Source organism: Levilactobacillus parabrevis, assembly GCF_044051715.1.
Classification (GTDB): domain Bacteria; phylum Bacillota; class Bacilli; order Lactobacillales; family Lactobacillaceae; genus Levilactobacillus; species Levilactobacillus parabrevis.
The window spans coordinates 2593565-2651235 of sequence record NZ_CP168688.1 but is presented as its reverse complement, the minus strand read 5'-3'; the positions used below and the strand labels follow the sequence as shown (position 1 = coordinate 2651235).

47 protein-coding genes and 1 pseudogene (2 of these 48 running past the window's edge) are annotated in these 57671 nt (G+C 48.3%); 27 read left to right on the top strand and 21 right to left on the bottom strand.

Features of this window, described 5'->3' with window-relative positions; genetic code table 11:
* On the top strand, positions 1 to 698 hold the 3' portion of the coding sequence (locus tag ACEPSU_RS12240; RefSeq protein ID WP_395321970.1) for a hypothetical protein. Its footprint begins 118 nt before the window's first position; 698 of the gene's 816 nt are visible here — the last part of the coding sequence; its start codon lies beyond the left edge, outside the window; it ends in the stop codon at positions 696 to 698.
* A gap of 98 nt (positions 699 to 796) precedes the next feature.
* On the opposite strand, the gene ACEPSU_RS12235 is transcribed toward ACEPSU_RS12240, so the two are convergent.
* The 3 genes from ACEPSU_RS12235 to ACEPSU_RS12225 all read right to left on the bottom strand — a co-directional run bounded on the left by ACEPSU_RS12235 (position 797) and on the right by ACEPSU_RS12225 (position 7006).
* Positions 797 to 2698: a heavy metal translocating P-type ATPase gene (locus ACEPSU_RS12235; protein ID WP_395321968.1), complete on the bottom strand. Its 1902-nt coding sequence runs from the start codon at positions 2696 to 2698 to the stop codon at positions 797 to 799.
* A gap of 543 nt (positions 2699 to 3241) precedes the next feature.
* On the bottom strand, positions 3242 to 5551 hold the full coding sequence (locus tag ACEPSU_RS12230; RefSeq protein WP_395321966.1) for a glycoside hydrolase family 31 protein: 2310 nt from the start codon (positions 5549 to 5551) through the stop codon (positions 3242 to 3244).
* Between the two features lie 30 nt (positions 5552 to 5581).
* Positions 5582 to 7006, bottom strand: a complete 1425-nt coding sequence (locus ACEPSU_RS12225) for an SLC45 family MFS transporter (protein ID WP_020089592.1) — start codon at positions 7004 to 7006, stop codon at positions 5582 to 5584.
* A gap of 185 nt (positions 7007 to 7191) precedes the next feature.
* On the opposite strand from ACEPSU_RS12225, the gene ACEPSU_RS12220 reads away from it, so the two are divergent.
* Positions 7192 to 8166 (top strand): LacI family DNA-binding transcriptional regulator, encoded by a 975-nt coding sequence (locus ACEPSU_RS12220; protein ID WP_395323447.1) that lies wholly within the window; start codon positions 7192 to 7194, stop codon positions 8164 to 8166.
* 291 nt (positions 8167 to 8457) lie between these two features.
* Here ACEPSU_RS12220 and ACEPSU_RS12215 read toward each other — a convergent pair whose 3' ends face one another.
* The 3 genes from ACEPSU_RS12215 to ACEPSU_RS12205 are packed head-to-tail and all read right to left on the bottom strand — an operon-like array spanning position 8458 to position 9538.
* The gene (locus tag ACEPSU_RS12215; RefSeq protein ID WP_020089590.1) at positions 8458 to 9021 is read right to left on the bottom strand and encodes a Dps family protein; all 564 of its coding nucleotides are present in this window, start codon (positions 9019 to 9021) and stop codon (positions 8458 to 8460) included.
* 32 nt (positions 9022 to 9053) lie between these two features.
* Positions 9054 to 9281, bottom strand: coding sequence for a heavy-metal-associated domain-containing protein (locus ACEPSU_RS12210; RefSeq protein WP_020089589.1), 228 nt, complete (start codon positions 9279 to 9281; stop codon positions 9054 to 9056).
* A 29-nt stretch (positions 9282 to 9310) separates the two neighbouring features.
* Entirely contained in the window at positions 9311 to 9538 is a 228-nt protein-coding gene (locus ACEPSU_RS12205) for a heavy-metal-associated domain-containing protein (RefSeq protein ID WP_125701793.1), read from the bottom strand.
* Between the two features lie 238 nt (positions 9539 to 9776).
* Between ACEPSU_RS12205 and ACEPSU_RS12200 the strand changes: the two genes are divergently transcribed.
* Positions 9777 to 10940: an MDR family MFS transporter gene (locus tag ACEPSU_RS12200; RefSeq protein ID WP_260339511.1), complete on the top strand. Its 1164-nt coding sequence runs from the start codon at positions 9777 to 9779 to the stop codon at positions 10938 to 10940.
* A 238-nt stretch (positions 10941 to 11178) separates the two neighbouring features.
* Entirely contained in the window at positions 11179 to 12378 is a 1200-nt protein-coding gene (locus ACEPSU_RS12195) for an ATP/GTP-binding protein (RefSeq protein ID WP_395321961.1), read from the top strand.
* 48 nt (positions 12379 to 12426) lie between these two features.
* Here the strand turns inward: ACEPSU_RS12195 and ACEPSU_RS12190 are convergent, their stop codons facing one another.
* Together ACEPSU_RS12190 and nrdI are read right to left on the bottom strand one after the other, a co-directional pair.
* Entirely contained in the window at positions 12427 to 13179 is a 753-nt protein-coding gene (locus ACEPSU_RS12190) for an NADPH-dependent oxidoreductase (RefSeq protein WP_395321959.1), read from the bottom strand.
* Positions 13172 to 13645, bottom strand: coding sequence for a class Ib ribonucleoside-diphosphate reductase assembly flavoprotein NrdI (nrdI, locus tag ACEPSU_RS12185; protein WP_020089584.1), 474 nt, complete (start codon positions 13643 to 13645; stop codon positions 13172 to 13174). The genes ACEPSU_RS12190 and nrdI overlap by 8 nt, the downstream gene beginning before the upstream one ends.
* A 370-nt stretch (positions 13646 to 14015) precedes the next feature.
* On the opposite strand from nrdI, the gene ACEPSU_RS12180 reads away from it, so the two are divergent.
* Both ACEPSU_RS12180 and ACEPSU_RS12175 read left to right on the top strand, forming a co-directional pair.
* On the top strand, positions 14016 to 15527 hold the full coding sequence (locus ACEPSU_RS12180) for an ABC-F family ATP-binding cassette domain-containing protein (RefSeq protein ID WP_395321957.1): 1512 nt from the start codon (positions 14016 to 14018) through the stop codon (positions 15525 to 15527).
* Between the two features lie 135 nt (positions 15528 to 15662).
* A complete protein-coding gene (locus ACEPSU_RS12175) occupies positions 15663 to 17096 on the top strand; it encodes a DHA2 family efflux MFS transporter permease subunit (RefSeq protein ID WP_395321956.1) in 1434 nt (477 codons plus the stop codon).
* A 122-nt stretch (positions 17097 to 17218) separates the two neighbouring features.
* On the opposite strand, the gene ACEPSU_RS12170 is transcribed toward ACEPSU_RS12175, so the two are convergent.
* From ACEPSU_RS12170 to ACEPSU_RS12160, 3 genes and pseudogenes are all read right to left on the bottom strand, one after another.
* A complete protein-coding gene (locus tag ACEPSU_RS12170) occupies positions 17219 to 18553 on the bottom strand; it encodes an MATE family efflux transporter (RefSeq protein ID WP_395321954.1) in 1335 nt (444 codons plus the stop codon).
* Between the two features lie 152 nt (positions 18554 to 18705).
* A pseudogene (locus ACEPSU_RS12165) lies at positions 18706 to 19583 on the bottom strand (IS30 family transposase).
* Positions 19584 to 19743: 160 nt separating this feature from the next.
* Complete coding sequence (locus ACEPSU_RS12160; protein WP_395321952.1) at positions 19744 to 20667, bottom strand: AEC family transporter; 924 nt, start codon at positions 20665 to 20667, stop codon at positions 19744 to 19746.
* A gap of 101 nt (positions 20668 to 20768) precedes the next feature.
* Here ACEPSU_RS12160 and ACEPSU_RS12155 point away from each other — a divergent pair, with 101 nt between their 5' ends.
* A complete protein-coding gene (locus ACEPSU_RS12155; protein ID WP_395321950.1) occupies positions 20769 to 20978 on the top strand; it encodes a hypothetical protein in 210 nt (69 codons plus the stop codon).
* A gap of 76 nt (positions 20979 to 21054) precedes the next feature.
* On the opposite strand, the gene ACEPSU_RS12150 is transcribed toward ACEPSU_RS12155, so the two are convergent.
* Entirely contained in the window at positions 21055 to 22425 is a 1371-nt protein-coding gene (locus tag ACEPSU_RS12150; RefSeq protein ID WP_395321948.1) for a hemolysin family protein, read from the bottom strand.
* A gap of 215 nt (positions 22426 to 22640) precedes the next feature.
* On the opposite strand from ACEPSU_RS12150, the gene ACEPSU_RS12145 reads away from it, so the two are divergent.
* Both ACEPSU_RS12145 and ACEPSU_RS12140 read left to right on the top strand, forming a co-directional pair.
* Positions 22641 to 23006 carry a hypothetical protein gene (locus ACEPSU_RS12145; protein WP_395321946.1) on the top strand — a complete coding sequence of 122 codons (366 nt, stop codon included), beginning with the start codon at positions 22641 to 22643 and terminating at the stop codon, positions 23004 to 23006.
* Positions 23007 to 23396: 390 nt separating this feature from the next.
* On the top strand, positions 23397 to 23822 hold the full coding sequence (locus ACEPSU_RS12140) for an Hsp20/alpha crystallin family protein (RefSeq protein WP_395321944.1): 426 nt from the start codon (positions 23397 to 23399) through the stop codon (positions 23820 to 23822).
* Positions 23823 to 23945: 123 nt separating this feature from the next.
* On the opposite strand, the gene ACEPSU_RS12135 is transcribed toward ACEPSU_RS12140, so the two are convergent.
* Both ACEPSU_RS12135 and ACEPSU_RS12130 read right to left on the bottom strand, forming a co-directional pair.
* Entirely contained in the window at positions 23946 to 24794 is an 849-nt protein-coding gene (locus ACEPSU_RS12135) for an aldo/keto reductase (RefSeq protein WP_395321943.1), read from the bottom strand.
* 136 nt (positions 24795 to 24930) lie between these two features.
* Entirely contained in the window at positions 24931 to 25092 is a 162-nt protein-coding gene (locus ACEPSU_RS12130; protein WP_260339523.1) for a hypothetical protein, read from the bottom strand.
* Positions 25093 to 25263: 171 nt separating this feature from the next.
* Here ACEPSU_RS12130 and ACEPSU_RS12125 point away from each other — a divergent pair, with 171 nt between their 5' ends.
* Together ACEPSU_RS12125 and ACEPSU_RS12120 are read left to right on the top strand one after the other, a co-directional pair.
* Positions 25264 to 27603, top strand: coding sequence for a cation-translocating P-type ATPase (locus ACEPSU_RS12125; RefSeq protein ID WP_395321940.1), 2340 nt, complete (start codon positions 25264 to 25266; stop codon positions 27601 to 27603).
* A 223-nt stretch (positions 27604 to 27826) separates the two neighbouring features.
* Positions 27827 to 28354 carry a DUF1836 domain-containing protein gene (locus ACEPSU_RS12120; RefSeq protein WP_020089570.1) on the top strand — a complete coding sequence of 176 codons (528 nt, stop codon included), beginning with the start codon at positions 27827 to 27829 and terminating at the stop codon, positions 28352 to 28354.
* A gap of 69 nt (positions 28355 to 28423) precedes the next feature.
* Here the strand turns inward: ACEPSU_RS12120 and ACEPSU_RS12115 are convergent, their stop codons facing one another.
* The 3 genes from ACEPSU_RS12115 to ACEPSU_RS12105 all read right to left on the bottom strand — a co-directional run bounded on the left by ACEPSU_RS12115 (position 28424) and on the right by ACEPSU_RS12105 (position 31714).
* Complete coding sequence (locus tag ACEPSU_RS12115; RefSeq protein WP_260338566.1) at positions 28424 to 29305, bottom strand: IS3 family transposase; 882 nt, start codon at positions 29303 to 29305, stop codon at positions 28424 to 28426.
* Complete coding sequence (locus tag ACEPSU_RS12110) at positions 29305 to 29835, bottom strand: helix-turn-helix domain-containing protein (protein ID WP_260338565.1); 531 nt, start codon at positions 29833 to 29835, stop codon at positions 29305 to 29307. Before ACEPSU_RS12110 ends, ACEPSU_RS12115 begins: the two co-directional genes overlap by 1 nt.
* An 85-nt stretch (positions 29836 to 29920) precedes the next feature.
* On the bottom strand, positions 29921 to 31714 hold the full coding sequence (locus ACEPSU_RS12105) for a glycerophosphoryl diester phosphodiesterase membrane domain-containing protein (RefSeq protein WP_395323443.1): 1794 nt from the start codon (positions 31712 to 31714) through the stop codon (positions 29921 to 29923).
* A 433-nt stretch (positions 31715 to 32147) separates the two neighbouring features.
* Here ACEPSU_RS12105 and adhE point away from each other — a divergent pair, with 433 nt between their 5' ends.
* The 5 genes from adhE (at position 32148) to ACEPSU_RS12080 (ending at position 38185) form a co-directional block, all read left to right on the top strand.
* On the top strand, positions 32148 to 34766 hold the full coding sequence (adhE, locus tag ACEPSU_RS12100) for a bifunctional acetaldehyde-CoA/alcohol dehydrogenase (RefSeq protein WP_395321935.1): 2619 nt from the start codon (positions 32148 to 32150) through the stop codon (positions 34764 to 34766).
* A gap of 192 nt (positions 34767 to 34958) precedes the next feature.
* Entirely contained in the window at positions 34959 to 35429 is a 471-nt protein-coding gene (locus ACEPSU_RS12095; RefSeq protein WP_395321933.1) for a flavodoxin family protein, read from the top strand.
* 389 nt (positions 35430 to 35818) lie between these two features.
* The gene (locus ACEPSU_RS12090) at positions 35819 to 36433 is read left to right on the top strand and encodes a LysM domain-containing protein (RefSeq protein ID WP_020089566.1); all 615 of its coding nucleotides are present in this window, start codon (positions 35819 to 35821) and stop codon (positions 36431 to 36433) included.
* Between the two features lie 556 nt (positions 36434 to 36989).
* Positions 36990 to 37601, top strand: coding sequence for a LysM peptidoglycan-binding domain-containing protein (locus tag ACEPSU_RS12085; RefSeq protein ID WP_395361567.1), 612 nt, complete (start codon positions 36990 to 36992; stop codon positions 37599 to 37601).
* 233 nt (positions 37602 to 37834) lie between these two features.
* The gene (locus tag ACEPSU_RS12080; RefSeq protein WP_020089564.1) at positions 37835 to 38185 is read left to right on the top strand and encodes a hypothetical protein; all 351 of its coding nucleotides are present in this window, start codon (positions 37835 to 37837) and stop codon (positions 38183 to 38185) included.
* Positions 38186 to 38313: 128 nt separating this feature from the next.
* On the opposite strand, the gene ACEPSU_RS12075 is transcribed toward ACEPSU_RS12080, so the two are convergent.
* Positions 38314 to 39708 (bottom strand): YhgE/Pip family protein, encoded by a 1395-nt coding sequence (locus ACEPSU_RS12075; protein WP_395321928.1) that lies wholly within the window; start codon positions 39706 to 39708, stop codon positions 38314 to 38316.
* 254 nt (positions 39709 to 39962) lie between these two features.
* Here ACEPSU_RS12075 and ACEPSU_RS12070 point away from each other — a divergent pair, with 254 nt between their 5' ends.
* Both ACEPSU_RS12070 and ACEPSU_RS12065 read left to right on the top strand, forming a co-directional pair.
* The gene (locus ACEPSU_RS12070; protein WP_395321926.1) at positions 39963 to 40541 is read left to right on the top strand and encodes a TetR/AcrR family transcriptional regulator; all 579 of its coding nucleotides are present in this window, start codon (positions 39963 to 39965) and stop codon (positions 40539 to 40541) included.
* 91 nt (positions 40542 to 40632) lie between these two features.
* Positions 40633 to 41820, top strand: a complete 1188-nt coding sequence (locus ACEPSU_RS12065; protein WP_395321924.1) for an acetate/propionate family kinase — start codon at positions 40633 to 40635, stop codon at positions 41818 to 41820.
* Positions 41821 to 42136: 316 nt separating this feature from the next.
* On the opposite strand, the gene ACEPSU_RS12060 is transcribed toward ACEPSU_RS12065, so the two are convergent.
* Both ACEPSU_RS12060 and ACEPSU_RS12055 read right to left on the bottom strand, forming a co-directional pair.
* Entirely contained in the window at positions 42137 to 43762 is a 1626-nt protein-coding gene (locus tag ACEPSU_RS12060; RefSeq protein ID WP_395323441.1) for an ABC transporter permease, read from the bottom strand.
* A 5-nt stretch (positions 43763 to 43767) separates the two neighbouring features.
* Entirely contained in the window at positions 43768 to 44667 is a 900-nt protein-coding gene (locus ACEPSU_RS12055; RefSeq protein ID WP_260338742.1) for an ABC transporter ATP-binding protein, read from the bottom strand.
* A 174-nt stretch (positions 44668 to 44841) separates the two neighbouring features.
* Between ACEPSU_RS12055 and ACEPSU_RS12050 the strand changes: the two genes are divergently transcribed.
* The 4 genes from ACEPSU_RS12050 to ACEPSU_RS12035 all read left to right on the top strand — a co-directional run bounded on the left by ACEPSU_RS12050 (position 44842) and on the right by ACEPSU_RS12035 (position 49107).
* Positions 44842 to 45489, top strand: a complete 648-nt coding sequence (locus ACEPSU_RS12050) for a TetR/AcrR family transcriptional regulator (RefSeq protein ID WP_020089522.1) — start codon at positions 44842 to 44844, stop codon at positions 45487 to 45489.
* A gap of 1 nt (position 45490) precedes the next feature.
* Complete coding sequence (locus tag ACEPSU_RS12045; protein ID WP_395321920.1) at positions 45491 to 46150, top strand: HD domain-containing protein; 660 nt, start codon at positions 45491 to 45493, stop codon at positions 46148 to 46150.
* Positions 46151 to 46547: 397 nt separating this feature from the next.
* Positions 46548 to 48176 carry a mannitol dehydrogenase family protein gene (locus tag ACEPSU_RS12040; RefSeq protein ID WP_395321918.1) on the top strand — a complete coding sequence of 543 codons (1629 nt, stop codon included), beginning with the start codon at positions 46548 to 46550 and terminating at the stop codon, positions 48174 to 48176.
* Between the two features lie 49 nt (positions 48177 to 48225).
* Positions 48226 to 49107 (top strand): aldose 1-epimerase family protein, encoded by an 882-nt coding sequence (locus tag ACEPSU_RS12035; protein WP_020089519.1) that lies wholly within the window; start codon positions 48226 to 48228, stop codon positions 49105 to 49107.
* Here ACEPSU_RS12035 and ACEPSU_RS12030 read toward each other — a convergent pair.
* Complete coding sequence (locus ACEPSU_RS12030) at positions 49104 to 49775, bottom strand: histidine phosphatase family protein (protein ID WP_395321915.1); 672 nt, start codon at positions 49773 to 49775, stop codon at positions 49104 to 49106. The genes ACEPSU_RS12035 and ACEPSU_RS12030 overlap by 4 nt on opposite strands.
* A 101-nt stretch (positions 49776 to 49876) precedes the next feature.
* On the opposite strand from ACEPSU_RS12030, the gene ACEPSU_RS12025 reads away from it, so the two are divergent.
* From ACEPSU_RS12025 to ACEPSU_RS12005, 5 genes are all read left to right on the top strand, one after another.
* Positions 49877 to 50869 carry a D-isomer specific 2-hydroxyacid dehydrogenase family protein gene (locus ACEPSU_RS12025; protein ID WP_020089517.1) on the top strand — a complete coding sequence of 331 codons (993 nt, stop codon included), beginning with the start codon at positions 49877 to 49879 and terminating at the stop codon, positions 50867 to 50869.
* A 175-nt stretch (positions 50870 to 51044) separates the two neighbouring features.
* Positions 51045 to 52583, top strand: coding sequence for a gluconokinase (gntK, locus tag ACEPSU_RS12020; protein WP_395321913.1), 1539 nt, complete (start codon positions 51045 to 51047; stop codon positions 52581 to 52583).
* A 116-nt stretch (positions 52584 to 52699) separates the two neighbouring features.
* Positions 52700 to 53602 carry a phosphogluconate dehydrogenase (NAD(+)-dependent, decarboxylating) gene (gnd, locus tag ACEPSU_RS12015; protein WP_020089515.1) on the top strand — a complete coding sequence of 301 codons (903 nt, stop codon included), beginning with the start codon at positions 52700 to 52702 and terminating at the stop codon, positions 53600 to 53602.
* Between the two features lie 533 nt (positions 53603 to 54135).
* Positions 54136 to 56631 carry a TIM-barrel domain-containing protein gene (locus tag ACEPSU_RS12010; RefSeq protein ID WP_395321910.1) on the top strand — a complete coding sequence of 832 codons (2496 nt, stop codon included), beginning with the start codon at positions 54136 to 54138 and terminating at the stop codon, positions 56629 to 56631.
* A gap of 66 nt (positions 56632 to 56697) precedes the next feature.
* Positions 56698 to 57671: the 5' portion of an MFS transporter gene (locus ACEPSU_RS12005; protein WP_020089513.1), read on the top strand. Its footprint extends 424 nt past the window's final position; 974 of the gene's 1398 nt are visible here — the first part of the coding sequence; it begins with the start codon at positions 56698 to 56700; its stop codon lies beyond the right edge, outside the window.

The following is a 57671-nucleotide window of genomic DNA, read 5'->3' as shown; positions in this document are numbered from 1 at the left end:
AATATGGGAGTTACGTCCGGGCCAAACGTGATGTATACGTTGGTATTTCGCAACGTCACGGGCATACATACAAGCCATTGCTAAAGAAGAAAGGGTCCTTGCTCTTCGTAACCAGCTCCACCCAAAAATTTGGGAGCTCAGTGGTCAAGTCGTCCTTCACTTCTGGGGCGGTGCACTATAATCGCCTGAAAAATTTGGCCTTTACGATGACAGATTCAGTACCACTGACGAAGGCAAACTTTAAGAAGGTCACCCTTAAGGCACCGATTCGCGGAACGATCCTGCGTCAAGGAAATGGGTTCAAGGATACCAAGAAGAATGGATTTGCCTCGCCCATGTTTTACCTGACGCTTGACAACTATATTCAGTATTATAATCAGGCCGCGATGAATAAATATGATAATGGTGGCGTTATGTCAGTCAACTATGGCAATAGCATGGAAGTTTACAAGCCGACCGCCTCTGCCAAGATGACCAAGACCACGGTCAAGGGCAACACGACAACGGTACAATATAACAAGTACATCAAAGGCCTACCCGGCAAGAAAATTAGTGCACACACCTACCAGATTAAGATTACCGACCTTAAGACCAAAGGGAGTAAATCCTTCGAAGATGACTATTATGGTGGCACGTGGAATAATTATACGGTCAATGGCAAGCCTTACTTCTCTGGCATCATTAATGACTTTGGTTAAGCGTAACTGCTTCCAGAAACATTAAAATTTGTATTTTAAAAATCCGATTACCCTAATTTTCTGGGTAATCGGATTTTTGTCGCTTCTATTCGACTGTGTTAGTTCGTGGCTAATTGCTGAACGGGTTGTTTCGTGGGCTTATTGACATGGGGATGGTAGCCGATTAAGCGCATCGCGTTGAAGATAACGACGAGGATTGAGGCTTCGTGGACGAACATCCCACTGGCCATGTAGATGTAACCATAGACCAGGCCAATCAGTAAGAACAAGACCGTAGCGATGGCAATCGTGATGTTTTCCTTGGTGTTGGCAGAGGTCTTCTTGGCCAAACCAACCGCGTGGTTCAGGGCGTTGAAACTAGATTGCATCAGGACGACATCCGCCGTTTCAATGGCGACATCGGTCCCACCACCCATGGCAATACCGACGCTAGCGGTGGCTAAGGAAGGACTGTCGTTGATACCGTCCCCAACGAAGGCCACGTTGCGACCCGCGTCTTGGAACTTCTTGACAAAGGTGACCTTGTCGGCTGGTAACAGGTCAGCGTGGACCTCGTCGATGCCTAAGGATTCAGCAACGGCTTGGGCGGTGGCTTGGTTGTCACCCGTCAACATAACCAGGTGCTTGATGCCTTGGCGTTTCAGCGCAGCGAGTGCGGCGGGAACTTCTGTCCGTACCGTGTCAGCGACGCCGAGGATGAAAGCTAATTGACCTTGGTAGCCGACCAATACCGTGGATTGGCCGTCGTCTTGCATCTCGTGTAAATCAGTTAATTGCGTATCGGTTAACGTAATGCCGTTGTCTTTCAACAGGGCAGCATTGCCGACGTAGAGGGGTTCATCGTGCCACTGACCGATCATGCCGCGACCCTTGATGGTTTCGGTAGTCATGGTGGCCGCATCCGCTGGCATGTGGGCAACGAGATGACTCGTAATGGCTGTTGCTAATGGGTGATCGGAGGTTTGTTCGACCTGAGCGATGGCACCTAATAAGTCGGAATCGCCTGTGTATTGTTTCATGCCAGCGACGTCCATTTTACCCGTTGTTAACGTCCCAGTTTTATCAAAGACAATCGTGTCGACTTTGGCGAGACTTTCAACCACATCGCCACCCTTGATAAGAATGCCGTTTTTGGCACCGTTACCGATCCCAGCCACGTTGGAGACTGGTGCACCGATAACCAGGGCCCCAGGGCAACCAAGGACGAGGACCGTGATGGCCAACCGGAGATCTTGTGAGAAGACGAAGACTAGAATGGCAATGACCAGAACGGCTGGCGTATAGTATTGGGCAAATTTGTCGATAAACTTTTCAGCGGGAGACTTGGTGTCTTGGGCCTCTTCGACCAATTCAATAATCTTGGAGAAGGTCGTTTCATCCCCAACCTGGGTGGCTTCAATCTGCAGGGTACCACTTTCGACCATGGCACCGGAGTAAACACCATCGCCATCAGCCTTGTTGACGGGCCGAGATTCACCAGTAATGGAGGATTCGTTGACGTAGCCAGTACCGCTGACGACCTTGCCATCGACGGGGACTTGGCCACCGGCTTTGACGAGGACAATGTTGCCTTCCTCCAGGTCATCGACATCGACTTCTTCAGTCTCACCATCGTCACCGACTAGCAGTGCCGTGGTTGGGGCCATTTCAGTCAGGGATTGAATTGCGCCCCGCGTCTTGGCCAACGTCTTTTGTTCCAGATAGGAACCGAAGAGAAATAGGAATGTTACAATGGCTGATTCTTCAAATTCACCGATGGCAAACGCCCCGATAACGGCGATACCGACCAGTAATTCAATACTGAAGACTTTGGCCTTCAAAGCACTGATGGCCCGCAGAACGATGGGAGCTGCGGCGATAACGGAAGCGATGATCCAGGCAGTGTCGGTGACATAGGGCACTTTGGTGAACCAGGCGTTGAGGAAGCCGACGATAATCAAGCCGGCGGACCAGAAGGTAATAGGATTAGTGTGAGAATAAATATAACGTTGGAATGCCATAAGATAACGATCCTTTCTTTGTCTAAGTTATTTAAGGTTTTTACGTTCCTTGTTTATGTACTCATTATGCCTGGGAATGGCGGACATTAACTTGATGCGAATCAAGTTGGCTGATTTATTTCAAATAAAGTGAGAATTATTGTCTGTGACTACTAGAAGCTCTGTCACTAATTGCTTTGGTTGTTGGTTGTGATACTGAGCGGTAAAGCTTGTAAGATATTAAAAATCCACCTGCAGTGTCGTTTTGACATTGTAGATGGATTTTTGTGATTGATAGAATTGAATGTCGCCGGTTTCAATAATTCTTTAATTAGCAACTATTATGAGCCGAAGGAGGCCAGGGATGCAGTCAGCTGTGACAGCGGTGTTGGACCGGGCGATTGCTTTTTCCCGGTCTTACACCGCGGGACGTGTTTGGAAACTCGCATGATCCTGGCGAGGTTTCAAACCGAGCCGGAAGCCCGCCCTTTGGCTGGAGGTGATCCCCATAGCAGACGGAATCTCTGGCAGCCGCAGGCGACTGGTAACAGCTGAATTCAGTCGTTATTTTAACCGGTAACCGTCGCTGGCGCGGTCGTAGGTCAACGTTACGCTGCTGTCTGGCAGATCGACCGTAATCGTCTGGTAGGCGGGATCGTAACCGTGGTGTAACAGGTCAACGGCCACCTGGCCATCCTTGACGGTGATTTCATAGCGGTTGAATTCGCCGTTTTGATAATTGAAGTCGAGACCGTCATCTTGGTAGTGGGTGTAGGTGCCGGCATTGCCGAAGAGCTTGAAGGTCATGGTCGTATCGGGTTCCTCGCTGATATGGCTGACCGGTGCGCCCCATGGTAAGAGGGTGTCTTTCTTGATAAATAGAGGCAGCTTAGCCAGTGGTGCATCGGCGACAATGTCCTGGTTACCCGTGTATTCACGGTTGTTCCAGAAGTCAATCCACTTACCAGCTGGCAGGTAAACAAGCCGTTTAGTTTGAGACTTCTGAACGACTGGCGCGACTAACACATCGTCACCGACCATGTATTCATCGTTTAAGTCGCGAGTCCGTGGGTCATCCTCGTAGTTCAGAACCAGTGGCCGCATGATCGGAAGCCCAGTCTGACTTTCCTGCGCGAACAGATCGTACAGGTAGGGGATGAAGCGGTAACGGAGCTTCAAGTACTTGCGGTAGATCGACAGTGTCGGTTCACCGAAGGCCCAGGGTTCCTGCCGCCGCGTGCCCATCGCCGCGTGGTTCCGCAGTAGGGGACTGAAGATAGCGGCTTCGATCCACCGGGTCAGCAGTTCAGCGTTGGTATCGGAAGCAAAGCCCCCGATGTCGGTGCCGACAAAGCTGAAGCCACTCAGTCCTAAGTTGCAGAGCTGAGGAATCATCATTTGAATGTGTGGCCAGATACTCCGGTTATCCCCGGTCCAAACGGTCGAGTACTTCTGAGTCCCGGCGTAGGCTGCCCGGGTGATGACGTATGGCCGCCGTCCCTGTTGGCTCTTCAGGCCTTCATAGGTGGCCTTGGCCATGTTGTGACCGTAAACGTTGTGCATCTTGGCGTGAGTCGACGGCGTGTCCTGGTCGCTGAAGACCACATTGTCCGGGATGTTGCCTTCAAACGTTGCGGGTTCGTTCATGTCGATCCAGACCCCACCAACACCGTTGTCCGTTAGGAATTTATTGTTGTTTGCCCACCACTTGCGAACCGCTGGCCGACCAAAGTCGGGGAAGGCGGAGTCGCCGGGCCAAACTTTGTTGATGTAGACCTTGTTATCCGGTGTCTTGACGAAGTAATCCTGTTTGAGGCCTTCTGCGTAGGTGTGATAGTCCGGGTCCTGTTTAACGCCGGGATCGATAATTGGAATAACTTTGATCCCGTTTTGCTTGAGTTTGGCCACGAAGGCCTTGGGGTCACCCTCGAATTTATCCTTGTCCCAGGTGAAAACCCGGTAGCCTTCCATGTAATCGACGTCAAAGTGAATCGCATCGCAGGGGAGATCGTACTTCTTCAGGCCGTCCACAATCGCTTGGACTTCCGCCTGGCTGGCACTGTAGCCCCAACGAGATTGTTGATAACCCAGCGTCCACTTCTGCGGCAATGGCACGCGACCGGTGAGGTAGGTGTAGTTGGTCACAACGTCCTTCAATGTTTGACCGCCAATGATGTAGTAGTCTAGGTTGCCTTGAACGGCAGAGTAGAAGTAGTAGTGGGTGTCTTCCTTACCCATGTCGAAGTGACTCTTGTAAGTGTTGTCGAAGAATAGACCATAGGGATGGCCGTTCTTCAAGCCCAGCATAACGGGAATCGACTTGTAGAGGTTCGGAAAGTTTTCGAGTTGGGGAGCGGGGTTGTCCACATTCCAGTTGTCGTATTCAAAGCCCCGCTTGTCGAGGTAGCCGGTCTTGTCACCCAGACCATAGAGGTGTTCGTCGGGGGCGAGGGCCTTGACGACTTCGTAGTAGCCGGTATCGGACTTAACCGTTGACTTCGTGACACTGTGACCTTCGGCTTCAACCAGCCGTTGGTGCACCTTGTCGATGCCCTTGTCGAGGAGCTGCCGTTCGCCGCGGTAGTCGGTAACGAGGGCGTTGCCGTTGGCGTCGTAAGCGTCCACGTGGCGGTCAGCATCTAATTTCAGTGTCAGAGCGCTGGTCTTTAATTCATAGTGATCGCCGGCGTCGGTAAGGGTGTAGTCGGTCGGTTGTTCCTTGTTGCCTTCGATGGCGTAGGATTGGCCGTTGTCACCGCGATTTTCAAAGACCCGGATGATAGCGGGGGTCACAACGGTGAGCTGCAGGGGATGCTGCGGATAATCCAGTGTCACCGTTTGTTTAGTTTGCGTGTATTTTGGTAAAGTTGTCATACGAATTCTCTCCTCAATCAGAAGCTAAAACTATTGTACATCTTCAGATAAATCTTTCTGTGGCTTATCTTGTTTGAGCACGCTGATGGCTAAGACCGCAATCAGCATGGAAATCCCAGCGACCAGCATCATGCCAGGCATGGACTTGCCGACCAGACGGAAGACCAGGAAGCTGGCAACGGAGGCGATGATCTGTGGTAAACAGATTGTCCCGTTAAAGATCCCAATGTAGGACCCTTCGTTGGATCCATTCAATGATGACGTGAAAATGTTGAAGGGTTCAACGTGGACCGTGAAGAAGCCAATCCCGATTAAACAGAATGGCAAGATCAGCAGGTACTGGTTGTGGATGAAGAAGACCCAGATCAAGCCGATAGCGAAGCAGGTAATCCCGAAGCGGTACCAGAATTTCCGCTTGAAGGGGTTAGTGTGTGACAGAATCAGGAAGCCATAGAGCACGGCAGCCATGGACTGAATAAAGGTCAGAATCCCGTACCAGTTCCCAGCGGCTTGGTAGCCGGCGGACGTGGCATTGGTCGTGTTCCAAACGTTTTGGGCAATGGCCCCGGTCGTGTAGGTCCACATGTATTGAATCCCAATCCAAGCGAACATTTGCACGATGGCGACTTCCCATAAGGCCTTAGGGGCTTCCTTGATCAGTTGCCAGATGGACTTGTGGTTCTTGTGGGCTTGCGGATCAATCTGGTGATAGTCAGCGTAAGTTTCTGGATCGTATTCCTTAACGGAGTGGATGGTGTAAGCGGAAATGCCTAACAGAATCGCGGCTCCGATGTAGAAGGCTAAGCGGACGGAGAGGGGTACAACACCCTTCTTAGCAGTGTTGGCAACCCCGAAGTAGGTCAGCACGAAGGGGAGTAAAGTGGCGAGCACCCCGCCTAAGTTACTGAAGGCTTGTTGCCAAGACCAAGCTTTATCCTTTTGATTTTCGTTGACCATGTCACCGATGATCATCCGGAAGGGTTGCATGCAGACGTTGCTGGAGAGGTCCATCAGCAAAATAGCAATGGCCCCGAATAGTAAGGCGGCAAGTGAGGCGTAACCGAAGCCAAATGACCCGGCATTAGGCAACAGAATCATAACCAGTGCGGCGATAGGGGCACTGAACAACAGGTACGGCATCCGCCGGCCAAAGCGTGGTGACCAGGTCCGGTCGGAATACTTCCCGACCAGTGGCTGGACAATCAATCCGGCAAGCGGGGGCAGAATGAAGAAGAGTCCCAGGTTGGTCGGGTCGGCGCCAATCGTTTGGAAGATCCGGCTCATTTGTGATGACTGCAGTGAGAAGGCCATGTTGACCCCACAGAATCCAAATGTAATCGCGAATAATGTCTTCAATGGTAAGTTTGGCAGGGAATTTGAGATCCGTGCCGGTTTCTTGGCAGCAGTTCCAGTCGGTTTAGCGGCTCCAGCTGCGTGTGCTGTTGGTTGATTCATGGTGTGACATCCCCTTGATTAATTTAAAACAGTTACCTTTCAACGCCTACATCCTATCACTTTACGTAAACGTTTACAATGGCTGTTCTACGGCAAGGTAAACGTTTACGTAATTTGCTGTGAAAATGGGCCGATTAAGACTATAATTAGGGAGTATTGTAAACGAAAGTCAGGTGGAGGTCGTTATGAAGCCAACGATTAAAGATATTGCAGCGAAGTCAGGATTCTCGATTGCCACTGTCTCGCGGGTTTTGGGGAATAAGACCGGCTCGTATAGCGAAAAAACGCAAATTAAAATTTTAAAAGTTGCTAAGGAACTCGGCTACCGCAAGAACTCGGTGGCCGTGGACCTGGTTAAGAAGCGTTCTGACGTGATTGCCTTGATCATTAATGCCACGCCAACCAACTTTTCCACGCAGATTATCGACGGTATTCAGCAGCGCGCCAGTGAATTGGGACAGGGCGTTATTATCCTCTACGCGGGAAATCGGGACAATGAGCTCCAGCATAAGGCCATCATCACCGCATTGGAGCGGTCCGTGACGGGGATCTTGTTGGCGGCAATCGAGCCTGATGAGCAGGATCTGGCGTTGTTGAAGGCGTCACGGATTCCCTATTGTTTTGTCTCACTCTACTTGGGGACCCGGGATATTCTCGCCGTCAGTTCGGACAACCGGGATCTCGCCTATCAGGCTACGGAGTATCTGATTGACCGGGGTCACACGCGGATCAGTCTGGTCGGAATCGATGGTTACCATACTGGGAGCCAGCGTCAAGCCGGTTACCGTGATGCCATGGCGGCCAATCAACTGACAGCCGCGGACATTCTCTCTGGCGATTACAGCTATGAGTCCGGCGTGAAACTTCTCCAGCAGGTCCGCGACCAGGGAGTGACGGCGGTAATCGCGGCCAGCGATATGGTGGCGGCTGGCCTCCTGACAGCGGCCCAGCAGCAGGGGTTGACGATTCCCCGAGACCTTTCCATCATGAGCATTGATGGCACGATTATCTGTCAGATTACGACGCCAGCGCTGACCAGTGTGACGCAGGATTTCTACCGCATCGGTAGTCAGAGCGTCAATAAAGTTATGGGACAGCCGGCGGAAGATTTTATCCCGGTCGTGATTACGGAGCGGGCAAGCGTAGCTGTTCAGAAATAGGGCTAATTTCCAGAAAAAATGTTTATGCACAAAAATTGCTAGTTAGCGCTATCATTGAACGGCACTAGCTAGCAGTTCTTCTGTGAAATTGAGACGGTTGGGGCCCAATGATGATTGGTTTTATGTAAATTAAAAGCCGTGAAGTCACCTCGCAGTGTGGCTTCACGGCTTTCGTATTACAGAGTTGACTGGAAAAATGACACGTGCTGGTGACTGAGCTAGTACATGGGTTTAGCGGCTAGTTTAGCCGGCACAATCCCTGGTAACCGCAGGCAACAGCATTAATCCCGACTAGTCTTCGTCGTCATCATCGTCTTCTTCGTCCAGACCATCACGGGCATCGTTGCCCAGTACGGCCTGAAGCTCACGGATGATGTGATTATTAGTGCCGCGTAACGTGGTCAGGAAGCTGGCCAGTGCGGGGCGTTCTTCCTTTTCGGCAAGCTTGATGGCCCGGTCGATGAAGAGGTTGTGGGTATCTGCGTCGTGAACCAGCTCGTTGACTTGTTCTTCGGCGGTCAGGTACTTCTTGGCGCCACTTTCTTGGAGCATGTTGTAGTCATGGAATTCCTTGGTCGTGGTTGAGACGATTTCGCCCTCATCCAGGAGCAGTTCACCCAGAGCGTCGAATTGCTTGCGGTAGGTGTCGATGTAGTCACTGAGCAGGGTACGGACGCTCAATGCCAGTGGGCCTTTGACGGACCAACGAACTTGATGAAATTTGACAATGGAGATGTGCAGGTTTGACAGGATATGGTTCGTCATAGCGCCTGCAGTTGGGACGTGGTGGTCGTGTTCCGTTTGGGCTTGTTCGGCAGCGTAGCGGTCTTCAACGGTCATTGTGGTGTTTGTCATAGGTAAACTTCCTTTCAAATGTGGGTGGGGGATTAGAGAGCCTTTACTTTAGAACTCTGAACGACGTAACCGAGATCGGTTACCGTGTCTGCTAGGCTTTCGGCGGTTACTTGACTGTCGTCGAATTCAGCCTTGATCTTGCTGGCATTGAAGAGGACTTTGACGTTTTCCACGCCATCCTTCTTGCTCAACGCGCCTTCGATCTTGGTCATGCAAGATGGGCAGGTCAGTGCATCTAACTTCATCGTTACTTTACTCATAATCAAAAACCTCCTGTATTGTGTTTTAACTAAAGTTGCTTAACTTTACTGCTTTGAACGGCATAGCCTAAGTCGGTGACGACGGTTGCAAGATCCTCAGCGGAGACGGTTGCATCATCGAATTCGGCTTTAACCTTGCTGGCATTGAAGAGGACCTTGACGTTTTCCACGCCATTCTTCTTACTCAGCGCGCCTTCAATCTTGGTCATGCAAGACGGGCAGGTCAAGTCGTCTAATTTCATTGTTACCTTACGCATCGTGAAAACCTCCTTCGGCTATTTCGTTTGTCTTGATTACATAACTTAGTATACGGGCAGGTACTCGGAAAAAACTTGACTCAAATCAAGTTGGCAAATCTTTTTTTGCAATATACATAAAATGAATAAAATTGAATTTAAAAACTTGCTTTAATAGGCCCGATGAGCGTTGTTGTTTTCTTTCCTTAAAAAATATGCGACAATGGAGAGCGGAATTCAAACAAGTGAGGTATCTTAAATGTGGAAAAGCAACAAGGAAGTCAGTCTGGTCGGGATTCTTTCGGCAACGCTCCTGCTTAATGCAGCGGCAGCGTGTATGTGGCCGTTAACAACGGTCTATATGCACAATGAGTTACATCAGACGCTGACGTTAGCCGGCATTGCCCTGCTGGGGATGTCGCTGTGTATGATTTTAGGAAATTGGTTGGGTGGCTGGCTCTTCGATAACTGGTCACCGTTCAAATCGGCAATTTTGGGAACGCTGTGTTCCTTTATTCCCATGTTAATCTTGATCTTCTTTCACGGTTGGCCAATCTTTGGCATCATGCTCCTATTTATTGGCTTGGGTGATGGGGTCGTGATGACCGTGGTCAACTCGTTTGCGGCCAACGTCACGACCATCAGTAGTCGCCGAGTATTTAATTACTTATATATTGGGATGAACCTGGGGGTCGTTGTCGGCACGTTGATGGTCGGCTACCTGATGGACCACGGTGTCCAACTGGTCTTTATCGCCGCTAGTATCTGTTACACGGCGCTTCTACTGATTATTTTGGCGGACTTCCGGATGAAGATTACCACCAAGACCCAGCATCACCAACAAAAGGCCGCCAAACCGGCACAGTTGAATCTGATTTGGCTGATTGCGGTCATGGTGTTCTGCCTGTACATGAGCTATACGTTGTGGGAAAGTGTGATTTCCGTTCACATGACCAATCTGGGGATCTCGTTCGAGCACTATAGCTTGCTGTGGACGCTGAATGGCTTGATGATCGTCTTCGGCCAACCCATTGCCAATCGTCTGGGTGGTTACTTTAAGATGAGTTCGCAGATTGCGGTCGGGTCGTTGATTTTTATCCTGTCCTTCCTGATTCTGGTCTTTGCCAGGACCTACGCAATGTTTGTTCTGACGATGGTGATTTTGACTATTGGGGAAATGATTGGGTTTCCGGGTATTCCAGCCTGGATCGATAAGCTGGCCGGCGACAACGATAAAGGGAAATTCCAGGGAATCTATAACATGGCGATTTCCTTTGGTCGCGCAATTGGGCCGTTGTATGGGGGCCTCCTGATCGAGTATGGTAGTTATCGCGACCTGTTTGGGTCAGTGACGTTGCTGATGCTGTTGGCACTAGTAGCGGTTATGGTTCGCAACCGGCTGAACCAAGCACGACTAAAGTAGGCCAAATATAATGAATTAGCTCGTTACTTTAAGGGACAATTTCTTCGTGAAGTTGTCCTTTTTTCGTCCAACTAGATTAGTTCATCAACTAATAAATGGGTATGGCGACCAACCTTGATATGGCGGGATAGGCAACGCTTTTATAAACTCTGTAATAGCGGATTTAGCTGAACACGCCGAAAGTAATTGCTTATCACGTGAACAGGCGTAATATGCTAAGAAAAGGGGAGGCTTTGCCATGTTAATCGACTTCACGTTAGGTAATTTTCGTTCGTTCAAGGATTCCGCCACACTTTCAATGGAGACTGGGGGTGGCGTCCAGCAGTGGGCCCATGAAAATACAGTGCCGATTACACCTGAATTAAGCCTTCTGAAGAGTGCGGCCATCTTTGGTGCTAATGGCGCGGGTAAGAGTGCCGTGTTGGCTGGATTGGAACGGATGCGGCAGATGGTCGTGGGGCCCACGGAACAGATTACGGATAATCTGCCCTATGAGCCCTTCCAGTTTGATCGGGAGTCTGCGAGCAAACGGACCACGTTCATGGTGAACTTTATCCGTGACGACCAGCAATATCGCTATGCATTCAGCTACACGGCAACGCAAATCGTCAATGAGGTGCTGAGTGTCGCGACCGGGGATGACTACGAGGTGTTATTTGCACGAGAGAAGGAAACGATGACCGTGGTGCCGGAGGGCTTGTTACCGGTGACGCAGCGTGTTCGGCCCAATGCATTGATGCTCTACGCCTTCCAGGACTGGAACTATCGACCGGCCATCACCGTCTTCGAGTGGTTCAATAACGACCTGATTATTTTAAGCGAACATCCTAGTGGCCACGCGTTAGACAGCGAGTGGGTCCACAGTCAGATGGCCCAATTTCTGAGGGCCGTGGGCAGTGAAGTAGCCGGGATTACACAGCGCAAGGTGGCCGTTCAATTTCTGGATGGGTCCGCGTTTACCCGCCCCGACCTGTACCTGGTCTATGAGAAGTACGACGAGGAAGGGGCCGTCATTGGTCGAGAGGAGTTGCCACTGACCAGCACATCGGTGGGGATGCAGCAGTTGGTCGTGTTGGGATTGGCGCTGATTACTGCTCAGCATGCCGAGCGTCCGCAGACAATTTTGACCGACAGCCGACTGGACGCCATTCATCCGGCGACTCTAGCGGCGCTCCTAGCCCTGTTTAACTCGGTGGCAAATACGAGCCAGGTCATCCTGACGACGAATCAACCCGTATTAATGAGCCAACACCTGCGCGTTGATCAAATCTACTTAGCGGAGAAGGATTATCGAGGGGAGAGCCAGTTAGTGTCCCTCTTTGATTTTATTGATGTCCCAGCAGAAGGCTGGCTGAAGGATTATCTGAGTGGTCGTTTTGGTGCAATGCCGACGGTCGATCCAGGTGACTTAATGGCGGCATTTGACCCAAACTTATAGCGGGTCAAAAAAGGATGTCCTGCACCTGCAAGACATCCTGCTGAAAAGCTAATGGTGTTGTAAAAATCCCTGGTACTCTAGCGCTTGATTTAGCTTTGCGCGTTGTTGTGGGTCCCGTGCAAGCTCGGTCGCGATGTGGTGAGTAAAAGTTTCGGTGCGTTGGTGACTGCCCCGTGCCTGGTAGTAATCCGTGATGACCCGGTTGTAAGCCGCCAAGGTTGCATTGTCGGCCGTTAGGGGCTGATAGTCATTGGTGAAGTGCATCAGCTCCTGCGGCATGCGGGGTTTGCGTTCTGGCGTCTCCGCCGGGTGACCCACGGCGAGCCCAAAGACGGGGAAGGTCAGCTCTGGCAGGTGAAACAGGTCGATCAGGCGGGGCACATCATTCAAGATACTTCCCATGATGGTGCTGCCCAGACCCAGACTCTCGCCAGCAACGACCATGGCCTCGACAGCGATGCTCGCATCGAAGATTCCTGCCAAAAACTTGTCAGTACTGTGCAGGTTGGCGATGGTTGCCGGTGTAGCTGTGACCAGTTGTGAATTGCGGTATTGATCGGCGAGAAATAGGAAGAAATGACCCGATTTTTCGAGCCAGTGGTGATCCGTAATGTCGCCGAGGGCCGCCAACTTTTGAGGGTCGGTGACACTGATAATACTGTACTGTTGAGAAAAGGTACTGGTTGGCGTGTGTTGGGCGGCATCGACTAAGGTTGTAATTTCCGCCGTGGTTAATTTTTCTGTGGTGAATTTACGGATACTGCGATGATTCAATAGGGTTGTTAGTGTTGGGTTAGTCATGGTTAGATACTTCTTTCATTCGGGCAACTAAGGCGTCGTAAACGCGGGTCTCGTCGCGCGGGACGCCACGGAGTTCGTAGTTTGCAATAAAGGGTGCGTCGAATTTCTTGGCGTAGCGTTTAGCGGTGAGGCAATATTGTTCGTTAAAGTTGCGATTGCCGCTACCGACAACGCCGATTAAGTGTTGCGCGTTGTTGGCATAGCCGATATATTCGCCTAAGACGTTGGTCATGAGTTCTTTGACACCGTTGTCGATGCCGTTGCCCCCGTCGAGATAGGTGGGGACAAAACAGAAGTAGGGCTGGGTTTCGGCCACAAGGTCACTCGTTTCACTGATCTCGGTCGCCGTGATTTCAGGCAGTTCGGGATCTTGCGCGTGCTGTTTGGCGGCATAGGTCGTTAAATTAGTGACGAAGTTGCGGGTGTTGCCTTCAATAGAGATGAATAAAATACGTAATGGTTGCATAAAGTTTCCCTCCGATTTCGGCTGTTCGTTTATCCCTAGTGTACTCGAAATTCACTGGGAATGCTCTTAAGTTTTAACGCATATTTTGGGCAGAAAAATGGCGACGGCTTGTCAAAGCCGTTAGGGTATGCTATTCTATTCGTACTTTAAGAAAGAACGAGGTATTCAGCCGATGCGTAACTAATCACTCTCAAATGTTTGTCAGCTTCACCACCGTTTAGAGGGGTGGAGTGGGCCTGCAATTGGGATTGATGGTTTCGCCGACTGAATTGCCAAACGCAATCAGTGGGTGCCATTTCCGAACGGGAAATGCGGCCACTTTTTTTATTTGCCAGCCATCGATCCCTGCTTTTAAAAGGGGGACGACTCTTTGACACAAATTACTTTAAAAAATATCACGAAAACAATTGCTGGCGAAACGCTGTTTAGCGTGGCGCAACTGACGGCGCACACCGGTGAACGAATCGGTATTGTGGGGGCCAACGGTACGGGAAAGACGACGCTGGCACGGATCATTGCTGGCATCGATACTGATTTTGACGGCCAACGAACCGTGACTGATGATGTCACGCTGGTTCCACAGATTGCCCCCACACGAGGGCGCTCCGGTGGGCAGAGCATGTTGGACCGGGTGCGAGTCGCCCTGGCGCAACGGCCAGCTATTTTGATTTTAGATGAACCCTCCGCCAATCTCGACGACGAGCATCAACGGTGGTTGGCGCAACAGCTCCTGCACTTCAATGGGTTGTTGCTGCTGATCTCACATGACCGTGACTTATTGACGACGGTCGCCACGCAGATCTGGTCGCTGACGGAGCGGACGTATACGCAGTACAACGGTGGCTTCGCTGAGTTCACGGCTTTGCGAGAGCAACAGCGGCATAACGCGCTGGATCGGTACCAAAACGAACAGCGCGAAAGAAAAGAATTGCAGCAAGCCGTCCAGGCCCGTCATGAAAAAGCTGCTCGGATTCGTAAGGGGAGTCGAAGCATGAGCGCCGCTGAACGGTCGAATTCTAAGAAGATACGGGAACAGAATGCCGGTAAGATGGAGCGTGGTGCGCGGGCCTTACGGGAACGGGCGGACCGTCAGACCACGGCTGTGAAGCCGCATGAGTCGGCGCCATTGAAGATCGTCGCTACCGATCTACCACCCGTCACGGGGAAGTACCTCATTACGGTAGCGGATCTTCACCTGAAGCGGGGTAAACATGACCTGCTTCACCACGTGAAGTTGCGGATTCGTCCGGGTGAACGAGTTGCCTTGGCCGGGCCCAATGGTAGTGGCAAGTCGACGTTGATCACGGCTATTTTGGATCAAACGTCGGGGACGCGGTTGGCTCCCAGCGCGCGGGTAGGCTATTTCCATCAGGACATGACGCAATTGCCGACTGACCAGACGGTATGGTACGTCTTGCGGCGAGCGACGGCGTTGGATGAAAATCGGACGCGACAGGTGATGGGCGCTTTTGGCTTGACCGCTAGCTTTTACGATCGACTGATTGGCGACCTCAGCGGGGGCGAGCAGGTCAAGCTCCAACTGCTGACGATTCTGGTCAGCGCCAGCAATCTGTTGATTCTCGATGAACCGACCAACTATCTGGACCTGCCGGCGTTGCAAGCGCTCGAAGATTTCTTAGTCGGCTATCCGGGAACGGTCCTGTTTGTCGCCCACGATCAGACCTTTCGAGAAAAGGTGGCAACGCGGGTGCTAGAATTGACCGACCAAAAGCTGATTGATCCGGAACAGACGGCACAAGGAACGCCAGCAACCGACTTACCACGGTTACAATTTGAATACGATCAATTAATGATGGCCCCTGAATTGGATACCCAGCGGCTCAAAGAGATACGAGCTCAAATTGCGGCTTTAAAGTCGTAGAAACTAATAAACGAATAAGAAATTGACGATGAAACCGGTTACCTTTAATGTTTTCAAAATTTGTGCTTACGAAGACTGCTTTTTTCTGGTAGAGTAATCCATTGTGTTTAAAATGAAAGCGAGTGTGAAAACAAAATGGATTCTGTACAAAGTAGCCAAGAGAACGTGGCTAAAAAAGCGCGAGTACAAGTTGCCCACCCAATGCTAGCCATGATGGGGATGCTCATCGGGGGCTTTGTCGGGATGTTTTCCGAAACGTCCTTAAATATTGCATTGCCACAGTTAATGGCACAATTAGGCGTAACGACCGCCACGATTCAGTGGTTGGTTACGGGTTATATGTTAATGGTCGGGATTGTCCTGCCATTATCCAGTATTATTACGAAATGGTTTACCACGCGGCAAGTGATCCTGTTTGCCTTGATTGACTTTATTGTTGGAGCGGTCATCTCTGCGTCTGCACCGGGCTTTGGTGTTCTACTGTTTGGTCGGATGATTCAGGGGATTGCGACTGGACTGATCTTACCACTGATGTTTACCGTTGCTATGCAGATCTTTCCACCTTACAAGTTGGGAGCTGCCATGGGGATGGTCGGACTGGTTATTATGTTCGCACCAGCCGTTGGCCCTACCTTAGCGGGTATTGTGTTGGGGGTTGCTTCTTGGCGGTGGATTTTCTGGCTGTTCGTGCCATTCTTGGTCATTGCCTTAATCTTCGCGGTATTATCACTGAAAAATATTGCTGAAGTGACGCGGCCTAAGGTTGATTTCTTATCAATTCTACTGTCAACAGTTGGTTTCGGGAGTTTAGTGCTCGGAGTCAGCTTGGCCAGTGACCGGGGCTGGGGCTCAGCTGCCGTGATTGGGTCCTTAGTTGTCGGATTAGCGGTCCTAGCATGGTACACGCATCGTCAATTGACGATGGACAAGCCAATCCTGAACCTGCGGGCCTTTGGAATTCCTGGATTCCGAATCGGGGCTAGCTTGGTCATGATCAACTTCGGGATTATTTTATCTGCAATGTACCTGTTGCCTATGTATATCCAAAAGGGACTGTTAGTTCCCGTTGCCTTGACCGGGATCATCATGTTCCCCGGTGGGATTATGAACGCGGTTATTTCAGCCGTTGCTGGCCGGATGTATGACCGAGTGGGGGCGCAAGTGCCTGCCCGTATCGGCTTTATCATCTCGATGGTTGGGGCATTGATGTTGGCATTTACCAGTACGCACAGCGCCATCTGGTACGTTATCATGGCTCACATTATCTTGATGATTGGGGCACCGCTAGCGATGTCGCCATCACAGACGTATGGGTTGAACTCCCTGACCGGTCCAATTGCGGCCGATGGGAGTGCCATTATGAACACCTTACAACAGATTGTGGGGGCGATTGCGACGGCGATTGCCACCAGTCTGTTGGGAATCGGCCAAGCAGCCTACATGGCTAACGGCGCGAACCACGCTGCCGGTGCATTCGTCAACGGGGCCCACTATGGCTTCTTCTTCACGTTTGCGTTGGCTATCGTTGGGTTCCTGTTAGCGCTGCGGATTCCCAAGGCTAACCGGTAAGCTGTTTTATGTGAAATTTAAATGATAAATACTAATGGACCTGGGACTTTTACATCTCAGGCCCATTTTTTATGTGCAAATTCGCCATGGTTGAAACGTGTCCCACAAGACAGCAAAACCAGCTAATCGTCCAAGAAGTTCTTTCGACGAAAGACCCGGATGACCATAAAGATACAATAAGCTAGTGCGAGTCCCCAGGCTAGCGGGTTAGCGTAGGCAATCGCGGTGAAACCCAAGCCAGCGATGGACAGCCAACCGGCAGCGGTCCGCCCAATCAATTCACCCATGCCAGAGAAGATGGCGTAGAAGCTGTGGCCCCAACCCTGTAAGGTGTTTCTGAAGATCATCAGAATCCCATGAACCGGGAAGTAGCAGCTAATGATGATAATGTAGTAGTTGGCCTCGCGGACAATGTCTGGGTGCCCCGGACCAATGATGGCGGTCACTAGCGGCGTTTTGGCCAGATTGATAATGATAAAGGCTGCAGCGGAGTAGATCACTTGAATCCAGACCCCGTCGATGATGCCACGTTTCATTCGGCCGCGTTGCTTGGCCCCAAAGTTCTGGGCCTGGTAGGTAGCCATCGCCGCCCCGACACTTTCCATTGGTAACGTAAAGAGTTGACGGATCTTTTCGGCCGCAGATTGTGCGGCAATGATGCTGGTTCCCAGAAGGTTAATGGCATCCTGCATCACGATGGCTCCAATGGCGGAGACGGAGTATTCAAAGCCCATTGGTAGGCCAATCAGATTCATCTTCTTAATCCGGGCCCAATTTACCGCCCAATCCTTGTGGGTCAAGCCCAGGTTGAACTTTGGAAAGACAGTCAGGTTGAGTAGGCCACCGATGAATTCACTGATGACGGTGGCGATGGCGGCGCCGGCAATTCCCCAGTGGAAGCCCAGGATAAATACCAGGTCCAGAATCACGTTGACCACCAGCGATGCAATCAGAAAGTAGAGCGGGTGGACCGCGTCACCAAAGGATCGCAGGGCGTCCGCTGAATAATTAAAGAGGATATTGGCCGGAATTCCCAGAAACGAGATGGCCGTGAAGATGATGGTCAGATGAAGAATCTGGTTTGGCGTATGTAGGGCGGTCAGTAGGGTTGGCGTCAAGGCGACCATCAGTGGTGTCAGAATCACGGCGAGCACCAAGCAGAGCCACACGGCGTTAGTCAGGTATTGCCGAACTGCCGAATGATTCTCCTCACCCACGCTGTGAGAGAGGGGAATACTGTAGCCGATACAGGTCCCCTGTACGAAGCCCATGATTAGAAAACTCAGCGGATAGTAGGCTCCGATCGCAGCCACAGCATCAACGCCGATTAGCCGGCCGACGATGAGCGTATCAATAAAGTTATAAAGTTGTTGAAAGAGAGAACCGCCAATCAAGGGTAGTGAAAAGAGAATAATCTGTTTGATGGGGCGGCCTTCGGTTAATTTTAAGGGTGCCATTGCGTTCCTCCTATTTGTTAGCGGTTTCAATTTCAACTAGTATACCAGTCGCCACCGGGAAAAGTCATCACGATTCGGGGAACTTTTGAATGAGCGACGAATTGTCAAATCAAGTGCAACGTTTGCCCAAAGAAAACTTCAGCTGACGTCTTTCAGTCTAAGACTTTGCGTGGACAATCATTGAGTTCGTCCAAATCTGTCCTTTAGGAAAGTCCTCACGAGTTAGTTCCTTGTTGTTGACGAGCGTGAGGATCTAGAAAAAATACTGGAATCTCGAGCTCTTTCATCAACTCATGATACTTCGAAAATTCACTTCCTCGGGCTGGTGTAAACGATCTAACTCGCTTAGGTGTGGCTTCGGCGAAAAAGTTGAGAATAGCTTGAAAAACGAATTGCGAAGCAGCTTTCGGGGCGCCTTGGGATAGGAGAAACCTAGATTTACGATCAACTATAGTCGCTAACGCCGAGCAACCGGTTTTACCACGAACAGTATCACCTTCCCAATGTCCAAATTGATTACGGTCCTCATCTGAGGTTGGGCGTTCATGGATTGAGGGGGCATCGTTAAACCGTCCTCGTCGTTCTTTGACAGTCCCCTTTTTTTCCACGATGGCGCAGCTTCCGAGCGAACCCACGGGCGTTACGACTCTTTAACGGAACACCTATCTTGTTCAATGCCACAGTAGGTGGTGTTGTAGCTGATCGTCCAATGGCTATTCTCGTGAACCAATCGCCCTGAAATTTGTTCAGGTAACCAGTGAAGCTTGACGAGTTTTTTAACTAGGAAGTCTTGTAGATCTGAATTGCTTAAAATCCTTGAACGGCAACTCTCCAACCGCCGTTTCTGATATTTTTCTTGTGCTTGTACCGCTGAATAATTTTCATAATGGTCATTACGCCTGATTTCTCTTGAAACAGTGGCTTTTGAATAGCCAATCAGGGTTGTCATCTCTTGAAGCGTCTGTTTTAAATTTATGCCAACGAGTATGATTTCACAGTCTTTTAAGGTAAGGTGTCTGTATAGGCTCATAGTCTAAGTTCTCCTTGTAAGTGGTGTTGTGGTGATTCCATTTTACGAGGTCTCAGGCTATGAGTCTTCTTTTATTTTCTTAAGCTACTGTTGCACATCAATTGTAAATTCGTCGCTCATGAAAAAAGGCCGTGACCACCATTGCAGCAGTCGCCAGACCTTAGAGATTACTTAATGCAAAGACCACGGGAATCGTGGCAACGCTAAAAATTGTCGAAATACTCATCAACGTTACGGCGGGGCTCGTGTCCCCGTGGGCTTTAAGCGTGAACAACACAACGTTACCAGCAACGGGACAGGCGGCCATCAGCACCGTCGTATAGAGGGGAATCCCACTGATACCAAAGACCCGCAAGATAACGATATCGATAACTGGAAACAGGAGATTCCAGCAGAGCAACGGCCACCAGAGGCGTTGGTTGAGGGACTCACGATTGAATTTGACCGCGGCTAGGCTGTTCCCAATGACAATCATCGATAAGGGTGTGTTGATGGAGCTCACGTCGGTTACCGCATGATTCAGGAGACTCGGCAGGTGAAAGCCACTGATGAAGATGGCCAGGCCCACGACGATGGCGATAATGTTGGGGTTAAGTAGGATCTGTCGCCAGTTGATGGGTTCACCCTTTTCACGCGGTGTAAATAGTGCGATACCGTGCGTCCAACAGAAAATATTGAAGGCAGCCAGGGAGGCGACAGCAAAGAAGACGCCGGTACTGCCGAACAACGCGCTGGCCAGGGGAACCCCCATGAAGCCGGCGTTGGAGTAGACCGCCCCAAAACGCATGATACGCCGCAGGTTGGAATCGGCGACACGTTTGAAGGCGAGGTTGGTGATCAACACCATGAGGCCATAGGTCAGCAGAATTCCCAAGAGAACCAGGCCAAGACTTTGCAGCCGACTGGTCGAAAAGTCCTGTTCAAAGGCGTTCACAATCAGGCAGGGGGAGACGATATACAGAAGAATATTGGTCAGATCCGTCGCCGTCTGGCCGTGCATGAAGCCAAGCTTATTGGTTAGCAGGCCGATGCCCATCAATAGGAACATCAGGAGAATTTGCGTGGTTAGTTGGGCCATGTTCATGGCATGGGACTTCCTTTCTGAAAAACATAACGCTCCATTATGGGAGCAGTTGGTGGTGGCTGTCAAACTCGACCGTGATTTTGATCGTCACGGGGCTTACAATGGGAAAAGAAAGAGAGGCTGATCAGACTATGCGCTTTAATCGCAAATTTTATCGCTCTGTGCGCTTCTGGAGTGGACTTGTTGTCATTGGCCTCATGCTGCCCAACGTAATCTCAGTGAGCCTAACGAGTGTCTTCTGGTGGGTCTCACTGGCCTGCTTGATCGGTGGTGCCGGCTATCTGGTAGCGGGGATGCTGACGCGTAAGTGAAAGCCATCATGAGTTGCTTTATAAGCGCCAAAAAAACCGTCACCCAATTGGGCGGCGGTTTTTTGATGAATCCTTGTTATTTGTCGCTATCATCATCGCTAGCTTCAGTCGTGGCAATCTGCTTCTGTGGCGGATTGACCGTGACCTCTAACCAATTGATAAATGAATTTTCGTAATCCAGAACCTTCAAGTCGAAGTTCTTTAGCTGAATGACATCATTAACCTTGACGTTCGGGTAATTATCAATGATAAACCCGGCCATCGTGACGGTTTCGGTAGTTTCAAAGCCTTTAATATCGGTGTTGAAGTACCGCTCGAAGTCGTAGGTTGTCATCTTACCGTTAACTTGGAAGGTGCCATTAGGTTGTTTGAAGATGTACTGGTCGTTGGCGTCATCGATTTCATCGCGGACGGTCCCGAACAACTCTTCGTAAATATCCTTATCGGTAATGATCCCAGAGGTTCCTCCATATTCGTCAACAACGACGACGATTGGGGTTCGCTTCTTGATCATTTGTTGTAGGACTTCGGTGATGGGCGTCGTCTCGGGCGTCGTGGAAATATCACGAATCAATTTATCCACGCGCACGGAGGAGTCAACCTGTTGCTGACGAATCAAGTCGTAGTTGTAGACGTAACCGAGGACCTTATCTTTATCGCCATCGGCAACGACTGGTAGACGGCTGAATCGTTCCTGCAGGTAGACGTTCAACGCCTCTTTGACACTCGACGTGATGTCGATGACTTCTAGCTGCGTCCGGTCGATCATGATATCCTTGGCAACCTTGTCGTTTAACTCGAAGGCCCGTTGCATGTAGACCAAGTCGTTCTTTTCCAGTTGGCCACCTTCCACGGCACTCCGTGATAGGTTTAAAATTTCAGCTTGTGAGAAGACTTCGTCACTTTCATTGGCGACCTTCAGCCCCATTAACCGAACGACACCGGACGCACTGGTGTTGAGTAACCAGACGAACGGGTAGAACATAATGTGGCAGTAGTGCAACGGCGTCACAATCAACATTAAAACCTTCATGGGCATGTCGATTGAGATGTTCTTAGGGACAATTTCCGTGAAGACCACTTCTAAGTAGGTCAACAGGAGCACCCCGACGATCACACTGATGGTGTGGGTCGTTGCCGTGTTGAGGTGCGCTGGCGCCATGCCGTCCAGCAAAAGGTCAACGAAGAAGGTTTCACCGATCCACCCTAAGATGATTCCGGCAAGTGAGACCCCCACTTGAGTCGTTGATAAATATTCATTTAAGTTGGTTACCATTTTCATGGCCCGGTTGAGCTTGACCGACGGCTTGTCTCGTTCGGCAATCTTTTCCTCCAAAGCACTAGGCCGGGTCTGTACTAAGGCAAATTCACAAGCAACAAAGAAAGCTGCAAAGAAGAAGGTAATTAAAATAATAATTAGGTTCACAACTATCTGACCGCTATCCACACATCATTCCTCATTTCATTAATTCTATCTCTTTATTATAGCGCGTCTGCACGCCATTTTGTAGTGAGTAGATTGAACCAAATTCTACTCTCAAAGCGTTCGCCTGGCAACCGAACAAGACAAAATAATTGGATTAACTTTGAGAAATGAGATACTTAACGTTTTCGTCAAAAAGGACTAGACTAAAACTAGTAACATCAAAGGAGATTTTGATTATGGCAGAAACACCAAAGGACGAAGAAATTGCGCCAACCATTGAAATTCCAACGGCCGACGTCGAAAAGGCGGCAGAATTAATTTTGACGCCAGGATTTGTAACGAAGAAGGACTTACCAAAGATGAAGGACCTAGCTTGGGCAACGGCTCTCTCTGAGGCAGTGACGAAGCACTTCTTGGAAAATGATGACGATCACGATCCTTACGTTTACTTTGAACAATTTGACTTTGCTGGTGGGGACATCGACTCCATTCTCTTTAACATGGACGTTGTGCCAACCCGTGAAGCGGCTTTGCAAGACTTAGCCGACGCCTTGGGCGAAAAGATTGTTGTTCCTAAGGATAACGACCAAGAAACTTACTAAAAGCTAATCGCGTTACTTGCGGTGGAGCACCTGACAGAGATGTTGGGTGCTTTTTTGGTAGCTAAAATTAGCGATGTTCAAGAGGAGACCTTTTTCGAGTTGTCTGGATTACTAAAGATTTGATTAAGTCGCGCTAAAGCATGAGACTTAAAACACTTTTTTTACATTGGTATAAGTATAGAGGGATTAAATGATCTTTGACCTTTAACCAATATCTTTGACCTTTGAAAACTAAAGATTTAATCTATCAGAAAATAGAATGCTTCTATATCGGCAATTGTCTACTGAAATTAGCACTCTAAAAAATGAGTGCTAATTATTTGCAATTCTGACCAATGCTGACTATTATAGAAAATGTAATCAAACAAAGCAGAAAGGGGTTAATTGATTATGGCTAATGATGTAATGAACCGAAACTTTGATTTCTTTGATCCAATGAATTTCTTTAACGAAGTGGGTAACTTGGGTCACGATATGTTTAGTGGTGAGAGTGATATGAAGACCGACGTTGTTGAACATGACAAAGACTATGTGGTTACGGCTGAATTGCCAGGGTTCAAGAAGGATGATATCCACGTGGATTACCGCGATGAGACGTTGCGGATCTCCGGTAAGTCTGAAGTCAATCAATCCGCTAAGGACGATGACGGACGGATCTTACGGCAGGAACGTCACAGCCAAAATGTTGCCCGTTCCTTCTATCTGCCAAACATTGACTTGAAGCAGGTCAAGGCAAGCTTTACCGATGGTGTCTTGACGTTGACCCTGCCAAAGCAAACCGAAGTTGAAGACAACCATAAAATCAGTATTGACTAGTCGCTAAAGACGAGTGAAGGCACGCATTCTGGAGAGATCGGAATACGTGCCTTTTCTTTTAGGGAAAATAAAAGACCTGCTTGGCAGTGAATTTCTCACCCGCCATCAGGTCTTTTCTAATCATTAGTATTGTTTACCCGTTTCATAAACGATTTCCGGTTCGTTCCCGGTCCGTTGGTACTTGTTTAGCAGGTCAATCGTGGACATTTCGTCTTCATCCAACGTGAAGTCAAAGACCTTCGTGTTTTCGACGATCCGTTCTGGATGTTGGGACTTGGGAATCGGTAGGATGCCGTGTTGGAGTTCCCAGCGCAGGATAACTTGAGCGACGGACTTGTCGTGGTGCTTCCCAATCTTAGCGATCATTGGGTCGCCCAGAACAGCGCGCCGGCCCAGTGGACTCCACGCTTCCGTCACGATGTTGTGTTGCTTGTTGTAGTCCAGCAGTGCCAACTGATTCAAGTAGGGGTGGTATTCCACTTGGTCAACGACCGGCATTTCTTTAGCCTTGGTTGCCAATAAGTCCAAATGTGCCGCGGTGTAGTTGGAAACCCCGATAGACTTGACCTTGCCATCCGCCTTCAATTGTTCAAAGGCGCGCCACGTGTCGAAGAAATGTTCGCGCACAGGCCAGTGAATCAGTAATAGGTCCAAGTAATCCGTTTGCAGTCGCTTGAGAGACCCTTCGACAGACTTTAACGTTTGGTCGTAGCCCTGAACTTCTTCAGCAACTTTACTCGTCAAATACAGTTCCTGACGAGGGATTTCGAGGCGGTGCAGCGTTTCCCCTAAGATATCCTCGTTGCGGTAAAGCATCGCCGTATCAAATAGCCGATAGCCTTCGTCCCATGCGGTTTTAATGGTGGTATCCATGCTTTCTTGGTCGCTGATGAGATAGGTTCCGAAACCAAAACCGGGAATCTCGTTGCCATCGGCGAGTTTGATCGTATCTGCAATGTTGGTAAGTGTCATTATTTTTCCTCCTTGGCATTAAGGTCGTTGATCGAAATGTTGTTAGGCCACTTCAGGCTTACCCGAAGTTTGGCGGCCAGCGTCTAAATACGGTTATAAATAATATGTTAAGCTAATTTGACGGGATTGGCAACGCTTACTTTTTCGCTTTGAATTGGTCGTAGAGATTAATCGCGGCCTCCGTCAGCATGCCGAAAGTCATCAGCCACATGGCTAGCATCTCTTGATGTGCCAGCATGCAGCCGAGCAAGATAATGTAGAGGATAAATAAAATAACTGCCGATGATTTATGATTCATGGTAATTCCTCCCTCGTATAATTGAATCCATCTCCATTTAACCACTCTTGACGAGTCCTGTTAACAGCTAGCGTTTCGCTTAAGAATCCGAAAAAAGCAACAGATTAGTCGGCGTGAAAGCGCATTATCGAGTACAATATGGGTAACGAATCGGTAAAGGAGGACGCCTAAATGACAGAACGTTACCTGCCACCACTCGACCAGGGTTTAACTGCGGTCGAAGTGAAACAACGGGTGGCTGACGGGTTAAAGAATGACCCATTACCACCGTTAACGCGGAGTGTAAAACAAATATTTAGAGATAATTTATTAACGCTATTTAATTTAATCAACATTCTGCTGGGCGGCCTCGTGCTGTTCACTGGCAGCTATAAAAATTTGCTGTTTTTAGGTGTCGTGATTTTTAACACCGGGATTGGAATCTTTCAAGAAATTCGGTCAAAACGGCAAGTCGATAAACTCGCGCTACTTTCGGAGGCCCAGATCAATGTGTTGCGAGATGGCGAGCTCACGGCGATGCATCAGGATAAAATCGTCCAGGATGACCTGCTCGCGATTGGTCGTGGGGATCAGCTGCCTGTCGATGGATTAGTCCGTGAGACAGCCGGGATGGAAGTCGACGAATCCCAGATTACTGGGGAATCGACGCCAATCATAAAGAATACCAATGATCAGCTGGTTTCGGGGAGCGTCATTCTCGGTGGAAAGGCCATCGTCCAAGCCACCAAGGTCGGCAGTGGCAGCTTCGTCAAACAGCTGGCTCATTCGGCTAAGCAAAAACGCCGTTCCGCCAGCCAACTTCTGATCATTATTAACCGGATTATTAAAGTGTTGACCTTTGCCATTATTCCTTTGGGAGCGGCGCTGTTCGTCTCCGCGTTGATGCGGGGGCAGGACCAAAACCGCGCCATTCTGGGGACAGTTGCTTCGATGGTCGGTATGATTCCAGAGGGGTTAGTCCTGTTGACGTCGGTGGCATTGGCTGCGGGGGCCTTTACCCTGGGTCGTCGGCACGTTTTGGTTCGGGAACTCCCTGCCATTGAAGCATTGGCGCGAGTCGATGTGCTATGTTTGGATAAGACTGGGACGATCACCAATGGTAAGTTGGAATTGGACAAGGTTGAAGCCATTGGTAGTCGGTCAACGGATGAACTGGGTGAAACGCTGGCGCAACTGGTGTCGGCAACGGGGGATGACAACGAAACAGCGACGGCAATCAAGAACGCGCTGGGAACACCAACCGTCACGTCACCAGAAGTCTTGCCGTTCTCCTCTGGACGTAAGTGGAGTGGAGCTCGGTTGGCCACTGGGGCTTACGTCATGGGGGCGCCGGAGTTTATTTTTGATAACGTGCCAGCTGATGTGAAGCAACGAATCCAAACGCTCGCCGCGCAAGGCTATCGGGTCCTGTTGCTGGCTGAAGTCACGGCATTAACGGCACCCAAGCCCACTAATCCGGAGGCAATTGGTCTGATTTTGATTACCGATGAATTGCGGCCGCGGGCCAAGGATACCTTTAGCTTCTTTGCCAATCAGGATGTGGCGCTGAAGGTCATCTCCGGGGACAATCCGGTGACGGTTGCCAGTATCGCTGGTCGGGCCGGAATTGACGGCGCTGATCAGTTGGTCGACATGAGTCAGGTCGGGGCAGAACCCGACTATGATCGACTGGTTGCGGACTACAACGTCTTCGGTCGGGTCACGCCGCAGCAGAAGCAGGGACTGATCAAGGCCTACCAAACGGCCGGGCATACCGTTGCCATGACTGGGGATGGAGTCAACGACCTGTTGGCGCTGCGCCAGTCGGATTGTAGTATTGCGATGGCCTCGGGGAGTGAGGCCACGAAGAGTCTGGCGGATTTCGTGCTGGTCGACTCTAACTTTGATGCGATGATCAACGTCCTGAATGAAGGGCGCCGGGTTATTAATAACATCGAGCGGGTGGCCTCACTCTACCTGATCAAGACCATGTATTCCGTGGTGTTGACGCTGATCTTTATCTTCATGAGCCGTAGCTATCCGTTTGAGCCGATTCAGCTAACACCAATCTCTTCACTGATGGTTGGAATTCCAACATTCTTCCTAGCGCTACAGCCAAACTACGCGCGAATCGCTGGCCGTTTCATGAAGCAAGTCATGGAGGTTGCCGCGCCGGCAGCCGTCTGTGTAGTGGGCTACATTCTGGTCATTTTGGCATTGGGCACGCAGTTTGGTCTGAGCTTCGCCACGACCTCTACGCTGAGTGTCCTGATGACGGGGCTGATCAGCCTAAACGCCTTGATTATGGTGGCCCGGCCGCTGAACCGGTTTAAGATCGGGCTGATTGCCCTCATGGCGGGACTCTTCGCCGTCGTCTTCCTACTGTTTGGTCCGATCTTCTCGCTGGTTAGCCTGTTGAATTGGAAACTGGCTCTGATTTACTTACCACTGATGATCAGCGTGTACCCAGTCTTCATCGTAGTTCAAGAAGGCTTAGGCAAACGGATCTTGAGTCGTATTCGGTGGCGGTAAAGGTTGATTATTGGTGCAATGAGATTATCCCAAAGCACGGATGTTGGCCACTCTAAAGCTGATAAACCTAACTACAAAAGTAACGCGGTCAGTGCACAACTCGTCCACTGGCCGCGTTTTCGTCTTAACGCTAGCTGAAATAACTTAATCTAGTTATATCTAGTCACTAGAACTAGGTAATATGCTATAATGAAATCAAGAAATAGAAGGGCAGGGAAGAAATATGGCTGATTATAATCAATATACCCGTTGGGAAAACCAGATGCACAAAGCGAAGTTGCCACGATGGGATGATTTACCAAAGTTTGACCTCTACATGGACCAGGTGACGGCCTTGATCAACGATATTCTGGGACCATTAGGTATCGATACCATCACGCCGGCAATGATCAATAATTATGTGAAACATCACGTAATCCTAGCGCCCGTCAAGAAGAAGTATCAGACGATGCAGTTGACGGATATCTTGATGATCAGCCTCCTTAAACCCATGTTCCAAACGGATACGGTGCGCTCCGGGATTGACCAGATCACGGCCGGAGATTACCCCAAGCAAGCCTATGATAACTTCATTGGCCAGTTGGAAGACCGCTTGCACCATTTAGGTGAGGAACAGGTTCAACCCGCTGCCAAGGACTTAAACGAAAAGTTGATGCAGGTTGCGGTCGATGCCGTAGTAGCCCGGCTGCAGTCGGAAAAACTACTGCACTTGATTAAACGTCCGCTCCGAAAGATCGAAAAAAGTAAATAAGCTTTAACGTAAAAAAGATGCCTGACTAGTTATAGTCGTGAAGTGAACCCTTAAAGTTGGACACAGAATTTACGCTGCCTTCTGGATGGCGAGTTCCCGGTATTTTTCCGGGGACTTGCCATCCAGTTTTGTTTTGATCCGACGTTTATTGTAAAAGCTAATCCAGTCAGTCATAGCTTGAGTCAAGTCTTCCTTGTTCTCAAAATGCTCATCCATAACTTCGACCTTCATGATGTGGAAGAATGATTCAACTACCGCATTATCTAGACAAGTTGCTTTGCGTGACATGCTTTGAAATACGCGATGTTCTTTGAGTGTTTCTCGCCAGAATTTATGTTGATACTGGAATCCCTGATCCGTGTGGACTGTTGTTCGATAACCTAATTTTGGCAGTCCTTCCAATGCTTCTCTAAGCGGCTTTAGGGCAAATTCTACTGTTGGATGGTCACTGATGTTGAAGGCTAAGACTTCGCCTGAGAAGAGGTCAATCACTGGTTCTAAATAGACACGTTCACTTTGGCTCATACCACCGTATCGAAATTCACTGACATCTGTAACGAGTTTTTGATAGGGTCGGTCCGTTTTGAATCGTCGGTTCAACCGATTAGGCGCAATTTTACCAACGGATCCTTTGTATGAATTATATTTACGTTTTTGCCGATTGTACGCTAAACAAAGCCAATCATGCTCATGCATTAGACGCAAGACTCGTTTATGATTCACCGTGAATCCATGCTCCTGTAAAGCTTTAGTTAGTCGCCGGTAACCATACTTCTTGGTGTACTTAGAATCTTCCTGCCGGATCTCATCGATTGCCTGAATGATTGGAGAATCATCCAGCTTTTCACGCTGACGATGTGAGCGTGCGTAATAATACGTACTTCTTGGTACTTTGACGACCTTGAGTAGGAGCTTGATGGGCACTTGAAAGACCTGCCTTAACTCGGTCACTATTTGCGAGATTTCTTGTCTGCTGACTTCTTCTGAGCTAAGGCATCGAGTTTTTTTAGGTATTCATTCTCAATCTTTAACATCAAGTTTTCTTGTTTTAATTGCTTCAATTCATCGGCGGTACTGGAGTTATTGCGACTCTTTGAAGGCTTCGTTTGCTTATGTTTAGCCATGATTTTAGGCTTTCCTCGCTTCCGTTCAAGGCCAGCGATTCCTTGCTCCTCAAAGCGCTTCTCCCATTGCCAGATGGTGCTTGGCGAAGATAGATTGAAGTGCAGAGCCGTTACCGGAAGCGAGGCCTGATGTTGTTTTCTCCAGTTTAATACATCAACCTTGAACTGACTAGAATATTCTGGCTTCTGATCCTTCAGCTTCAATCCAGCTATACCGTATTTCCGGAAGCGACTAACCCAAAGAAGGATAGTTTCTTCCTTGCTGATACCATGTTTTCTGGCCAATGAGGTTGATCCAACTCCACTCAAATATTCAGTGACGACCTTAATTCTAAAATCTAAATCAAACTTAACCATAGTAAAACCCCCAAGGTTGGACTTTCTGTCCAACCTTGGGGGTTCACTTCATCGGGCATCTTTTTTCTATACGACTGGTTAGAGCTTACTGCGTCTGTGTCTCTAACGTTAAGTCGTTCATAAATGTTAACAGGAGGTTGGCGTAGCTCGGATGATCCGTGTTGTCCTTAATTTCCTGCTGAATCAGGTGGAGGTTATTGGTGATGACGCCGTTAGCCCCAATAAACATCATCTGATCCATGCTGGTAATATCATCGATATCCCAGGCGTAAACCTTCTTATGTTCGCGGTTAGCCTGCTCAATGAAGGTGTCGTTAAGCGTGGTTGCCTCCATGGTGTAAGCGTTGGCCCGTGTGTGAGGAAAGGTCAGGTTATACGGCATGATATAGCTGACAAAGAGGTCAGGATGCTCCGTCTTCAGCCGGTTCATAATGGAGTAACTTAGGGTGTGAACCTGCTCGTGATTGGCGAGGATACGAGCACCGAATTGCCGGTAAAACCGTTCGGGGAGGTCCTTGGTGTCGGCACCGCCAGTTTTAATTTCAATTAGTAATTTTTGATGGTGCTTGATTGCCGTGTTGAGGTAATCATTGAAACTGGGAATCTTTGCCTGGTAACCATTTTCGGTGACCGTGACGTTAGTCAATTGCTTGAGGGTCATAGTCGAGACTTTGCGTTTGAGATTGGCGAGATTTTTTAAATTAGCATCGTGCATGACGACAAACTGATGGTCCTTCGTCATTCGAATATCCATTTCAACGTAATCCGGCCGTTCCTGGCTGGTCTTAACCATGGCGGGAATTGTATTTTGGACGCCGTTGCCGTTGTCCACGCCACGGTGGGCAATCGTCAGTGGTCTACTCATGGTCAACCCATTCAGGTAGATCAGGTTGAATCCGACTAGGGCGGCGCTAATGGCCGCTAGACCAGTGATAATCAAGAGACGCGTTCGTAGCCGGGTCTTGGCGGGCTCACGAAAGCTGAACAGAATGGATGGCGCGGGTTGATGCGCGTCATGACTACTGAGAATCACCATCATAAAAATCACGGTGGCGTAGCAGACGATGAATTCCGTAATCACCTCCATTAAGAAGAGATTGATGGTCGCGGTGACTAGGGCAATTCCCGTCTTATCAAAGAGAACTTGGCCTACATAGATGGTCATGTAGATAGCGGCGACAACGATGCTGACGATGACTAGGGTCACGATAATTTTGAGAAAATAGTTCCAGAAGTGACCGCGAGTGCGTTGCCAGCTGAGGCGAATGGCATCACGGCTGTGATAGTGGTCGATCATCATCAAAGGGAGGACGGCAATCAATCGAATTCCCAGATAAGCCGCGCCAACGTAGAAGATACCCAGGAGGATGGCAAAAGCGTTGTTGGCCATGAGGTAGCTGATAATAAATGCTGGAATCTTAGCCTTATTGAGCAGTGGGGTCGTAAAAAGTTCGCTCCCAAAGGGCATGATCACGATGAAGTAGCCAATAAAGAAGAGAAAAGTACTAGGCGAGGCCCCGGCGATGCTACGAATGGTATCGCCTAAAACGCCCAGCATGGTTTGGGGCCGACCGTGACGGATGTTGGTTATTCCCAGAAGTAGGTAGGCAAACTGCCAATAGATCAAGGTCGTAATGGCGAGCAGAATGACGATCAGCCCTAGGATGGCTAGGGGATGATGGATCAATAGGGCGCCAATATTGGTATAGGAGACGTAAGGTACGTGTTGCCAGCGCATCAAAGCAGCAGTCAACCAGGTAAAGGTAGGCACCGCAATGTAGCTGACAACCAGGTTGGTTAGAAAGACTAGGGTGACGTAACTACCCCAATGATGGAAAAAGTGGCTGTTCGCGTCACGCCAGAAAGCTAAGGGTCGCATAGAAATCACGCTTTCAAATTTATTTACGATTTACGGCTAGCTGGCATGGCGTGCTTTCACCGTGCGCAGTGGCCGAACTAGAGATTTTTCATGTCTTAACTGTAGCATAATCGTTGCACCGCCGGTATGGAAACTGCCCAGTTGGTGGAAAAAACTTGGCGAACACAAGAGTTCAGTGGCGCAACTGCCAGAATTATGAAAGAAAAGTGATGGGTTGTGATTTAAAATACATCAAAAAATTTCTGAAAAGTTTTTTAAAAATTGTGTATGCGCTTACATTCTGTATCGCTGTAAGCCTTGCTGGCGGCGGGTTTGTTTGTCAGTCCAACTAGTTGTGATTTTTTTAACATAAACCTCTTGCAGAATTTTAAAAAGGTGATATGATTTAACTCGTGAAGAACTTAACAAGATGTTTTCAAATGGAGGCATAAAAATGTTAAAAGACGTGAAAGAAAATCCAAAAGTAAAAAAAGAAGAAAGTGCGGAAACCGTTGATCAAATGATCGACCGGTTGACCGCTAAAGCCCACGACGCGCTGTGCGCCATGGATGACTTTACCCAAGAAAAAGTTGACCACATCGTTCACCAAATGGCGATCGCTGGGTTGGACCACCATATGGAATTAGCCAAGGCGGCCTTTGAAGAAACTGGCCGTGGGGTGATGGAAGACAAGGCCGTTAAGAACATGTTTGCCACTGAAGAAATCTGGCACTCCATCAAGAACGATAAGACGGTCGGTATCATCAAAGATGACCGTGAACGCCAATTGATTACGGTTGCTGAACCTCTGGGAATCTTGGCCGGGGTAACGCCTGTCACCAACCCAACGTCAACGGCAATGTTCAAGTCATTGATCGCCGTTAAGACGCGGAACCCAATCATCTTTGCCTTCCACCCACAAGCACAGAAGTCTTCCGTAATGGCTGCTAAGGTTGTCCGCGACGCTGCGATTGCTGCTGGTGCTCCAGAAGGTGTTATCCAGTGGATCGACAAGCCTAGTCTGGAAGCCACGACGGCATTGATGAACCATCCAAAGGTTGCTAGTGTCTTGGCTACCGGGGGTCCCGGCATGGTTAAGGCCGCTTACTCAACTGGGAAGCCAGCCTTAGGGGTTGGTCCTGGTAACGGTCCAGCTTACATTGAAAAGACGGCCAACATCAAGCGTTCTGTCTACGACATTGTGCTCTCCAAGACGTTTGATAACGGGATGGTCTGTGCTTCTGAAAACAGTGCCGTGATTGATCAAGAAATCTACGACACCGTTAAGAAGGAAATGGAAGATCGTGGCGTCTTCTTCATTAAGAAGAGTGACGAAAAGGCCTTAGCTGATGCAATGTTCCGGCCAGAAGGCGGGGTCAAAGGACCTATCGCAGGGATGTCCGCACAGAAGATTGCTGAAATTGCTGGTATCAAAGTTCCAGCTACAACGAAGGTTCTGGCTGCTGAGTTGAAGGGTGTTGGGCCTAAGTTCCCACTTTCACAAGAAAAGCTATCTCCAGTACTTTCTGTTTACAAGGCCAAGAGCCACGAAGATGCGTTCAGACTTTGTGATGAACTTCTCCATTTCGGTGGTTTAGGTCACACGGCCGGCATTCACACGATGGATGACGACTTAGCTACTGACTTTGGGATTAAGATGAAGGCTAGCCGGGTGCTGGTCAACACGCCATCCGCTATCGGTGGTATTGGGAACCTCTACAACGAAATGATTCCTTCATTAACGTTGGGGACTGGTTCGTGGGGTAAGAACTCCGTATCCCATAACGTTTCCTCATTTGACCTGTTGAACATCAAAACGATTGCAAAGCGGCGAAATAATATGCAATGGATTAAATTACCTCGAGTTTACTTTGAAAAGACGTCTGTCCGTTACCTCGACGATATGCCTGGCATCAAGCGGGTCTTCCTGGTAACCAGCCCATCCATGGTTGAACTGGGTTACATCGACACTGTCTTAAATGAATTGAAGCGTCAACCAGGTGGTATCGAATACTCCCTGTTCTCCGACGTTGAACCAGATCCAACGACTGACACGGTTGAACGTGGGGTCGCTCAGATGCGGACATTTAAGCCAGATACGATCATCGCCTTAGGTGGTGGGTCACCAATCGATGCTGCTAAGAACATGTGGTTATTCTACGAAGATCCTAACGCTAGCTTCTTCGGTGCTAAGCAGAAGTTCTTGGACATTCGGAAGCGGACTTACAAGTTCCACAAGCCTCACAAGGCACAATTCGTTGCAATTCCAACGACGTCTGGGACTGGTTCAGAAGTAACGCCATTCTCCGTTATCACGGATTCCAAGACGCACGTGAAATACCCACTGGCTGACTACGCTTTGACGCCTGACGTGGCGATCGTGGATTCACAATTTATCCAAACGGTACCAAAGAAGACGGTGGCTTACTCCGGATTAGACGTGTTAACTCACGCCATCGAATCCTACGTTTCCGCAATGGCTTCCGATTACACACGGCCATGGTCATTACAAGCCATCAAGTTGGTTATGGAAAACCTGACCAACTCCTACAATGGTGATGTGACGGCGCGTGAAGAAATGCATAACGCTTCGACACTTGCCGGGATGGCCTTTGCCAACGCCTTCCTCGGGGTGGATCACTCGATTGCCCATAAGTTAGGCGGGGAATTCGGCTTACCTCATGGTTTGGCTATCGCCATCACCTTGCCACACGTTATTCGTTACAACTTCAAGGAACCAACGAAGCTGGCTATGTGGCCGAAGTACGAGTACTTCCGTGCTGACGAAGACTACGCCCAAATCGCTCGTTACCTGGGCTTGCCAGGGAACACCAAGGAAGAACTGAAGGAAGCCTTAGTCAAGAAAGTTATCGACTTGGCGCACTCAGTTGGCGTTACCTTGAGCTTGAAGGCTAACGGCGTGGACAAAGCCCACTTTGATAAGGTCGTTGACCACTTAGCAGAATTGGCCTTCGGTGACCAATGCACGACTGCTAACCCTAAGGAACCATTAGTTTCTGAATTAAAGCAAATCATGATTGATGAATACGACGGTAAGAACGTCGAAAAATAAGGTTTAGCCGGGAACGGTCACTCTGAATGGAGTGGCCGTTTTTGTGCTATCTAAAGGAAAATTGGGGAGCAATCTGCTGTAAATTTGCGCTTTAATTGGTGCGTTTCTACTATAATATAGCAATAATCATTACCGTTAGTCCCTAAACAGCGTTATGCTTAGGGTGTCAAATTAATCTGAGGAGGAATCATTATGCCACAAACAAAAACAGCAGTTGTGTACTTCTCTGTATCAGGACGGACCCAGACGGCCGCCGAAGCGGTGGGGCGATACCTGCAGCTTACCCCGGTTCGGCTAAAAGCTAGGGATCCGTACCCTACGACAGGCTTCCAGCAGTTGGTCGCGCGGACCGATGCTGAGAATGAGCAGCGTAAGTTACCTGATTTTGACCCCGTCGATGTGAGTCAAGTTGAGACGCTTTATTTAGGCTTCCCAACCTGGTACCATCAGCCACCACGTCTCATTCAGAACTTCTTGACGACCACTCAGCTGGCTGGTAAGACGGTGGTTCCGTTTGTGACGAGTGCTAGTAGCCGGGTAACCGAGAGTTTGCCGTACCTGAAGGAGTGGGCGGAAGCTGGGAACTTTAAGATTCAAGATAGCTTTACGGCGAATACGCCGGATGAGATTGCGACCGGTTTGAAGGATGATTTTCCCTTATAAAGAATGCGTATTGTTAGCGGTAAGTTTTGCTGAAGTGGATAATTTCAGTGAAATTTGCCGCTTTTTAGGTCCCTAATTTAGACATGATTTCCGAAAATTTTCAAAAACATTCGGAAAAATGGCGTATTTTCATCGAATTATCATTAAATATAATAAAAAAGTCTGATTTTTCAGTGCAAAACGCACTTAAAAACGGCCCTCGTTTTAGCTGAAATGGGTAAAAATTAGCTGATTAAAGCGTTTTATATTACACTACCATTACAAATATTACGGAATGTCATAATGTAATATTTTTCTTAACCTCCGCGTAATCTAACATCAATTTGAATGTAATACCTATCAGTTATTCTAATATCCGTTAAGCAAACAAAGGAGGACATTCATTTCTTATGAATATCAAAAAAGCTTTAGTTACTACTTTAGGAACGGCCGCTATTGTCGGTGCCGGTTTCTTCGCTACTACTGAAACGGCTAACGCCGATACTGTTACGGTCAAGCAGGGGGATTCTGTTTGGTCATTAGCTAACACGTACAAGACGTCCGTTAACGCCATTGAAAAGGCCAACAGCCTTGCTAACAGCAACCTGATCTATGTGGGTCAAACGCTGAACGTGCCTACGAGCACGACGACGTCAACGACTGCTGCTAACGTTGCTAGCCAAAACTACAGCAATAACGCTTCTACGCAAGCTAGTCAATCCACGACTAGCCAAGCAACCACTTCTTACTCTAACCAAGCGGCTACTAGCAGCAACACGTCTGCTTCTACTGGTGTTTCTGGCTCCGAAGCCAGTGCCAAGTCTTGGATTGCGGGTAAGGAATCCGGTGGTTCATACTCAGCTCGTAACGGCCAATACGTAGGTAAGTACCAATTGAGTGCTTCCTACTTGAATGGTGACTACTCAGCTGCCAACCAAGAAAAGGTGGCTAACTCTTACGTTGCCTCCCGTTACGGTTCATGGTCTGCTGCGCAATCATTCTGGCAAGCAAACGGCTGGTACTAAAACTCAGCTAATCTAATCGTTTAAATCAAGTAAGTCTCCACGGATGCAGGTCCGTGGGGGCTTTTTTGCGTTTTTTAATAAAATGCATTGGAGAGTGAGAGGAAAAGTATGGGGTGAAGCCGGCTAGAGGATCATCTGTCCACTACTACATGGAAAACAAATAAAATGTGGCTGAGAGAGCCGCCTGGTCACAGGATTTTAGTCACGATCGGACGTGACACGGAGAACACGGACCGTGGTTTCCACAAGACTGCGGCATGTTTTCGTCAAATTAAGACGTATTTCCTTAATTTTTGAGATTTTAAACCTAATTTTTTTACGCAAATAATTCGTGGATTTGGTTAAAATCGTCACATCCCAGCAAAGAAGCACTCGAAAACCGGCTTAATGTTTCGGCACCGTTAACCATGTTACAGTTTGTCATTTAACCAGGTTTTTCTTAACGCGGGTGTAACTCAGGAACAATCGCGGTGTAACCTCCACAGGTTATGATAGGTCTCGTTAAGTAATTGATAGACAACCGCTTCACTTAAATCAAAGGAGGACATTCATTTCTATGAATATCAAAAAAGCTTTAGTTACTACTTTAGGTACTGCCGCAGTCTTAGGTGCAGGTTTATTCGCAGGCACCACTTCCGCTAACGCCGACGTCCGGGTAACGGTGAAGTCGGGAGACACTGTCGCAAAGATCGCTAACCAATACAGTTCAAGTGTTTCTTCAATCGAACAAGCAAACAACTTAAAGAACGTCAATTTAATTTACGTGGGTGAATCCTTAGTGGTTCCTGGCTCAACGACCGCAACGGCTACGACTAGCCAAGCCACGACGCCAAGCACGTCAATGACGCATGCTACGACTGGGACTAACAACTACAGTAGCACGTCAACGGCATCCACTGGGACAACGAACTCAGCTGCAACGAGCACGACGAGTTCATCAACATCTAACAGTTCTTCTGCCAAGTCTTGGATTGCCAACAAGGAATCTGGTGGCTCATACACGGCTTCTAACGGGAACTACTACGGTAAATACCAATTGAGTAAGTCTTACTTGAATGGTGATTACTCTGCCGCTAACCAAGAAAAAGTTGCGAACAACTACGTATCCTCCCGTTATGGTTCATGGGCAGCTGCAAAGTCCTTCTGGCAAGCAAACGGCTGGTACTAAACTGGGCCGTGCGTCACTAAATTTAGTCAGTTAAGCAACTAAAATAAGAAACGACGGTAAAACCTAAAAGGTGGACCGTCGTTTTTGCGTCCCCAAAAGCGCATAAATTAGGGATTTTTACCCCAGTCTGGTGAAAATGGGGGTCGCTGTTACTGTTTCGTAACATTCGGACAACTTTCCTGTAACTTAACAACGTTATGCTGGTCTTAACAAATTCGCTAGGAGGGACCACATTGAAACTTAAGTCACTATTTATGGTTATGTTAATGGTTGTTTCAATGGTTCTGCCTAGCGTGACCTCGGTTGCTAGCACGACCACTACGGCAGAAGCTAGCGTGAAGTACGTTTGTACCCTGTCTAAGAGCGAAAAGAAGGCTAAGGCTTGGATTGCCAACAAGGAATCCGGTGGTAACTACCGTGCCAGCAATGGCCGGTATTACGGGAAGTACCAATTGACCCGCTCATACTTGAAGGGTGATTACAGTAAGGCTAACCAAGAGAAAACTGCTGACCGTTATGCACACAGTCGTTATGGGACGTGGAAGCATGCTAAGCGGCACTGGTTATCCTGGGGCTGGTTCTAATTAAATCGTAAATATGTAGGGGTTCTTTGACTGATAAGGTCAAGGAACTCTTTTTAGTTAGTGATGATTTGACAGCAGAGTCCTCACTGTTGGCTGGTTGGAGCTGATAGTGGAGGACTTTTGAGAAACTAATTAGCTAATGGATCGCGTTTGAGTAACAGATGGAACTTTAGGATGATGAGCAAATTGAAGCCGATAATCATGATGAGAATCAGCCCCCAAGCTGTGTTGGTACCGACATTGGTAGAGATGGCAGAGCGAAGCAGATCAATGAGATAGGTCATAGGGAGCCACGGATTGAGATGCTGCGCTAGGGGACTCACGAGTGATGTGGGATACAGGCCGCCAGAACTAGCCAATTGGAGAACGAGTACGATTGAAATCAGCCAGGTGCCGAATCCGCCCAATAGAATTCGAAGGCAAAAGATTAGCGACAGGAAGAGTAGTGATCCTAGGAGGATGGTGCAAAACAGACCAGCCTGCGATTGAACCGTTAAGTTGTTGGCTAAACGTAGCGTACCAAACAAGAGGCTACTTTGGATCAAAGAGACGCCCCCAATAATCGCAGCTTTACTCCCCCACCAAGTGATAGCCAGCTGTGGTTTGCAGTGCCATTCGCCAGCATCGTACATTGTACCAAGCGCGATCCCACCGACGTAGAGACCAATGGCGATGGCGAATGGTGCCATACCAGTTCCATTGTTGGGAACCTTAGCAATATCATGATTAGTGGTCGTGACCGGTTGGGCAATGGCATTGGCGTTCGTAACGGACGTATGGATTGACTGTAAATGGGTACTCCCGCGGTTTAAGTTGGTTGCTAAGTTGGCGGCGCCCAGTTGGAGACGATTGAGGCCAGTACCTGTAGTAGCCAAACTTCTTGTTAAGGGAACGTTGGAAATGGGTGTCGTTGCGGCTTGTAATCTTTGGTTACCTTGCTGGAGCTGTTGCGTTCCTTGAACCAACTGTGCATTTCCTTGTGCGGCATGACGCATACCAACGTTAGTATTGTGAAGCGCCGTGAGTAAAATTTGGCTATTCAGGCGGACAACGTCACGGTTAACTTTGGCAGTGATTGCAGTCGCTATACCAGTGGTCATCTTGGATACAATAAAGTTTTGACCGGAATTGAAACTGTAATGTAATTGCATATGCTGGGGATGTTGTGTGAGCAAGGTCGTTGCGTTATATGAAAAATCAGCTGGAACTGTGACGACGAGGTAGAGCTTGCCGGACTTTAGGCGATTATGAGCGGTAGTAGCTGAAAGCTTGTGGAAGTCCAAATCTTTAGTGTGCTTCAAACTGGTAGTCAGTTTTTGCCCAATAGCAATTGTTTGGCCGTGAGTATGGACAGCACGATCGTGGTTGACGATGGCTACTGGAATATCGTCGGTATGGCCGTAGGTATTCCACATGGACGATAGATAGAGGTAACAGTAGATTGCCGGAATTAAGGCAATCATGACGAGCACCACTAAGTTCATTTTATGTTGTAGTAGGTAATGCCATTCACTCGTTAACATTGAAATCTCCCCCTTTATCAACAACCTGTTGATTGAACGCCTTCATAATACGGAGATATAAAGGGTGATTCAATCGACAGTTTGATGACAACTGTTGGGAGGTGGCTGTCAAAACTACTGTGAAAAAGCCACTAAATACCAAACTAAGGTTACTCAGATAACTAGCGACAGAATCAGGAGTTGTGTTGATTGTCGTCTGTGTCAAAAAGTTTTTTAATGGGAGGGTAATCAACAAACTGTTGAGGTGATGGAAAGTGGAAACGAGCGCGAAGCGTTTAGAAACGGAAGTTAAGCTACAACGGGCATTTATTAAATTGATGGCACGTGTTGGCTTCGAGCGACTGACCGTGCAACTACTGGCACAAGAAGCCCAAATTAATCGTGGTACCTTCTATCTACATTACGTGGACAAGTTCGATCTATTAGCCCATTATGAAAATGAAATTGTTGCGCAAATTCGGACGATATTTAGTCAATATCCGAAGCCGGCGCTGGGAATGGTGACTGAACCGAGGCCGAATGCCTTTGAGCGCTTATTCGCATATCTCTATCGACAACGAACGCTCGTCATCATCCTATTTCAGAGTCCCGCGTCACAACTAGATCAGCAAGTGAAACAGTTGATCACGGAAGTTCTCGGCCCAGTCACGGTGCAGGATAGAGAAGTTCCAACGGATTTTGCTCAAGAACTCGTTGCGCAGGGGGTGCTTGATTACGTTGTCTACTGGCTGGGCCAACCAGCGATTCTGTTACCTGATGAGGCCTACGCGTTATTTACTCGGACACGGCAGTTGTCACCCCAACAGCTGATGCACGGAACGGATAATGACTAAGTGAAAGTTGTGCAGCGTTTCGGTTGTAAACGATTACAGGGTTCGCTAAACTGTGAGTGTTAAGACAGAAATAACGCTTGGGAGGCGGCTCATGGCAAAAGTATTGGCAATTAATGCGGGGAGTTCCACGCTGAAATGGAAACTATTTTCGATGCCCGAGGAGCAAGTGATTGCTTCGGGGATGGTTGACCGGTTAAATCTACCGGGTTCACTGTTTAAAGTTAAACTAGCTAACGGTGAAAAATTCACGGAAACGCAGGACAATATTACCAATAAATTGGCTGCGGCAATGGTGTTAACACGCTTAAAATCATATGGTATCTTGTCGCATCTGAGCGAGATTACCGGCGTAGGTCACCGAATTGTTGCAGGTGGTGAGATCTTTAAAGATTCTGCCGTCATCACGCCAACTGTGTTGCGGCAAATCAAGGCGCTCAAGGATTATGCGCCACTGCATAACCCGGTACAGGCGTACTATATTGAAGTGTTTACGCAGTTGCTACCGAGGGCCCAACAAGTGGCGGTCTTTGATACTTCGCTGTACGCGCAGATGCCGGCGGTGAATTATATGTACAGTATTCCCTATAGTTACTATGAAAAATTCGGAGCGCGAAAGTATGGCGCTCACGGAACCAGTCACCGATACGTGGCAATGCGAACGGCGGAGCTATTAGACAAGCCGTTGGCTGACTTAAAGCTAATCACGCTTCATTTAGGCTCTGGTTCGTCCATCACGGCATTTGACCATGGTAAAGCTCTGGATACGTCGATGGGCTTTACCCCGCTCGCAGGCGTCATGATGGGGACACGTTCGGGCGATATTGATGCGTCACTGGTGGCCTTCTTAGCTGAGAAGTTGCAGAAGACAATGCCAGAAATGATTGCGATTCTGAACAATAAATCTGGCTTGTTGGGTATATCAGAACTGTCGCCGGATCAACGTGACTTGGAACAAACGCAAGCTGACCGGCCCAAGTCCAAACTAGCTCTCGATATGTTCGTGAGTCGTGTCGTTCAGTACGTGGGGAGCTATATTGCTGAACTGGGTGGGGTAGATGCAATTGTCTTTACTGCCGGATCCGGTGAGAATGGAATTGAGATGCGGCAGGCGATTGCAGACAAATTGGCCTACTTTGGCATTGTAATCGATCCGACTAAGAATGATTGTCGCGGTAAAGAGCGTGTTGTTAGCCCAGCGGGGACTCCAGTTCAGGTTCTCGTGGTACCAACAAATGAAGAACTTATGATTGTCCGTGATGTTACACGGTTAACGACTTAGTAAGTGTGCGCCCGTTGACCAGCGGGCTTTTTATGTGGACTGGTATAGACCTAGCATAACTGATTGACAATGAAAATACGACAACAATTTGACTATTCTATTTAGGGGTTTAGATGACGCACCCTAGAATATAAATAGCGTGAAAATGGCAGGTAGCGCAACAAGTATTATGATATTAAATTATAAATAATACGATTAACAATTAACCCTTGCTATTAGCCGTGAAATCCCGTATGCTTGGTCTACTAAAAGGCAGGCAAGACAAAAGCGGAATCCAAAAGTAAGGATTCCGCTTGAATTTACTGAATTGAGGTAATTAGCTCATGTGCAAGTCCCGCCGGCGGTAGCCCCACCAACCGAGTAAGATGAGCCCAACGCTAAGCACCAGCATCCAGCTGAAGTTAGCCCACTCTACATCATGGGTTGGGACTTTATTCATCCAACCGAGAGGGGACAGGTGTTGTGCCCATTTTGGAAGTTTGAGCATGCCGCCCATGTAAATCGTAATGAAGCCAAGACCCAGATAGAGCCAGTTCAGGGAACGAATCCGTGGCCACCAGCCAATAATGGCTGCAGCGATGCCGATAAAGACCAAGATTGCTGGCAATTGTCCCCAGATGGACTGCCAGAATTCAAAGATCGTCAAACCATCTTTAGGATGATCAAGAGTTGCATTTCCGACGAAAATCAGGCTACTGATGGCACCAACAAAGGTAACAAGGCTGCTCAGAAGGCCAGTGATCACGTAGCTAAAGAACAGGCGAGTTCGTGAGAGCGGCCGAGCGTATAGGGATTCCAACCAGCCGTTCGTTTCATCACTGTAGAGTTTGTAAACAAGTTGAATGCCAGGGATAGCCGCCACTGCCGCCATTAGAACGACTAATGTTGATGTGAAATTAACCAACATTACGTGATTGGCTTCGTGCAAAACATTGGCACCGAAGACTTGCTGCATCGTCGGATTGGTTTTCAGCATATCGCCAACGGTATTGTAGATACTGCCATAGGTCATGCCAAGAATGGCGATGCCAATAATCCACCCAATAATGACATTGTGTTCGCGCCGCCATAGCAGTGAGGCGGGGCCGCGCAGAAAGCTAGATGCGGTGCGTCGACCTGGTCGGGTGGCCAGAGCACCGGCATTAAGGTCACGGTGCAGGTGGATGCTTGCTGCGAGAATGAAGAGGATAATGGCAGTTACCAGAGATAAGACGATAGGCAACCAATTGAGATGATAGTAAGGCGATATTTTTTCCACCCAGCCCAGTGGTGACCACCAGGTGTAGTCGGGATTCTGAACATCGGTCATCATCCGTACGATGTAGGCTACACCGAATAGGCCGTAAGTCAGTCCCGTGGCACTAGCAGAATGATCAGCGAGTTGCGCGGCGACCAGTCCTAGTAGGCCAAAGACGAGACTGATAGCAGATAGTCCAAGACCTACAGCCCAATTTCCAGCAGTCGTCATACCATGCATCCCAGACAGTCCTAGTCCAGCACCATAGATGACCGCAATAATGGCGTTTACGATGACCAATTCTAAGGCTGCCGCACTCAGTGGTGCCAATTGACCCACAGCTCGTGAGCGAACCAACTCGGTGATGCCTTGGTCTTCTTCGCCCCGTGTTGCGTGAATGCCAAGCATGATGTTCATGATGATTTGCGTAATCGCCATGAAGACGACCATTTCGGTAGAAAATATCTGTGCTGTCGATGGATTGTTTGTGAACTTAAATGCACCCAATAGGGCCACCATAGCAGGACTCTTCAGGGTATCCTTAATCGCCGCAATTTCATGTTGTGTGCCGAAAATGTCGGTAAATTTGTAAGCCACACCCACCATCAGTCCGGCAAGAATCAGAATCCAGATCAAAATTTTAAAGCGATCGCGGCGTAAGGCAAGTCCGGTTAGACGACCGGTACGAGAAAAATGAGATATCATAACCCTCACTCCTTTTCCGTCGTGTAGTAGTGCATGAAAAGATCTTCTAGGGTTGGTGGTGTACTTTGTAGAGCCATAATATGGTGATCTGTTAATGCCGTCATGACCGCAGGAAGGGACTTAGCTTCGACTGAGAATTGCCATTCGTTCGGATGCTGACCAGCTTCGGCGTTGTGAACGCCTGCGAGCTGAGTCAAATCGAGTGGCGTCTTTAACGTGACGTTGATCACGGTTCGCGTCAGGTGCCGCATTTCAGCAAGGCTACCCGTTTCAATGATCGTGCCCTCACGAATAATGGCGATACGGTCACACATGCGTTCAACTTCTGAAAGGATATGACTGGATAGGAGGACCGCCTTACCCTGTTGCTTCAGATTAAGAACGGCCATTTGAAATTGCCGTTCATTCAGGGGATCGAGGCCAGACGTGGGTTCATCGAAAATGTAGAAGTCTGCGTCCTGAGAGAAGGCGGCAATCAACGCGACCTTTTGACGATTTCCTTTGGAGTAGGTCCGGGCCTTCTTGGTCGGGTCCAAGCCGAATTGCTTGATCAGCTCATCGGTTCGGGAAGAATGCTGTGTGCCATTCATCTTTAGCAGCAGGTCAATAATTTCCCCACCAGTAAGATTGGGCCAGAGATAGACGTCTCCAGGAACGTATGCTAAACGGCGATGAATGTCGACGCTGTTTGTCCAAACGTCTTGACCGAAGATCGTGGCGTTCCCGTCAGTTGCCCGAATGAGGCCGAGTAAAACCCGAATTGTCGTTGATTTACCAGCACCGTTTGGTCCGATAAAGCCAAAGACCTCGCCGGCATGAACATTGAAGGTAATATTTTTCAAGGCCTCAAAGTGGCCAAACTTTTTTTGAAGATGATTAATTTGTAAGACTGGTTCGTTCGTCATATAGATCCCTCCTCACGGTTTCTAAATCGCTATCATCGTAAGCCCCCACCCCCTGGAAGTCAATAGAAAAGTGAACTATTTTTCCAAAATAGTTCACTAAAATTAAAAACTCTTCCGAAATGAGGTATGCTAAAATTAACAGCGGTAAATGTTTTTAAAAGGGTGGTGAAAAATGTGGCGACGAATCAACAACGACGAGAACAGCAGCGGCAGAATATTTTGAGGGCGGCTGAAAAGTTATTTATGCGGGACGGCTTTAAAGTGACCCACATTAAAGATGTGGCGACCGAGGCGCAGGTTTCTCAGGTAACGTTGTATAAGTATTTTGACAGTAAATTGACTTTGGGGCATCAGGTCGTCTTGGCACTTATTGAGACGGGGTATGCCGATTATCAACGGATGGTTGATGATCATTCACGATCTTTTCGGGAATTGATTCAGCTCATGATTACCACGAAGACCACCTACGCTGGTGAGATGAGCGATGACTTTTATCAATTTGTCGCAGACGACATGGGTGGTCGGTTAGGTAACGATGAAGCCTATCAGGCCTATCAAGATGGTAAAGAGCGGTTTTGGGACAGCGTCATCGCCCGTGGTCGTGCGGCAGGGATGATTGCGCCGTCACTTACCGATAAGGCTCTGATTATGTATTTGGATATGTACGTGCAATACTTTAGTTCCCCAGCCAGCCATCCACTGGTCGGTAGTGCCACGGAATACAAGAAATATGCGGATCAACTCATGCACTTGTTCTTCTATGGCTTTATTGGCGATCCACCTGCCAATGACGATGAACCTACAAAGGAGCAGACAAACTGATATGACAGAAGAAAAAATTTTAAACGAAGTAAAAAAGTTTTCGCAAGCCAAAATGGGGGACGATGAGACCGGCCACGGTTTCGATCATATCCAACGCGTTGTGGGACTAGCAGATCGACTGGTAAAACACTATCCCGAAGCCAATCGGGTGTTGACGGTGACAGCGGCTTACCTTCACGATGTTATCGATGAAAAGCTGGTGGCCGATACGGCTCAAGCCAGTCAAGAAGTGCGGTATTTCTTGGCTCAACAGGGATTTACGGCTGCTCAAAGCGATATGATTTTCTTGATTATGGATAACATGTCCTACCACAAAACATTAGATGGCACAGCCAAGCCACTGCCAATCGAAGGTCAAATCGTGCAGGACGCCGACCGATTAGATGCCATCGGGGCGATCGGAATTTCCCGTGCTATCTACTTTGGTGGCCATTTTGGCGAAAAGATTTATGACCCAGCCGTTAAGCCACGGACTGAGATGACGCACGCCGAATATCGTAATCTAAATAACGAGACAATTATTAATCATTTTTACGAAAAGCTACTCACGCTAAAAGACCTGATGAACACGTCAGCGGCTAAAGATGTCGCTGAACATCGTCAGCAGGTGATGTTAGACTTTTTGGCAGAGTATAAAGCGGAATGGAACGCGGAGGCATAGGCTTTCGCGTTTTTATTTGCCGGGAAGTCAAAGTTAGGGATTTAAAGATTCTATATCAAGTGATATACTATGACTGTACGTAATGTTCACGTTAACATTTCGATGGTTATTGAATTGGTAGCGCTAACTTAAACGTCGTACATAACTAATGTACTAGATATTTTCGTGCCAAAGAAATATTTTCAAGACGTAAACTTTACAATTTTTCCTAAAGATGCGGTGCAACAAGGTTAACCCCGGTTTAGTTAAATTGAAATAGTTGACAATTCCTGAGAATATTGTATTATGAAATCGGTTACACTGTCATACTAGTATATTAGTTGGACAGCGCTGATGGGTTCGACCATTAGTTGAATTTGACAGTTCGAGACTTTGACAAATGAAAGGGCGGTTTCAGATGGTTAAATTAACGGATGATTACTTAAACAACAAGGCGGCTTTTACGGCAGCCGGGATTACGGTTCCTACTTATGATCAAGACAAATTACGGACGGCAACAAACGAACACCCACGTTGGGTTCACTTTGGTGGGGGTAACTTGTTCCGGGCATTCCACGCATCCATTGCCAACACTTTAATTGAAAAAGGCGAATTGGATTCTGGTGTTATTGTAGCCGATACCTACGATAACTCAGTTGTCGATAATGTTTACAAGCCATTCAACGATCGGATCTTACGGGTCGTTACCAAGGCTGATGGTAACTTTGACAAGGAATTGTTTGCTTCAGTTACTGAATCACTGTTCGCTACGCCAGCGCGTGAATCTGACTGGAAGCGGATGCAAGAAATCTTCAAGGCACCTTCACTGCAAGTGGTTTCCTTCTCTATTACTGAAAAGGGTTACAACTTAAAGACGGTTGCTGGTGACTTGAATGACCTCACCAAAGCTGATTTGGCCGCTGGTCCAGCAGCACCTAAGGGGAACATGGCTGGCTTAGTTGCCTTACTGTTAGGTCGTTTCCAAAACGGCGCAACGCCATTAACTCTGATGAGTACCGATAACTTCTCCAACAACGGGGACAAGTTAAAGGACAGTGTCTTGACGATTGCCAAGGGCTGGAAAGAAAATGGCTTCGTGGGCCAAGACTTCTTAGACTACTTACAAGACAGCAAGAAGATTAGCTTCCCACTTTCCATGATCGACCGGATCACGCCAAACCCATCTGAAACGGTTAGTGCTAAGTTGAAGGAATCTGGCTTCGATGACTACAAGATCATCCACACGCCAAAGCACACCAACATTGCACCATTCACCAACACTGAAGAAGTTCACTACTTAGTTGTTGAAGACAACTTCCCTAATGGTCGGCCAAAGTTTGAAGACGCCGGTGTGATCTTAACTGATCGTAAGACGGTTGGCGAAGCTGACGAAATGAAAGTTACGACCTGCCTGAACCCACTGCACACGTCCTTAGCTATCTTTGGTAGTGTTCTGCAATTCAAGTCAATCTCTGACGAATTACAAAACAAGGACCTGGTTGGTGTTATCAAGCAAATTGGTTACGTTGAAGGCTTGCCAGTTGTTACGGATCCTAAGGTTATCAATCCTAAGGAATTCATCGACCAATTGGTTACGAAGCGTTTGCCTAACCCTTACATTCCTGATACGCCACAACGGATCGCTACCGATACGTCGCAGAAGATCCCAGTTCGTTACGGGGTAACTATCAAGCAATACGTTGACCGCGACGGCTTTGATCCTTCGACCTTGGAATTCATTCCATTGACGATTGCCGGCTGGTTCCGTTACCTGATGGCTGTCAACGATGAAGGTGAAGCCTTCGAACCAAGTCCAGATCCTATGATGGATGACTTGAAGAAGTACGTTGGTGACATCAAGTTAGGCGAAACTACTGACGTTCACGCCCACTTGAAGGATGTTTTGACCAACACCTCCATCTTCGGTCAAGATCTTTACGCCGTTGGTTTGGGTGAAAAGGTTGAAAACTACTTCAGCCAAATGATCGCTGGTAAGGGTGCTATCGTTAAGACCATCGAAGATGCCTTAGCAAAGCACGCTAAATAATAGTTAATTAATGATCGCCACACATAGAACACATGAGGAGTGAATTTTTATGATCACCATTCAAAACAGTCGCTTTCGGGTTGCGATTAATGAAGTTGGAGCCGAGTTAACCCATTTTGTAGATCAGACTACAGGTCGTGATTTAATGTGGAACAACGATCTCTGGCCAAAACATGCGCCGGTACTATTCCCGGCAATTGGTCGTTCAAACGAAGATAGCTACTTGATTGATGGCAAGAAGTTCGAAATGCCTCAGCATGGGTTCGTTAGTGGCTTGACTTTCGCCGTTCTGAACCAAACTGACTCGGCTGTGACCCTGTCAGCCCGGGCAACCGACGAAACGAAAAAAATGTATCCCTTTGATTTTGAACTACAAGTGACCTTTAGCTTAACGGCCGATGGCTTGCACTTGAAGTTCGACGTCAAGAACCATGATTCGAAGGACCTGTCCTTCTCACTCGGTTCTCACCCAGCATTCAACGTTCCATTCGCAGATGGCGAGAAGTTTACGGACTACCAAGTTGCGTTAACGCCAGCACCTAAAGACTTAACCAACTTCGAGATCGTAAAAACGCCAAATCCATTCCGGAGCGGCAAGAGTTTACCGTTCAAGAATGAAGATGGCGTGATTGATTTGACCTATCCGATGTTTGATGCCGGCTTGATTATCCTGAACGCACCAGGCCTGGAACACGTGACGTTACGGTCTAAGGTCAGCGGCCAATCCATTACCTTGGATGTCCAAGACTTTGACTACGTGACGCTCTGGACCAAGGAAGGTGCCAACGCACCATTCCTCTGTGTTGAACCATTCAATGGTTTGCCAGATGTCTCAGGGGACTTACGTGAGCTGAAGAGTAAGGAAGGCAACCATCACGTGGCTGCTGGTGAAACGGCAACCATGGCGTACACCATGCATATCAAGGCTTAGTTGACGCGGTTGTAGGCAGTGACCTTGCCGGTAAAGCCGGCATCCGTTCCCTGCGCCACTAAGGTGGTAATCCCACCATTGGCTGGATAGTTTCCCAGAGCGTCAAAGTCCGGACCGTACCGTAGCACCAGCGAGCGAATCAAGGTGCCATGGGTCACTACGAGGAGGCGGTCGCCGTCGTGAGCTTCAGTGAGTAACTCCTGAATCCCACGGTCGACACGACTACTGAACGTGGTGCCGTCTTCTGAAAGATGACGAGGGTCTGCGGCGTGCATGGCATTCCGGGCAACGTCAAACGAGTATTTCTGGATGATTTCGGCTTGGGTCTTGCAGCCTAACTGTTGGTCTTTGCCGACCGCAATCCAGGCTTGGTGATAATCCAAGCCTTCGTAAGAACCAAAGAACACTTCGCGGAAATCTTCGTGTTGTTCGGGTTCTTCCTGAAGAAAATGATTGGGCTGAATAATATGTTTAGCCGTATCAATGGCACGTTTGAGGTCGGACGAATGGTAGCTTTGATACTTGGTATCTTGCAATAATTGACCGACTTGATCGGCAGTTGCGATACCGTCCGCCGTAAGCGGTGAATCAGCCCAGCCTTGGAGTTTATCCATGGTGTTGAAGATGGTTTGACCGTGGCGAACGAAGTCGATGGTGATGGTTTTCATAATTAGCCTCCTAGCAGATGTCTATCAACATTATACGCATCTTTGGAAGCTACAGGTGTAAGATTGAATTTGAATTTAATTATTTTGGAGGTTTTTGGAAAATGGCACAATATAAAATTGCGGTGGTTAACTCAAGTAGTTTTGGACAAGTCTTCAAGGAACACTGGCAACAAATCGAAGAAATCGGTGAAGTTAAGCGTTTCATGCTCCCAACCGATATCGATGGTAAGTCATTAGCTAAGGAACTCAACGGCTATAACATTATCATTGCTTCCGTTACGCCAATGTTTAACAAGGAATTCTTCGACAACAAGGACGAGACCTTATTGATTTCCCGTCACGGTATTGGTTTCAACAACGTTGATATCAAGGCTGCTAAGGAACATGGGACTAAGGTTGCTATCGTGCCACAATTGGTTGAACGTGACTCCGTTGCCGAAAACGAATTGGCTAACTTGATGACTTTAGTTCGTCGGACGGTACAATCCGCAGAACGCGAACGTGATGACCGTTACGAAGACCGTGCTGAATTCATGGGTAATGAATTATCTGGCAAGACCTTCGGGGTTATCGGCTGTGGGAACATTGGTAGCCGGGTTGCTGAATTATTCAGTGTCTTTGGTGGTCCTATTCTGGTTAACGACCCAGATCCAAAGGCCCCAGCTGGCTGGTTGAAGAGCCACAACGTAGAACGCGTTGACTTAGATACGCTGTTGGAAAAGGCTGACTACATTTCTTTGAATGCTTCTCTGAACGATGGTAACTACCATTTGATCGATGCTAAGAAGATCGCCAAGATGAAGAAGGGTGTTTACCTGTGCAACAACGCGCGTGGTGCCCTCATCGACGAAACGGCCCTCTTAGACGGAATCAAGTCTGGTAAAGTTGCTGGTTACGCTGCTGATGCTGTTGAAGTTGAACCTGTTCGGGCAACCTCACCATTACTGCAAAACGACCGTGTCTTATTGACGCCACATACCTCCGCTTACACCTACGAATGCCTTCATGGGATGGGTGAAAAGTGTGTTAGTGATGTGAAGAATATTGTTGCCAACAAGCCGTTGGTTCGTGAATTAACGAGTACTTTAGCCTAGTAAACGGGCGGAACGGGACCATGTGCTGCTAATCAGAGGGCACGTGGCCCTGTTTATATCCTGAAGTTATACACTGTGTGCTGGTTATCGGCCGTTCCCAAACGGTTGAGACGACCAGGCAACCGAAAATATTGTGAAATCCAAAAATCGTCAAAATAAAAGGAAGTTGAAAATTATGGATTATTTAATCGGAATTGACGTTGGTACCACGAGTACCAAGGCCGTACTATACAACACTGATGGGGAAATCTTTGGCTATGCCAACAAGCTTTACCCCCTGATTCAAGATAACCCCGACATGGCCGAAGAAGACCCCGACGTTATCTTTGACGCCTCCGTTGAAGCCTTGAAGGAAGTTACGGCCAAGGCCGACCCTAAGGAAGGTAAGATCTTAGGAGTTTCCTGGTCAACCCAACAACACAGTTTGGTGGGGATGGATGCCGATTACAAGCCAACGACGCGGGCTATTACGTGGGCCGACAACCGTTCTGAAAAGGTTGCCTCACGGATGGCTGCTGACGGCAGTGGTCTGGAACTTTACAAGCGGACTGGTCTGCCAACCCATCCAATGGGTGTCGTTTACAAGTTACTCTGGATCAAGGAACAACACCCAGATACCTACAAGAAGACCCAATACTGGGTTGGCTTGAAGGAATACCTGTTGTACCGGTACTTTGGTCAACTCAAGGAAGAAACCAACATGGCTTCTACCACGGGGCTCTTCAACATCCATACAATGGATTGGGACGAAGAATCCATGAAGCTGACGGGGATTACTCGTGATCAATTGCCAGAACTCGTTGATACCACTTACCAGATGAAAGGTCTGCATCCAGAAATTGCCAAGAAGATTGGTTTTTCTGCTGACACGCCATTCATCATGGGTGGAACTGACGGTGCGCTCTCTGAAATTGGGTTAGGCGCGATTAACAAGGGTGAAGTAGCGGTTACGATCGGTACCTCTGGCGCCGTTCGGACGTTCGTTGACAAGCCTCAAATCGATCCTAAAGGCCGGATTTACTGCTACCCAGTTATGCAGGGTAAGTGGATCATTGGTGGTCCAGTGAACAACGGGGGGATCGTCTTCCGTTGGGTTCGGGATAACCTCTTTGCTCCTGAAAAGGAACAGGCCAAAAAGGAAGGTAAGGATCCATACGACTTGCTGACTGAGATTGCTAGCAAGGTGCCAGCCGGTTCCGATGGTTTGATCTTCCACCCATTCTTAGGTGGCGAACGGGCTCCAATCTGGGATGGTAACGCACGGGCATCTTACTTCGGTTTGACCCGGCAACACAACCGGTCACACATGGTCCGGGCCGCACTGGAAGGGATTGTTTACAACCTCTACACGGTTGAATTGGCTTTGAAGGAGGCCATGGAACCAACTGCTATCTTGGCTGCTGGGGGCTTTGCCCGCTCACCACTATGGCGTCAAATGTTGGCCGACATCTTCGAAGAACCCGTAACAATTCCAGAAGCCTTCGAAAGTGGTTGCCTGGGTGCCATGGTGATTGCACAGATCAGTTTAGGCTTAGCCGATGACCTGTCAGTCGTTAAGAAGTTTATCGGGAAGATGAACACTTACGAACCAAACCCTGAAACTTTCGAAAACTACCGCGAAATCATGCCAATTTACATTCGCCTAGGTCGGAAGTTACAAACTGAGTACAACAGTATCGCAGAATATCAACGGAAACGCGCACCAAAGGAATAAATTGTTAGTTTTGATGATTTATTTACAAAAACAGCTTGAAATTTGTAAAAGTTTTTCATATAATGGGAGTCGTTAACTGATATATTACTTTTTTCAAGCAGAGAGGAACTTATACCATGAAGATTGGATTAGTTGGATTAGGTAAGATGGGTAGCAACTTAGCTCAAAATATGATGGACAACGGTCACGAAGTTGTTGGATTTGATTTGAACAAAGATTTTGTTAAAGCAGTTGCTGGGTTTGGCGCAGAAGCAGCTACGTCACTGGAAGACTTGCTTAGCAAGTTGCCTTCTCCTAAGATTGTTTGGTTGATGTTGCCAGCTGGCAAGCCAACTGAATCAACTGTTGCAACGTTGACTGAGGTATTAAGTGCTGGCGACTACATCGTTGATGGTGGGAACTCATTCTGGCAGAATTCCGTTGAAGATGCCAAGAAGGCTGAAGCCAAGGGAATCAACTTCTTCGATTGTGGAACGTCCGGTGGTCAATCTGGTGCCCGTCACGATGGGAACTTTATGATCGGTGGGACCAGCGCCGAAGCCTTTGAAACGTTGAAGCCGATCTTCGAAGGTATCGCTCAAAAGAATGGTTACCTGTACACTGGCGCTGCTGGCTCAGGTCACTACTTGAAGATGGTGCACAATGGTATTGAATATGGGATGATGGAAGCTATCGGTGAAGGGTTTGATGTCCTGGAACACAGTGACTTCAACTACGATAACGAAGCCGTTGCCCAACTTTGGAACTCCGGTTCTGTTGTACGGTCATGGCTCATGGAATTGGCTCAAGAAGCCTTCTCCAAGGATGCCAACCTTGAAGAAATTCGTGGGACGATGCACAGTTCTGGTGAAGGTAAGTGGACGTTACAAGAAGCCCTTAACCAAGAAGTTCCTGTTCCCGTTATCAGCTTAGCGTTGATGATGCGTTACCGTTCGATGGAAAACGATACCTTTACGGGTAAAGTTGTTTCAGCTTTGCGGAATGGTTTTGGTGGCCACGCGGTCGACAAGATCAAATAACTTAAAATTTTAAATGGTGAAAACCAGAAGCTCAGGATGAAAATTCCTGAGCTTTTTTGTAGTGGTCTAGGACAATTGTGATTATACGTAAGGTTGCCAGGGAACGCCTTGGAACGAGGTGGTCCACTGTGAAAGCACGAATTGGTAAAGGAACGGTAAAACTGGTATTTAAGTCTAGCGAATTGGAACCAATTAGTTTCATATTTTTTAGATTAATGAACGAATATTAGCTGTAAAAGTTCAGGGGTCAGGTCATATTTTCACGTAATTTCAGGTTCTAAATTAATTTATTTTTCTAAAATAATGAATGGCCATTATTTTAGAAATGTTGAAGTGACGGGCTTTGCACGGAGGGTGGTTCAGAATGGCCAGTAAAGAACGACAAACATCCGTTGACAGCGCTTTCACTAACTAGTAAGATATGGGTGTTGGCGGAACTGATATATTACTATTTCAATTGTTAGGTCCCATTACTGAGAATTGGCGGGATATATCGGGCACAAGACAGCTTTTTTAGACAAGGAGTGAGATTAATGAAGTTAAGCAGCAAGATTCAATCCGTGGAAAACTGCGGCGACTATTTGGCTATCAAGACCAATGGCGCCCAGTTCCAGGTCTACCTGCTGGATAACGATATTATCCGGATGCGGGGGACTTTCAAGGATGAATTTGCTCCAGAAGCGTCATATGCTCTAGTCAAGACTGCGTGGGCAGATAAGACGGATGGATTAATGGCGGGTGAGCGGCAGCGTGTTAAGCCGTTACCACTCGATCTTGAGGAAGACGCGGACAGCTATTCAGTCTCGACGGCGAACTTAACCTTAAAGATCAACCGGGATCCGTTTGGATTTGAAGTCATCGATAAGGCGGGCAATGTCTTACATAAAGATTTGCCAAAGCGTTCCTTCCTTCAAGATGACTTGGGCCGGTCGTACCACTACAGTACGATGGGTGACCACAACTTCTTCTACGGATTTGGTGAAAAGTCCGGGGAACTCAACAAGTTTAAGCGTCGGATGCGGATGCACAACACGGATTCCTTAGGTTGGAATGCTGCTAAATCTGATCCCCTCTACAAGATGATTCCGTTCTATATCAATTTTGATAGCGAAATGGACATTGCTTCGGGGCTCTATTACAACAATTCTAATGACTCCACGTTCGATATGGACAGTGAGCACAGTAACTACTGGCACCGTTACAGTTACTTTGAATGTGACGGTGGCGACCTGGATGTCTTCTTCATTGCTGGACCAACCATTAAGGACGTGGTTAAACACTACACGGACTTGACCGGGAAGACGGCGATGATGCCTAAGGCTTCGCTGGGTTACATGGGCTCGACCATGTACTACACGGAACTGGATAAGGACGCCGACCAAGCTATTTTGGACTTCGTCGATACCTGCAAGAAGAATGATATTCCTTGTGACGGCTTCTTCATGTCATCTGGCTACACGACGGGTGACGATGGCAAACGGTACGTCTTTAACTGGAATAAGGACCGGTTCCCTGATCCCCAAGACTTTGTCAACAAGTTGAAGGAAAAGGGTGTTCTGTTAGCGCCAAACGTTAAGCCAGGTATGCTGGTGACGCACCCGCTTGCTCAGGACTTTGCCGATGCTGACGCTTACATCAAGACGCCGGATGGTCAGGCCGACCAAGAAGACCAATACTGGGGTGGTGCAGCGCACTTCGTTGACTTCACCAGTGAGAGCGGTCGGGCAACGTGGTCGAAATTTATGACGAAACAACTGTTGTCGTTAGGGATCACCAGTATCTGGAACGATAACAACGAATATGAAATTAATGAAACCGCCGCCAAAGTTGATGCAGATGGCGTTCACGCAACTATCGGTGAAGTGAAACCAATCATGCCAACGATGATGGCCAAGACGGCCCAAAAGGCGATTGCCGATTACGATCCTAACGTCCGACCATACCTGATCAACCGGGCTGGTTTTGCCGGGATCCAACGGTATGCACAGACCTGGGCCGGTGATAACCGGACGAGTTGGACCAATGTGAAATACAATATCCCAACGATTCTGGGGATGGGACTCTCCGGGGTCGCCAACCAGGGCTGTGATATTGGCGGATTCGATGGCCCAGCGCCAGAACCAGAACTGTTCGTCCGGTGGGTCCAAAACGGGATCTTCCAGCCACGGTTCTCGATTCACTCATCGAATGACGACAACACGGTCACGGAACCGTGGATGTACCCAAGCTACACGAAGTACATTCGCGATGCCATTCAGTTGCGTTACCAACTGATTCCTTACTTCTACTCACTGTTGCACGAAGCTTCAGTGACCGGAGCACCGATCATGCGGCCGTTAGTTTATGAGTTCCAAAATGACCCGAAGACTTTCGAAGAGAGTTTTGAGTTCATGTTGGGGTCATCATTACTGGTTGCAAACGTGGTGGATAAGGGACAAACGACCAAGGAAGTTTACCTACCAAAGGGTGCCGATTGGTATGATTTAACGACGTATCACTACTACAATGGGGGTCAAACCATCGAAGTTCCCGTCGACCTTGGGAGTATTCCAATGTTCTTGCGGACCGGGAGTATTATTCCTGAAAGCAAAGGCCTCATGAATATTCACAATGATACGGTTGAGAACTTGGATGTCTTAGTTGAGCCGACAACGGCGAGCGACTTCCAGTTGTATGAAGATGATGGGAAGACGATGAGCTACAAGCAAGGGGACTTCTTGACTACTGATATTGCGGTCAAGCCAAGCAAGCACCAAACGTTAATTAACTTGCATAAGCAAGGAACTTACGATTCCAAGCTGAAGAGTTACACGTTCCGTGTTTGTTGCCCAGACATCGCTCCATTAACGATTGAACTTCAAGGCAAACCGTTGGCGCAATTCCTTAAGTTTGACAAGTTCAATGCCGCCACTGAAGGCTGGTTCTTCGATGGCGAAAAGCGTCAAGTTATCATTAAATTTAATAATGTAAGCGATTCAGACATTGAGCTGAGCGTTGAGTCTAGTGTTAAGGACTTAATCTCAATCTAATCATTTGCTAAATTTGCGGAATCTCACTTTAAAAATTATCTAGGCGACTCGCCGGAGGTTGGAAAAATGGATACACAAAAAACAAGTATTGATCGTTCAAAGCCGTTTGGTTGGGCTGACCGTTTTGGTTACGCCCTCGGAGATGTTGGGAACAACTTCTCATTCGCTGTTGTGAATACCTTCTTGATGATCTTCTACACCAACGTGTTGGGATTATCAGGGGTGACCGTGGGACTCCTGTTCCTGATTGCCCGGTTTATTGATGCCATTGCTGATATCACTGTTGGTCGGTTGGTCGATAGTAGTAAGCTCCACAAGAGTGGTCGATTCATTCCGTGGATTGCCCGCTTCAAGTACCCACTACTCATCGCGACCATCTTGGTTTTTGTGCCATTCGTTAAAGATTTGGCGTTTCCAATCAAGATAACTTATGTCTTTATCACTTACTTACTCTGGGGGATTTTCTACTCCACTGTTAACATTCCTTACGGCTCCATGGCGTCCGCGTTAAGCGACTCGCCTAACGACAAGACTTCACTGTCTACTTGGCGGAGTTTAGGGTCCGCAACGGGGAGTGCCATCGTTAGTTTTGTGGTGCCAATCTTCATGTACGTCGGCGCTACGCAGAGAATTGACGGCGTGCGTTTCTGGTTAGTGGCCTCCGTCATGGCAATCTTAGGGTTTGGCTGCTACATCTTGACCAGTAAGCTACCAACGGAACGGGTACGGACCCAACGGAGCGAATCGGTTCCTCTGGGAACGGTCATGAAGGATATGTTTACGGACCGGGCGCTGGTTATCCTGGTCGTCTTGGATATCATTCTGGTAATCAACCAGAACCTGTCTGGGACTAATATCTCTTACCTGTTTAACGACTACTTTAAGAACAGTAGTGCCATGTCGATCGCGTTGATTTTCAACTTTGCGACGGTGCTGTTGCTCGCGCCATTCGCCCAATACTTTACGAAGAAGTTTGGTCGTAAGGAAGTGACGGTGGTTTCCCTGTTCTTTGCCAGCATCGTGTACGGGGCCTTGGTCTT

Coding starts and splice junctions, on each gene's coding strand:
- ACEPSU_RS12190 (WP_395321959.1), bottom strand. CDS start 13,179: ATGACTAACCCAACACTAACAACCCTATTGAATCATCGCAGTATCCGT.
- ACEPSU_RS12230 (WP_395321966.1), bottom strand. CDS start 5,551: ATGACAACTTTACCAAAATACACGCAAACTAAACAAACGGTGACACTG.
- ACEPSU_RS12075 (WP_395321928.1), bottom strand. CDS start 39,708: ATGTTAACGAGTGAATGGCATTACCTACTACAACATAAAATGAACTTA.
- ACEPSU_RS12010 (WP_395321910.1), top strand. CDS start 54,136: ATGAAGTTAAGCAGCAAGATTCAATCCGTGGAAAACTGCGGCGACTAT.
- ACEPSU_RS12145 (WP_395321946.1), top strand. CDS start 22,641: ATGGCAGAAACACCAAAGGACGAAGAAATTGCGCCAACCATTGAAATT.
- ACEPSU_RS12205 (WP_125701793.1), bottom strand. CDS start 9,538: ATGCGTAAGGTAACAATGAAATTAGACGACTTGACCTGCCCGTCTTGC.
- ACEPSU_RS12160 (WP_395321952.1), bottom strand. CDS start 20,667: ATGAACATGGCCCAACTAACCACGCAAATTCTCCTGATGTTCCTATTG.
- ACEPSU_RS12225 (WP_020089592.1), bottom strand. CDS start 7,006: ATGAATCAACCAACAGCACACGCAGCTGGAGCCGCTAAACCGACTGGA.
- ACEPSU_RS12155 (WP_395321950.1), top strand. CDS start 20,769: ATGGGAAAAGAAAGAGAGGCTGATCAGACTATGCGCTTTAATCGCAAA.
- ACEPSU_RS12045 (WP_395321920.1), top strand. CDS start 45,491: ATGACAGAAGAAAAAATTTTAAACGAAGTAAAAAAGTTTTCGCAAGCC.
- ACEPSU_RS12235 (WP_395321968.1), bottom strand. CDS start 2,698: ATGGCATTCCAACGTTATATTTATTCTCACACTAATCCTATTACCTTC.
- ACEPSU_RS12125 (WP_395321940.1), top strand. CDS start 25,264: ATGACAGAACGTTACCTGCCACCACTCGACCAGGGTTTAACTGCGGTC.
- ACEPSU_RS12105 (WP_395323443.1), bottom strand. CDS start 31,714: ATGCGACCCTTAGCTTTCTGGCGTGACGCGAACAGCCACTTTTTCCAT.
- ACEPSU_RS12035 (WP_020089519.1), top strand. CDS start 48,226: ATGATCACCATTCAAAACAGTCGCTTTCGGGTTGCGATTAATGAAGTT.
- ACEPSU_RS12085 (WP_395361567.1), top strand. CDS start 36,990: ATGAATATCAAAAAAGCTTTAGTTACTACTTTAGGTACTGCCGCAGTC.
- ACEPSU_RS12095 (WP_395321933.1), top strand. CDS start 34,959: ATGCCACAAACAAAAACAGCAGTTGTGTACTTCTCTGTATCAGGACGG.
- ACEPSU_RS12055 (WP_260338742.1), bottom strand. CDS start 44,667: ATGACGAACGAACCAGTCTTACAAATTAATCATCTTCAAAAAAAGTTT.
- gntK (WP_395321913.1), top strand. CDS start 51,045: ATGGATTATTTAATCGGAATTGACGTTGGTACCACGAGTACCAAGGCC.
- adhE (WP_395321935.1), top strand. CDS start 32,148: ATGTTAAAAGACGTGAAAGAAAATCCAAAAGTAAAAAAAGAAGAAAGT.
- ACEPSU_RS12210 (WP_020089589.1), bottom strand. CDS start 9,281: ATGAGTAAAGTAACGATGAAGTTAGATGCACTGACCTGCCCATCTTGC.
- ACEPSU_RS12060 (WP_395323441.1), bottom strand. CDS start 43,762: ATGATATCTCATTTTTCTCGTACCGGTCGTCTAACCGGACTTGCCTTA.
- ACEPSU_RS12220 (WP_395323447.1), top strand. CDS start 7,192: ATGAAGCCAACGATTAAAGATATTGCAGCGAAGTCAGGATTCTCGATT.
- gnd (WP_020089515.1), top strand. CDS start 52,700: ATGAAGATTGGATTAGTTGGATTAGGTAAGATGGGTAGCAACTTAGCT.
- ACEPSU_RS12110 (WP_260338565.1), bottom strand. CDS start 29,835: ATGGTTAAGTTTGATTTAGATTTTAGAATTAAGGTCGTCACTGAATAT.
- nrdI (WP_020089584.1), bottom strand. CDS start 13,645: ATGCAACCATTACGTATTTTATTCATCTCTATTGAAGGCAACACCCGC.
- ACEPSU_RS12175 (WP_395321956.1), top strand. CDS start 15,663: ATGGATTCTGTACAAAGTAGCCAAGAGAACGTGGCTAAAAAAGCGCGA.
- ACEPSU_RS12170 (WP_395321954.1), bottom strand. CDS start 18,553: ATGGCACCCTTAAAATTAACCGAAGGCCGCCCCATCAAACAGATTATT.
- ACEPSU_RS12025 (WP_020089517.1), top strand. CDS start 49,877: ATGGCACAATATAAAATTGCGGTGGTTAACTCAAGTAGTTTTGGACAA.
- ACEPSU_RS12140 (WP_395321944.1), top strand. CDS start 23,397: ATGGCTAATGATGTAATGAACCGAAACTTTGATTTCTTTGATCCAATG.
- ACEPSU_RS12195 (WP_395321961.1), top strand. CDS start 11,179: ATGTTAATCGACTTCACGTTAGGTAATTTTCGTTCGTTCAAGGATTCC.
- ACEPSU_RS12120 (WP_020089570.1), top strand. CDS start 27,827: ATGGCTGATTATAATCAATATACCCGTTGGGAAAACCAGATGCACAAA.
- ACEPSU_RS12030 (WP_395321915.1), bottom strand. CDS start 49,775: ATGAAAACCATCACCATCGACTTCGTTCGCCACGGTCAAACCATCTTC.
- ACEPSU_RS12040 (WP_395321918.1), top strand. CDS start 46,548: ATGGTTAAATTAACGGATGATTACTTAAACAACAAGGCGGCTTTTACG.
- ACEPSU_RS12130 (WP_260339523.1), bottom strand. CDS start 25,092: ATGAATCATAAATCATCGGCAGTTATTTTATTTATCCTCTACATTATC.
- ACEPSU_RS12215 (WP_020089590.1), bottom strand. CDS start 9,021: ATGACAAACACCACAATGACCGTTGAAGACCGCTACGCTGCCGAACAA.
- ACEPSU_RS12135 (WP_395321943.1), bottom strand. CDS start 24,794: ATGACACTTACCAACATTGCAGATACGATCAAACTCGCCGATGGCAAC.
- ACEPSU_RS12090 (WP_020089566.1), top strand. CDS start 35,819: ATGAATATCAAAAAAGCTTTAGTTACTACTTTAGGAACGGCCGCTATT.
- ACEPSU_RS12065 (WP_395321924.1), top strand. CDS start 40,633: ATGGCAAAAGTATTGGCAATTAATGCGGGGAGTTCCACGCTGAAATGG.
- ACEPSU_RS12200 (WP_260339511.1), top strand. CDS start 9,777: ATGTGGAAAAGCAACAAGGAAGTCAGTCTGGTCGGGATTCTTTCGGCA.